Here is a 57,671-nt window from a genome sequence, read left to right as displayed (position 1 = left end):
ACCGACCGGCTTGGCCTGCCACTCCTCGTAGAACCAGTCGATGGCGTTCTTCAACGGGGCCGGGAAGCTGTGGTTGTACTCCGGGGTGACCAGCACGAATGCGTCCGCCCCGGCCAGCCACGGGGACAGTTCCGCGACCGGGCCGGGTTGCTCGGTGGCGTCGTCGCCGGGCAGCACGTCGGGCAGCCAGGTCTGTGCCAGGTCGATCACGTCGACGCTGACCTCGGTCCTCGACCTGGCCTGCGCGCCGAACCACTCGGCGGCGGTGGGGCCGAACCGGCCGGATCGGGTGCTGCCGATGATCACGGCGAGTTTGAGGGGTTGCTCGGACATCGAAACCTCCTTGATGGGTCTGCTCGATCGCCACTGGCGTCATCGTCGGTCTCGGCGCTTCGGGTTCGCTTCCGGTGCGCTTCGGGCCACGCCCGAAATGGGCGTTCGCCCAGCGGAACGGATCGAGCGTTCGGTACCGTCGGGCCGTGCAGTTCGGCGTGCTCGGCCCGGTCGAGGTGATCACCGACCGCGGCGTGCGCGTCCGGGTGCCGGAGCTGAAGGTGCGGCTGCTGCTGGCGCATCTGCTGCTGCACGCGGGCCACGCCGTCACGGTGGACGCACTGGTGGATCGGCTCTGGGGCGAGCGGACCCCGGTGGACCCGAAGGCATCACTGCAGGCCAAGGTCTCCCAGTTGCGCCGGGTGCTCGCCGACGCGGAGTCCGGTGGCCGGGAGCTGGTCGTCTCGGAACCCGGCGGCTACCGGATCGGGGTCACCGAGCAGGCGCTGGACTCCGGGCGGTTCGCCGAGCTGCTGGAACGCGTCCGCTCCGAGCCGGACGCGCACGAGCGGGCGGCACTGCTCGACGACGCGATGGCGCTGTGGCGTGGCCCGGCGTTCGTCGAGGTCGCCGACGAGCTCACCGCACAGCCGGTGCTCGCCAGGTTGAACGAACTCTGGCTCAGCGCGGCCGAGTCACGCGCCGAGGCGCTGCTCGACCTCGGCGAGCATCTGCTGCTGACAGGTGAGCTGGACGAGCTCGCCGAACGTCACCCGCTGCGGGAGCGGTTGCGGGCGGCCCAGATGCGCGCGCTCTACCTGGCCGGACGCCCGAACGAGGCGCTGGCCGCCTTCGAGGACCTGCGCACGCGGCTGCGCGACGAACTGGGCGCCGACCCCGCCCCGGAACTCGTAGAACTGCACCAGGCAGTGCTGCGGCACGGTCCCGAACTGCGGACGAGGCCCCGGGAGCCGGCGGTCCGCAGCCCGCTGCCGACCCCGGCGACGGAGCTGATCGGCCGAGAGGCGGACCTCGAACGGGTGCGCGCCCTGCTCGACGAGGACCGGTTGGTCAGCCTGGTCGGCATCGGCGGGGTGGGCAAGACCCGGCTGGCGCTGGCCGTCGCACACGAGTACGACCGGCGGCACGAGGCCGGGGTGCGGCTGGTCGAACTGGACGCGCTGCCTGCCGGGACGGCCGCGGAATCGGTCGCCGACCTGGTCTGCCGGGCGTTCGGCCGGCAGGCGGGAGCCAGCGCGGGCCAGGCGGCCGACACCGCGTCCGACGCGAAGAGCAGGCTGCTGGCCACCGTGCGCGGCTTCACCGGACTGCTGGTCCTGGACAACTGCGAGCACCTGCTCGAAGCGGTCGCCGAGCTGGTACTGGCGACGCTGGCCGCGGCACCGGAACTGACGGTGCTGGCCACCAGCCGTGAACCGCTGGAGCTGTCCGGCGAGGTGCTGCACCCGGTGGAGCCACTGCCGACCACCGGCACCGCGAGCGCAGTACGCCTGTTCACCGCGCGGGCGTCCGCGGTGGATCCGGCGTTCGTGCTGGACGAGCGGACCGAGCCGCTGGTGCGCACGATCTGCGCGCGGCTGGACGGCATCCCGCTGGCGCTGGAGCTGGCCGCGGCCAGGGTGCGCACGCTCGGCGTGGCGGGAGTGGCCGAACGGCTCGACGACCGGCTCGCCCTCCTCTCCGGCAGGCGCCGGGACGCACCCGTCCGGCAACGCACCCTGCGGGCCACCATCGACTGGAGCTGGGAGCTGCTCACCGCAACCGAGCAGACGGTGCTGCGCAGGCTCTCGGTGTTTTCCGGCGGGTGCGGGCTCGCCGCGGCCGAAGAGGTCTGCGGCGGGAGCCCTGCGACGGACGTGCTGGACACGGTGACCCGCCTGGTGGACCGCTCGCTGCTGGTGCGCAACGCCGATGGGCGTTACCGGTTGCTGGAAGCGGTCGCCGAGTACGCCGCCGAGCGGCTGGCCGAGTCCGGGGAGGCAGGCGAACTGCACCGGCGGTTCGTCGCCCACTGCCTCGCGCTGGCCGAACGTGCGGCGCCCCGGCTGCGGGGCCGTGAACAGCGGACCTGGCTGACCCGGCTTGACGAGGAGTCGGCGAACCTGGGCGCCGCGCTGTGCCGGATGGACGACGCCGACGAGGGCCTGCGGCTGGTGGACGCGCTGGCCTGGTACTGGTTCCTGCGGGGCAGGCCGGGACAGATGAGCGACGCCGCCGAGCTGGTGCTCGCCCTGCCCGGTGGCGATCCGCGGCTGCGGGCGAGCGTGCGGGTGTGGCGGGCCGGTATGACGGCGTGGGCGGACCGGAACTCGGAACTCGCCCCGGACGGGGTCGCCGCGCTCGCCGAACTGGGCGAGGGAACCACCTCGCAGGCACGGGCGCGCTGGTTCCTGGCCTTCGCCTGCTGGGGATTCGGGGACATGCGCGTCGTCACCGATTGGGCCGGTACGGCGCTGCGTACCTGCCGCCAGAACGGGGATCAGTGGGGATGCGCAGCGGCACTGGCGACCGGTGCGACGTACGCGGCGCTGCGGGACGAACTGCCGGCCGCGCGACGAGACGCGGGGGAAGCCGAACGGTTGTTCACCGCACTCGGCGACCGGTGGGGACGCCTGCAGGCACTGGACACCCTTGCCCTGGTCGCCGAGGTGACCGGCGACTACCCCGAGGCAGCGCGCTTGCAGGCGAACGGCCTGCGGATCGCGGAGGACCTGCGGCTGGGCCCGGAGGTGGCGGGCCGGTTGTCCGGCCTCGGGCGGGTGACGATGCTGACCGGCGACCTGGGGACCGCACGTGCCCAGCACGAACGGGCCAGGAAGCTGGCCGCGGACCAGGGCAACGCGGCACTGGTCGGCTACGCGGAGTTCGGGCTCGCGCTGACCGCGAGAAGAACGGGGGACCTCGCCACGGCGGAGCGACTGCTGTTGCCGTGGACGGCCGAGGAGGTGGCCAGTTTCGCCACGCTGACCCCGTTCGCGGAGCTCGGTTTCATCGCCGAGTTGCGCGGCGACGGGCGCCGGGCGCTGGAACTGCACGAGGCCGGCTACCACCGGGCACGCGCGGCCGGTGGCGGCAGGCGCACGATCGCATTGGCGCTGGAGGGTCTCGCCGGTGCGTGGTCCCTGCTCGGCGAGCCGGAACGTGCCGCGGGGCTGCTCGGAGCGGCGGACGCCGCGCGCCAGGCGGTCGGCGCCCCACTGCCGGCCGCGGAACGACTGGACGTGGACCGGATCAGTGAGCGGCTGCGTACCGCGCTGGGCGAGCGGGCGTTCGAGGAGTCGTTCGCCGCCGGCGCGGATCGCCTGCCCGCCGAACTCGTGGGCACGGGCTGAACCACTGGCATGGGACGCCGGGCACGGCGGCCTCGCTTCGAATTTTCGCGTGCTCGCGAAAATTCGAAGAAAATGTGGCGGAGGAATGTCGAGAGCGGTCCGGCGGCTCCGTCCCAGGGGCAGACGCGGCCACCGGGGCCGCAGCACACCAAGGAGACCAGCATGGCGAAGTACCTGCTTCTCAAGCACTACCGCGGCGCCCCCAAGGCCGTCAACGACGTGCCGATGGACCAGTGGGCCCCGGAGGAGGTCGAGGACCACCTGCGGTACATGTCCGATTTCGCCACCCGGCTCGAAGGCACCGGCGAGTTCGTCGACAGCCAGGCGCTCTCCGCCGAGGGAACGTTCGTCCGCTACGACGGGGAGGGCAGGCCCCCGGTGACCGACGGGCCGTTCGCCGAGACCAAGGACCTGATCGCCGGCTGGATGATCATCGACGTCGACAGCTACGAGCGTGCGCTCGCCCTCGCGGGCGAGCTGTCGGCGGCGCCCGGGGCCGGTGGCAAGCCGATCCACGAGTGGCTGGAACTGCGCCCGCTGATGGGCGAGCCGCCGACCGTCGACGAGTGAGCGGACGTACCGGGTGATGGACGAACCGTTGCTGCGGGAGCTGACTCCCGCGGTGATCGGCGTCCTCGTCCGCCGCGGAGCCGACTTCGCGACGGCCGAGGACGCCGTACAGGAAGCACTCCTCCAGGCCACGCTGCTCTGGCCGGATCGGCGGCCCGCCGATCCGAAGGGCTGGCTGGTGACGGTGGCGTGGCGCAAGTTCCTCGACATCCGCCGATCCGAGGCCTCGCGCCGGGACCGGGAACTGCGGGTCGAGGCCGAGCCGCGGCCCGGTCCGGCCGGGGCAGCGGACGACACCCTGCGGCTGTTCTTCCTGTGCGCCCATCCGTCGCTGACCCCGGCGTCGGCGGTGGCGCTCACGCTGCGTGCCGTCGGCGGCCTGACCACCCGGCAGATCGCCCAGGCCTACCTGGTGCCGGAGGCGACGATGGCGCAGCGCATCAGCCGAGCCAAGCGCACGGTCGGTGCCGTGCGGTTCTCCCGGCCCGGCGACCTGGCGACCGTGCGGCGGGTGCTCTACCTGGTCTTCAACGAGGGCTACACCGGCGACGTCGACCTCGCGGCCGAGGCCGTCCGGCTCGCCAGGCAACTGGCGTCGACGACCGGGGACGAGGAGACGGCGGGACTGCTGGCGTTGATGCTGCTGCACCACGCCCGGCGGCCGGCGCGGACCCGCGAGGACGGCAGCCTGGTGCCGCTGGCCGAGCAGGACCGTTCCCGCTGGGACAGCGCGCTCATCGCCGAGGGCGTCAGGGTCCTGCAGGCGGCGCTGAGCCGCGACCGGCTCGGCGAGTTCCAGGCGCAGGCCGCCGTGGCCGCCCTGCACGCCGACGCGCCCCGGGCCGAGGAGACGGACTGGCCCCAGATCGTCGGCTGGTACGACGAACTGCTCCGGCTGACCGGGAGTCCGGTGGTGCGGCTGAACCGGGCCGTCGCGGTCGGCGAGGCCGACGGGCCGGTGGCCGGACTCGCGGCCCTGGCCGGGGTGGACCCCGGTCTGCCACGGCACACCGCCGCCTCGGCGTACCTGCACGAGAAGGCCGGCGATCTGCCCGCCGCGGCGCGGCTGTACGCCGACGCCGCCCGCGTCGCCCCCAACCTCGCCGAACGACATCACCTCACCCGGCAGGCGGCCAGGATCGGGCAGGAACTGCGAGCGTGAGGCCCTGACATGGCACGGGGCCACCGGTCCCGCCGCGGGTAGCGGCCGCGTATCGGTGATTTTCCCACCGGGGCGGTACCCCTAGGATCATCGCCCGTGACCACCGTACTGCGTGAGGCGCCCTCGGGGTTCCTCACGCCGGGGGCCGGGCGAGCAGGCGACCGCGCTGCCGCGCTGACCGGCAGGCCGATGCCGCTGGACCGGGCGCGGTCGTGGTGGATCACCGCGGCGCTCACCCTGGTCGCGGCGGTGGTACGGCTGCAGGACCTCGGTTCGCCCACCGACAAGGGCGCCCCCACCTTCGACGAGAAGTACTACGCGGTGCAGGCGTGGCAGATGCTGCGCAACGGCGGTTACGAGGACAACTACGGCTACGAGGTCATCGTGCACCCGCCGCTGGCCAAGCAGCTCATCGCGCTGGGCGAGTGGGCACTGGGTTACAACGGGTGGGGCTGGCGGATCGGTTCGGCCGTCGCCGGAGTGCTGATCGTGCTGCTCGTGGTGCGCATCGCCCGCAGGCTCACCCGATCCACCCTGCTCGGCGCGGTGGCAGGCATTCTCGCCATCTGCGACGGCATGCTGCACCTGCAGTCGAGGGTGGCGCTGCTGGACATCTTCCTGGTGCTGTTCGTCCTCGCCGCCTTCGGCTGCCTGCTGGTCGACCGGGACCAGGTGCGGCAGCGACTTGCCCAGGCGGTCCATGAGGGCTGGATCGACGCCGCCGACCCGTACGGTCCGCGTCTGGGCTTCCGGTGGTGGCGCTTCGGTGCCGGCCTGATGCTCGGGCTGGCGTTCGGGGTGAAGTGGTCCGGGCTCTACTACATGGCGTGCTTCGGGTTGCTGTGCGTCGGCTTCGACGTGGCCGCGCGCCGTGCCGCCGGGGTGCTCCGGCCGTGGCTCGGCACGCTGCGCCGTGATGTGGCACCGGCGTTGTGGGCGCTGCTCGCGATTCCCGCGCTGGTCTACCTGTCCACCTGGTGGGCCTGGTTCGCCAGCGAGACGGCCACCGACCGGAACTACACGGAGATCAACCGTCTCGACGGCGGACCGTTCTCCTTCGTTCCCACAGCTCTGCGTTCGCTGGTCTCCTACTCGGCGAACGTGCTGGATTTCCACGGGAGCCTGGCCACGCCCCAGGACGATCCGCATCCGTGGGAGTCGAAGCCGTGGACCTGGCCGATGGGCCTGCGGCCGATTCTCTACTCCTACGAGGAGAGCGGGCTCGCGGACGGTTGCGGCGCGAGCACCTGTGTGCGGGCCACCCTGCTCGTCGGGACCCCGGCGTTGTGGTGGCTGTCGCTGCCGATGCTCGCCTGGGGTCTGTGGCGCTGGATCTTCTCGTTCGACTGGCGCTACGCCGCGGTCGTCGTCGGCTACCTCGCGGGCCTGGTGTTCTGGTTCACCAACCTCGACCGGCAGATGTACTTCTTCTACGCCGCTCCGCTGGCGCCGTTCCTGGTGCTCGGGCTGACCCTGGTCTGCGGCCAGGTGCTGGGCGATGCCCGCCGTGGATTCGAGCGGCGCGGCACCGGTCTGCTGGTCGTGTCTCTCTACATAGGACTCGTGGTGGCGAACTTCGCTTGGCTGTGGCCGATTCTCAACGGCGACGCCATCAGCGACGAGCGCTGGCAGGCCGAACTCTGGCTGCCCTCGTGGCGCTGAACCCGGAGGAACCGCCGGGCCACGGATGGCCGGGCGGTGAGCGCGGCGCGAGCGACGACGGCGGGCCACCGCGCCGGTTATCCTTCGCTGGGCCCGGCAGTTCGCGGCGAGTGCAGGAGAGGAAGGTCGTCCGGTGGGGTGGAGTACACGTCAACTGGCCGATATCGCCGGTACGACCCTGAAAACCGTCCGGTACTACCACACGGTGGGCCTGCTGGACGAACCGGAAAGGGCGGCGAACGGGTACAAGCAGTACCAGCTCCGGCACCTGGTCCGGCTGCTGCGGATCCGCAGGCTGGTCGACCTCGGTGTGCCGTTGTCCTCCATCGCCGCGATGGAGGAGTCGGACGAGAACGCGGAGCAGGCACTGCGCACCCTCGACTCCGAACTGGCCGCGAGTATCGAACGCCAGCAGCGCATACGTGACGAACTGGCCGAGATCTTCCAGCATCGGAGCCTGATCGATCTCCCGCCGGGTTTCGCCGGTGCCCCAGCGGGCCTCTCGGACGCCGACCGGTCCCTCGTGATGATCTATTCCCGGGTGTACGAGTCCTCGATGGCGACGGCCCTAACCGAGGACCGGCCGGATTCCCCCTCGCTGACGAAGCTGGGTGAGGAGTTCCAGTCCCTGCCCGAGGACGCGAGTGAGGAGACCCGCCAGCGGCTGGCGCGGGACTTCGCCCCCGAGATGCGCAGACGGCACCAGGAACACCCATCGCTCAAGGAGCCGAAAGCGCGAGGAGCCCGGGGGCAGGCGTTCGCCACGTCGGTCATGGTCGAGGCCCTGACCTCGCTCTACAACATGGCCCAGCTCGACGTGCTGAGACGTGCCAACGAAATCGTCATCGAGGACGAGCTCCCGGCCGCGGAACCGGGGGATCCGGAGTAGGACGCGGCCGGTGCTCGTGAGCGGACCACTCCCCCGCGGACGGGTGGCCGCGGCTTCCCGCTCAACTGGCGTGGAACCCGCCCGGTGACACCAGATCGCCCAGCGCGATCAGGTTGTAGTAGGCGCAGACGCCGAGGAACGCGGCCGCGCACAGGGTCATCGTCAGGTACCCGATTCCGCCCCATCGCCGCCACCACCCCCTGCGTCCGCCGACGATGGCGAACACGACCATGCATCCGGCCGTCACGAGCATCGCGGCGGGGAGATAGGGCAGGACGGTCAGCAGCGGGGATCCGGTCAGGATGGTCTCGTTCATCGCGTTGCCATCCGATACGACGGCCAGGAACCCGGCGAGGAACGTCGTCCCCAGCGCCCCGGTGAGCCAGGCGACGGCGTGCGCGGCGCGCACCGGCCCGGGCACCCGATCGGCGCGGCCGCGGCGGACCAGCGCAAGAACGGGAAACCAGCACAGGCCGGCCAGCAGGGCGAGCACACCGGCGCCCAGCAGCACGAGGTGCAGTGTGGGGCTCTGGTACCAGGCGATCGGCAGGTAAACGACACCTTCCTGGTCGGAGCCGCCGGAAAGGGTGCCGTCGTGGCCGAACACGATTCGGCCGGTCCCGCCCGCCTCGGCGAACTCGCCCGCTCCCAGGTGCACCCACTCCTGCTCGTAGCGGGCGGGGTCCGCACTGATCCCGGTGCTGTGCAGCCGGCCGTCGCCGGCGACCTCGACCGTGACCGGCGTGGTCAGTGCGGTCACTTTTGCCAGCGAGTACTCACTGGTCACCGAGGCCCGGTAACCGCCGGCGTACGCGCTGACGTCCCCCGGCACCGGAACCGGGTCGGCCGGGGGCCGCTCGGGCAGGAAGTGGTCGAGCACCGCGTTCCGGACGATCTTGGCGTCCTGGTAGGCGGCGTTGGCGTCCCCGTCGCCGTTGTAGGCGATGTGCACGCCGACGCCGTGCTCGGGCAGCAGGGCGGTCTCGTGGTGGAAGCCGGGCAGGTCCCCGTCCTTGCTCAGGACCCGTGCGTCGCCGTGCCTGCTCTCCGTCAGCAGGTACCCGATGCCCGGCACCCTCGGATCCTGGGTGAAGTGCCGCCGCGTGACCAGTTCCGCCACCCCCTCGCCGAGCCGCGGGTCCGCACTGAGCAGTGCCAGCATGAGCTTGCCGATGTCGGCGCTGGTCGTGATGGTGCCCGCACCGGTCGGCGTCCACGGCCCGTATCGGCCTCCTGCAACGGTGTAGCCCTCCCCGTCCGGCCGGTATCCGGTGGCCAGGCGCGCGTCGATCGACGGGGGTGCGGGCTGGCTGAACGTGGTGCCGTCCATGCCGAGCGGGCCGAGGATGCGTTCGGCGACGTAACGGTCGAACGGCATGCCCGACACCACCTCGACCAGGTGGCCCGCCAGCGCGACACCATAGTTGTCGTAGGACATCGCCTCCCCCGGCGGCCGCACCCGGATCGGCTGCTTCTCGGCGAGACTCCGGCCGAGCGGCTCGATTCCCACCGGGCCGGAACCGTTCAGGCCGATGTAGTCGGCGTCGAAGCCCGCGGTGTGGGTGAGCAGGTGGTTCATCGTCACCGGCCGGCCGGGATAGGTGTCGTCGATCCGGAAGCCGGGCAGGTACCGGTTGACGTCGGCGGCCGGATCTATGCGCCCCTCGGAGATCAACTGGGCTGCGGCGATCGCGGTCATGATCTTCGCCTCGGACGCGGCGGACAGCGTGGTCCACTCGGGATCCATCGGCGTTCCCGCTGCCAGGTCCGCGAGCCCGTATCCCTTCGACAACACCGTTTCGCCGCCGGCGACGACGGTGATCACCGCACCGGGGATGTGATCGGTCTCCAGGTGCCCGTTGATCAGCTCGTCGAGTCGGTCCACGAGTCCGGGAGGCGGCACCGCCTGCCGACCCGGCTGCTGCGCGATGGCGGCCGTCGCGGTGAGCAGCATGAGGGCGAGCACGAGCGCGGCGATTTTCCGGAACATACGGCGATGTTGTCGTTCCGGCGGAGTGCGTCACCAGTGCACGGCACCCCGGCTCCTCGTGCGGAACACACGAACCGGACAGCCAACTATGCTCGCTGCCCATGCTGATCATCCTCGTGCTGGTCGCGTTCGCGGCCGGTCCGGGGCTGGAGCTACCGGGCTGGGCGACGGCGCTGACCTTCGCCCTGCAGGTGGTCCACTGCCTGCCGCGGGCCAGGCGACTGCGCGGCTGGTGGACGCTGGCCGCGCAGGCCGTCCTGTTCCCCTGTGCCGCGCTGCCCGGGTTCCTGTCCGGCTCGGTTCTGCTGATCGTGCCCGGACGGGTCCGCTGGGCGCTGTTCGCCACGGTCTTCCTCGCCGCCGGGCTGATCAGCACCGGCGATGTGTACGAGCACGCGAACGCCGTCGGCAACACCATCTCCCAGGGACTGGTGATCTTCGCGCTGACCCGGCTGGACGAGGTGCGGGCGGAGCTGCACGCGACCAGGGGCGAGCTGGCGGCGCTGTCGGTGGCCACCGAGCGCGCCCGGCTGTCCCGGGAACTGGAGACGACGGTGGGCAGCGCGCTGGCGGAGATCGTCCGCCGTGCCGGTCTGCGGGATCCGGACGGGATCGTCGCGCTGGCCAGGGAAACCGCGGGGCAGGTACGCCGGGACGGGCCGGAGCGGCCGACGCCGTCGGCGGCCACCGGTCTGACCCCGCGGATGATGCTGCCGATCATGCTGGTGGTGCACCTGGTCTATCTGGTGGTGGCCGCCCTGTTCGTCCTGCGGGCGGCGCCACCGGCACCGCTGCTGGCCGGGTACCTGATCCTGCTGGTGCTGGTCGTCGGCCTGCAGTGTCACCACTCGCTGCCGCGTCCGCCGGGGTCACGCCCGCGTCTGCTGGTGCTGACTCTGCCCGCGCAGGTGGTACTCGCCTGCCTGCCGATGTTCGTGCCGGGGCCGCCGTATCCGCAGCTCGTCGGTCTCGCCGCGGGGGCGCTGCTGGTGTGCCTGCCGGGTCGGGTGGCCTGGCCGCTGGCCACCGTGCTGCTGGCGGCGGTACCGGTCACCCTGGCGGCACGCGGTACCGGGCCGCACGAGGTACTGGCCTCGACCGTCGACACGGCGGTGCTCGCGGTGATCTTCTACGGAATCGCGGTCACCGTCGGGCTCGTGCACCAGGTGCGGGAGGTGCGCGGGCAACTGGCGGCGATCGCCGTGGCACGGGAGCGGACTCGGATCGCGAGGGACATCCACGACCTGCTCGGCTACGGGATCTCGGCGATCGCGCTCAAGGCGGAGCTGGCGAGAACGACCCCGTCCCCTGGGCGGTCGCTGGACGAGATCGCCGGCATCGCCCGCCGCTCCCTGGCCGATCTGCGGGCGATTCCCGGCGACAGCACCGTGATCTCCTTGGACGAGGAGCTGCGCTCGGCGCGCGAGGTGCTGCTGGACGCGGGCATGACGCCGTGTTTGGACGTCCGGCACGGTGCGGTGCCGCCGCGGGTGGACGAGCTGCTGGCGACCGTGCTGCGCGAGGCGGTGACCAACGTGCTGCGGCACGGCCGGGCCGGTGTCTGCGTGATCGAGAGCGACCGGCAGGGCGACACGGTGCGACTGCGGGTGGCCAACAACGTCGGCACACCGCCGCCGGAGCGGCGCGGTGCCGGCAGCGGCATCGGCAATCTGGCCGCGCGGATGTCGGCTGAGGGCGGCGAGCTCACCGTCGACACGGACGGGGATCGCTTCGAGCTCACCGTGTACCAGCCGCTCGACGCTCCCTAGCGCTACAGCCAGTCCTGCTCGGCGGCGATACGCACGGCGTCCAGCCGGTTCCTGGCGTCGAGCTTGGTGACGATCATGCCGAGGTAATTACGCACGGTGCCCTTGCTCAGGTACAGCCGCGCGGCGATCTCGTCGATCTCGGCGCCGTCCGCGGCCTGCCGCAGCACCTCGATCTCCCGTTCGCTGAGCGGGTTGTCGCGCAACCGGAGCGCGGCCGCCGCCAGCGCTGGGTCGAGCACCCGCCTCCCGTTCGCCACGGCCCGGATCGCGTCGGCCAGTTCTGCGGGCGGGGCGTCCTTGACCAGGAATCCGTCGACGCCGGCCGCCATCGCTTTCCGCAGCACCGTGGGCCTGCCCAACGCGGTCAGCATCAGTACCCGGCAGCCCGGTATCCCGGCACGCAGTTCGGCGGCCGCGGCGATTCCGTCCAGGGCGGGCAGATCCACGTCGAGCACGGCCACGTCCGGCCGGCAGGCAAGCGCCGCGGGAAGTACCGCGTCGCCGGCGGAAACCTCGGCCACCACGGTGATGTCGGGTTCGCGGGCGAGCAGCGCGACCACCGCCCCGCGTACCAGGTGCATGTCCTCGGCGAGCAGCACGGTGATCATCCCGGTCACGAGACCACCGTCCACACAACGCCCTGTGCCTGCCACACGATGCCTGCCCGCTCCCCGCTGATCGCGTCCCGCTCCGCCGAATCCCGTGTGGATGGTCGCACATCCGCAGACCGCCAACCCGGAGGCGAGCGTGCTGCCGTCCGCCTCGTCCACGGATGGGCGGCTGCTGCTCCGGCCGTTCGCGCACCGGCCGACGGTCGTCACCGGCCGGCGTCGCGTTCCGGCTCGTCGCGTTCCGGCTCGTCGCGGTCGAAACGATCCGGCGAATCATCGCGAGTTCGACCCACCTCGCTCGTCGGGCACCGGTGCGCGATCATGCCGGTATGGCGCATACATCCGACGACCGGCGCGATCCGTCGGCCGGGCAGCACGAATCCGGCATGCTCGAGGTCGGCGACGGCCATTCGCTGTACTGGGAGGTGTCGGGCAACCCCGGTGGCAAACCGGCCGTCGCGCTGCACGGCGGTCCCGGGTCGGGGAGCTCGCCGAAAACGCGGAAGCTGTTCGACCCGGACCGCTACCGGCTGGTCCTGTTCGACCAGCGCAATTCCGGGCGCAGCACCCCTTCGGCGACCGACCCGGTCGTCGACCTGTCGGCGAACACCACCCAGCATCTCGTCGCCGACATCGAGGCGCTGCGGGTCCACCTGGGCATCGAGCGCTGGCTGGTGTGGGGCGGTTCGTGGGGCGTCACGCTCGCTCTCGCCTACGCGCAGGCATATCCGGAACGGGTGAGCGAACTGGTGCTCGCGGCCGTGACCAACGGCGACCGGCGCGACACCGACTGGATCACTCGCGACATGGGCCGTGTCTTCCCGCGCGAGTGGGAACGGTTCCGCGAGGGCGTGCCCGCCGCCGAACGCGACGGCGACCTGTCCGCCGCCTACAGCCGGTTGCTCCACGACCCCGATCCCGAGGTCCGGGCCCAAGCCGCACACGGTTGGTGTGAATGGGAGGACACGCACATGTCGCTGGCCCCCGACGCCGCACCGTCCCTGTCGGTCGCCGATCCGGCATTTCAGCTCGCCTTCGCCCGCATCGTCACCCACTACTGGTCCCACGGCTGCTTTCTGGACGAGGGGCATCTACTGCGCAACATCGAGCGGCTGCACGGGATCCCTGCCGTGCTGATCCACGGACGCTATGACGTCAGCGGTCCACTCGGCACAGCCTGGGCGCTGCACCGAGCCTGGCCAGGGAGCGAGCTCGTCGTTCTCGACGACACCGGTCACCGTGGCGGCGGCATGCCCGCGGCGATCACGGCCGCCACCGATCGCTTCGCCCAGGAACAGGGTGAGTGATCGCGGGAAGACGGCGGCAACCCAAGAACCAGTCCTTTGTGGACAGGCCTGTGGGCCTCGGCCGCTACCCGAGCTGGTCGCGACGGCGCGTCAGGTAGGCGATCTCGGCGGTGTTGCCCGCCAGCTCGATGGCCTTGTCGTAGGCCACTCGCGACTCCTGCGCGAGCCCCAGCCTGCGCAGCAGATCGGCGCGGGTCGCGTGGTAGGCGTGGTAGTCGGCCAGGCCGTCCCGTAGACCGTCGACGACTTCCAGTGCCGGCTCGGGACCGTGGAGTTCGCCGAGCGCGATCGCCCGGTTCAGGGCGACGATCGGTGAGCGGTCGAGGCGGACGAGCTGGTCGTAGAGGGCGAGGATCTGCGACCAGTCGGTCTCGCGGATGTCGCGGGCCGAGGTGTGCACGGCGTTGATCGCGGCGAGAATCTGGTAGCGCCCCGGGGCCAGCCCCGAATCCAGCCGCTCGCGTACCAGCCGATGGCCCTCGGCTGTCAGCGCCGCGTCCCAGGAAGCCCGGTCCTGCTCGGCGAGCGCGACCAGTTCACCGCTCGCCGACACCCGGGCGGTGCGGCGGGCCTCGGTCAGCAACATCAGTGCCAGCAAGCCCGCCACCTCACCGTCCTCGGGCATCAGGGCGCGGATCAACCGGGTGAGCCGGATCGCCTCGGCGGTCAGGCCCGGACGTACGGGATCGGTGCCCGGGCCGGTCGCCAGGTAACCCTCGTTGAAGATGAGGAAGAGGACGGCGAGCACACCGGACACGCGCGCCGGGAGTTCGTCCGCACGCGGCACCCGGTAGGGGATGCGAGCCGCCTTGATCTTCGCTTTCGCACGGGTGATCCGCTGGCCGGTGGCGGCTTCGCGCACCAGGAGAGCACGGGAGATCTCGGGCACGGTCAGACCACCGACCATGCGCAGCGTCAGTGCCACGCGGGTCTGCGTCGCGAGCGCCGGGTGCGCGCAGGTGAAGATCAACCGGAGCCGTTCGTCGCCGATGGCGTCGGGTTCGGGCGGATCGTCGTCGTAGACCACCCCGGCCTCCTGCTGCTTGTCGTCGCGCCTGTTCTCCCGCCGGATCCGGTCGATGGCCTTGCGGGTGGCGGTGGTGGTCAGCCAGGCGCCGGGGTTGGCGGGCACACCGTCGGCGGGCCACCGCTCGACGGCGGTCGCGAACGCCTCGGCCGTCGCCTCCTCGGCGGTGTCGAGGTCACCGAAACGTCTGGTCAGCGCCGCGACGATCCGTGCCCACTCCGCGCGGTGTGCCCGGCCGGCCGCCTCCCGGGCGTCGAGCACGCTCACCCGACCAGGAACGGCCGTACCTCGACCCTGCGGTTGCAGTGTTTCGACCCCTCGGCGGCCAGTCTGATAGCCACGTCGAGGTCGGGGGCCTCGATTATCCAGAAGCCGGCGAGGAACTCCTTCGACTCCAGGAAGGGCCCGTCAGTGAGGATCGGCTCCCCGTCGCGGCCGTCGACGACCGTGGCCGTGCTGGGAGCCGCGAGACCGCCGGCGAACACCCAGTGGCCCTCGGCCCGGATCCGGTCGTTGAAGGCGTTGATGGCAGCCATTTCCGCCGGGGTGGCGGAGCCGGTCAGCTCGTCGATCACGGAAACCAGGTACTGCATCTCGGATCATCTCCCGTGTTTCTCGGCGCCGCATGTGGACGGTCGCGACAGTATCCCGCTCGACGGTTCACGGTCCGGCGTTCCGGACGTGGCGGCTCTCGATGTGCGATCGGGGCTCGTCGGCGGCGGATCGGTGGCTCTACGGAGTGGCAGCGCCCGCGTACCTCGGACGCCCGCCGGGCCGGTACACCTGGATGGTCACGCCGCCCGAGCCCGCTCGCGAGTCGAGCAGTTCCAGTGCCGTGTCCGGGCCGGTGGAAGGGAACAGCCGCGTGCCATGACCGACGACCACGGGGTACACGAGCAGGGTGAACTCGTCGACGAGCTGGTTGTCGAACAGCCAGCGGACCAGCCTGCCGCTGCCGTGCACCTGCAACTCACCTCCCGGCCGGGCCTTCAGCTCACGGATGGCGGCCGCGAGGTCACCGGAGAGGACGGCCGTGCCCGCCCAGCGCGGATCGGTGAGCGTGGTCGAGGCCACGTACTTGGGTCGCGCGTTCAACGCGGCCCCGATGGGGCTGCTGCTCGGATCCTCCGTCACGCCCCAGGAGCCGGCGAAGATCTCGTAGGTCCGTCGTCCGAAGAGAAACGCGTCGGCGCGCTGGTAAACCTGGCCGAGGTAGGTCTCGGTCTCGCCGCCGAACAGCGGCAGCGCCCACCCGCCACGTTCGAACCCGCCTCGTCGATCTTCGTCCGTTCCGCCGAGTCCTTGCATCACTCCGTCTGCGGAGACGTTGGTGGTGGTCGTCAGTTTCATGATCGGGTGCCCTTCTCGCCGGGTATGTCGCCGTTCCGTGACGAGCGGGCCGCGGCGCGGAACTCATCGGTCACCACCGGCCCGTTCACCTATGCCACGAACGGCTCGGCCCCGATCCGACATCCCGTCCGGAGTTTTTTTCCACCGGTTCGATCGCGCCCGGCCACGAAGGGGTCCACCGGATCGCCGAGGATCCGGCCACCCGTCCGCGGCCTACCTTGACGAGCCACCGGTCGCGGGCGTGGCGCCCTCGTCGCGTCCGGGGCGCGCCGGTCAGCCGGTTACAGCCGCCACCGGTGAACGCCGTCCGGGCGGTCCAGCCACACCCACTGATCCTCGCGAGTCACGGTCAGCCCGAAGCGATCCCAGTCGGGCCGACCCTCCGTCGCCCACAGCTCGCGTGCCGCCACGATGTCCGCCCAGAGGTCGCGCGGGCCGCCTGACCTGACGGCCCGCGAGGAACCGGGCTCACCGGGTTCAACCTCACACCACGACCCGTCGGCCGTCACGTACAGCGCGGCGCCCGGCTTCCCGGTTTCCTCGTCGGTCACGCTCCCGAACGTGACCCGCTGGGCCCCTGGCGCAAGATGCAGCAGGAACCACGTCACATAGCTGCCCCACACCTGGTGCGGGACGTCGGCTTCGGTTGTGGTGTGCCGTGCCTCGCCGGCGTCCCGGTCCATCGACGGCGCCACGATCGGCGCCGCCTCCGCGTTCCGCATGTGCATGAACGTGGCGTATCCACCAAGATCGAAACGACCCTCCAAGCGATCCTGAAACCGTTCCAGGCGCACCAGGTTTCCCGCCCCGATCCCTGCCAGCACTTTCAGATCGACCAGCACCAACCCGCCCGGCACCGTCTGTTCCACCCAAGCCCACGGCACCCGATCTACAGCGCACGTGCCGATGATCCTGTCGAACGGTGCGTGTCCGGGCAATCCGCGGGCGCCGTCCGTGACGCGCAGTGTCGGCGTAAACCCAAGCTCCGCCAAGTGATCGCGTGCCGCCTCGACCAACGTCGGGTCGACATCCACGGAGTACACGTGCTCCGCGCCGAGCCGATGCGACAGCAGCGCCGCGTTGTATCCGGTGCCCGTGCCGATTTCCAGCACCCGGTGGCCACCGTCCAGCCGCAGTGCTTCCAGCATCCGCACCATCACGCTCGGCGCCGACGACGAGGTGGGCAACAGGTTGTTGTCGTCCGGGTCGAGCTGCCCCACCTGGGTGGTCAGCGGCCGGTTGGCGTAGACAGCGCTCCACCACTCCTCGGGCGTGTCTTCCCGTGAACGGCGTTCCCATTGCGGGGAACCGTTCTGTTCGTAGAACGACGGGACGAACACGTGGCGCGGGACGGCAAGCACTGCCGCCTGCAACCGGTCGTCGGTGAGTTTGCCTGCTTCGACCAGCTCAACGCGGAGCCGGTCAGCGCGGGCGGGCCAGGTCTCGGGGTCGATCACAGTGCGCCTTTCCCCTGATCTTCAAGCCAGCCGTACTGGCCTCCTGCGTTGACTTCCAAGAAGGTCCACGATCCGTCAGGGCCGACCACAAAGCCCAGAGCCCCGTACGCAAGGTCGAGTTCGCGCATGAGAGCCATGATTCGCATGTGGATGTCCTGCGGCAGTTCGATCAGCTCGTAGCGATGTTTCTGGTAGTCGCGCCGGAAGTCCACGTACGCCTCGGCACTGGTTGCCTCGATCGCCATGGTGGTGACATTGCCGCCGACCACGATCACACGGGCGTCGAACTGCTTCGGTGCCCATCGCTGGAACTGGTGGTCGTCAGGTCCACATTGGACAGATTCATGAGGTCCGCCTCATCGAATATCCGGGTGTAGCCGACCTTCCGGCCACCGGCCTCCACGATGGAGTTGGAAATGAGGGGCTCCGAGCACGGTCACTGCGCCGACGACCGCTGGCGTGGCGACGCAACTGGTGTCGGGCATCGACTTGGGCCGGGTGACAGCAATCGGGGCCATCTCCGCTCGCGCGGGGAGCACCGTCACGCAGGGAGAGCGTTTCAACAGGTCGATTCGAGCGCGCATCACCCATTCGTAGCTACGGGCGGAAGCTGCGAAGCCGATTCACGCTGTCGGTCAGCTGCTCGTACGCCGATTGGTACTCGATCATTGCGGCGATACCGATGATCACGACTCCGATCGCGATCAGGAGACAGAGCACGCCACACACGGTCGCCCACGGCACTGATCGGCGGACACCAACCGCGATGGCGGCAACAGACGCCCCGGCGGCAAGCACTCCGACCACGATCACCGCCTGGTAGTCCAGCACGCGGGCCGTCAGCGCGACGATGGTGGCCACGACAACGAGCGCGACCGTGGGCCACAGCACGTAGTGGTGGATCGGTGCGGGGCGGGGAACAGGGGGCCGCCAGTACACGGGCTGCACCGGGTACGGGTTCCGGTGCGGGTGTTGCCACCCGGGGTGTGGTGCGTTCATGGTGGCGGCTCCGTGAGGTTGCGGTGGTGGTGTAATCGCGGCAAGCCAGTGCTCGTTACGGCGAGGTAGGTAACGAACAGAATCGGTGGCGCTACGCGGCCAGCGTGAGCACTGGCCCAGCGGAGAAGTTGCCCGGGGGCACTGTCTCCGGCGCATGTAGGTGACGAGGCCGGCGACGGTGAGAGGCGACAGCCAGATATCGCGGGACCATCCGTCTCGCGCGGCCCTGCCGAAGGGGACCACCCCCGCTCGCGCGGGGAGCACTCAGTGTCGGATCTGTGCGAAGAGTTGGCCCGGGGACCATCCCCGCGCAGGGAGCACCAACGGAATGGGCGGCGGTGACGTCGAGACCCGGGGACCATCCCCGCTCGCGCGGGGAGCACGCCGAAACCACGCTTGCGTCCGCGCTCGCCCTGGGACCATCCCCGCTCGCGCGGGGAGCACGACTCCGGCGGCTGGGCCGACAGCCTGACGACGGGACCATCCCCGCTTGCGCGGGGAGCACCGTGCTCGCCGCAGGCGGCGGCCGGGTCCAGGCTGGGACCATCCCCGCTCGCGCGGGGAGCACATGGCGTAGTCGGCGGTGGCGTTCCCCGCCCAGGGACCATCCCCGCTCGCGCGGGGAGCACCGCATCGGCGGGAACGGTGGTTCCTCGCTGCTGGGACCATCCCCGCTCGCGCGGGGAGCACGCCGCGGCCGGGAACCCACTGGTCCAGGCCCAGGGACCATCCCCGCTCGCGCGGGGAGCACGTCCGGCTGGCCCCGGGCGAGTGGGCTGTCATGGGACCATCCCCGCTCGCGCGGGGAGCACCTCCCGGCCCAGCGGATACCACTCAGGGTGTCGGGACCATCCCCGCTCGCGCGGGGAGTACTGGCTGTCCGCGCCGCTGAGGCCATCGCCGTGAGGACCATCCCCGCTCGCGCGGGGAGCACGCCCCCACCAGCCTGGCAACCGCTGATCGCAGAGGGACCATCCCCGCTCGCGCGGGGAGCACGGCCAGCAGCCATCGTTCCACCTCGTCGGTGAGGGACCATCCCCGCTCGCGCGGGGAGCACTCGAGGATGCGGAGCGCTCGCGCGACCAGGCGGGGACCATCCCCGCTCGCGCGGGGAGCACTCCAACTCGACCTTCACCGTCGCCGCAGAATCAGGACCATCCCCGCTCGCGCGGGGAGCACTGCCGCATACACGCCTTCGGACTGGTTGGCGCGGGACCATCCCCGCTCGCGCGGGGAGCACGCGCATGTTCTTGGGGGATTGCGACACTGTCGGGGACCATCCCCGCTCGCGCGGGGAGCACGTCCGCTGCCCGCCCGGCACACGGGTAGTGCGAGGACCATCCCCGCTCGCGCGGGGAGCACCCCTGCTTGCCGTCCTTGTTCAGGTCCGGGGTGGGACCATCCCCGCTCGCGCGGGGAGCACGCGCTGGGGGCCGAGCCTTTCCGGCCGGGCGGGACAGTGCTCCCCGCTCGCGCGGGGAGCACGTGTTCGGGCGCCCGGATGACACGCCGTACCAGGGACCATCCCCGCTCGCGCGGGGAGCACACATCGCTCAGGGTTGGTTCCCGCTCGCGGCCGGGACCATCCCCGCTCGCGCGGGGAGCACGCACGGCGGTGCACGCCTGGCTGGCCGACGCGGGACCATCCCCGCTCGCGCGGGGAGCACATTGCATCCAACATGCCCGCACGCAACTGCCCGGGACCATCCCCGCTCGCGCGGGGAGCACGGGCAGCATCTCGACAGGCAACCCCCACGCGGGGGGACCATCCCCGCTCGCGCGGGGAGCACATCCACATGGCAACGCCGGTAGCGGGTACGGGGGGACCATCCCCGCTCGCGCGGGGAGCACCCGTGGATCCCGGACGGTCTTCATCGGCGTCGTGGGACCATCCCCGCTCGCGCGGGGAGCACCGAACGCCGTCATCCGTCTTCCCCTGAGAGGAGGGACCATCCCCGCTCGCGCGGGGAGCACGTGCAGACGACGGTCTCTTGCACGGTCTTCCCGGGACCATCCCCGCTCGCGCGGGGAGCACTACTCGTGGATCGTGTCGTACCGGGGCCACCCGGGACCATCCCCGCTCGCGCGGGGAGCACGTGGATCACGCGACAGCTCCCGTCCGCACCGGGGGACCATCCCCGCTCGCGCGGGGAGCACGTCGAACTCGGCGGCGACGTCGATGCGGCGCAGGGACCATCCCCGCTCGCGCGGGGAGCACGTACCGCGCGCGCAGCATGTCGAGCATGTCCCGGGACCATCCCCGCTCGCGCGGGGAGCACCCGCCTGGTGGTCCGCTCGCAGACTTTCTGCTGGGACCATCCCCGCTCGCGCGGGGAGCACGATTAGGGTTAGACAGAACGCACAGGTTGGGGGGGGACCATCCCCGCTCGCGCGGGGAGCACTCGGCGGCGAGTGCGGCTTCGCGCATGGAGTAGGGACCATCCCCGCTCGCGCGGGGAGCACGCCCGCACCAGCACGGTGCGGGCCCTGCTCGCGGGACCATCCCCGCTCGCGCGGGGAGCACCGCTGGCGCCGCTGATTGGCGAGATCGCGATCAGGACCATCCCCGCTCGCGCGGGGAGCACCTTCTTGGCGGCACGGCGTCGAGGTCGCATTTGGGACCATCCCCGCTCGCGCGGGGAGCACGGCAGTCGCCAGCGAGCTGCGCCATGCGCCGCGGGACCATCCCCGCTCGCGCGGGGAGCACCGGCGGCGCGGACCCCGGGCGCTCACTGCGAGCGGACCATCCCCGCTCGCGCGGGGAGCACGTGGAGCTGGTCACCCGCAGTGCGACCGTCCCGGGACCATCCCCGCTCGCGCGGGGAGCACGCCAGCTCGTGGCGGGCAGCGGTGTCGTGCGCCGGACCATCCCCGCTCGCGCGGGGAGCACGCGCGCAGGTCTTGCGGGCTCAGGTGAGGGCTGGGACCATCCCCGCTCGCGCGGGGAGCACTGGCGGATGGTCAGCGTGCGGTTCAGGATGCTGGGACCATCCCCGCTCGCGCGGGGAGCACCGAGCCCGGAGCGCAATCTTCCCAGCGAAACCGGGACCATCCCCGCTCGCGCGGGGAGCACCTCGGCGATCTCGGCGATCGCCTGGTCGACCCGGGACCATCCCCGCTCGCGCGGGGAGCACGAGCGCCCCACCCTTCCCGTCGCACGCCAACTGGGACCATCCCCGCTCGCGCGGGGAGCACATTCCCGCCGCATCTGCTGCCGGGCCGGGGATGGGACCATCCCCGCTCGCGCGGGGAGCACTCTTGTTGACCTGGCACTTTACCGGGCCTGGATCGATAAACTGTGGCAACCGGTCAGGGCTGTCGCTTGCCGAACTTGCGGCGCCTTGCCGCGGTGCTCCAACCGGCGGTGCGCTGCGCCGGGTGGTCGCCGGTGTCCGCGCGGCTGTGGGGCCGGAGCATGAGCTGTACGCCCTCGATGTCGACGGGCTCCCAGTTGTGCTGGTGGACGGTGAAGGTGAGCCCCTGTTCGTTGTCCGCCTTGCAGACCATGATCGCCCGTCCGGTCTTCACCATGTCGACGACGCGGATCCAGACCAGTTCCCGCACGCGCGCACTGATCGTGCCCACGAAGACGCCGGGCGATATCTCCAGCAGCCAGCGGGTGAGATGCCCGCGCAGACCGACCGGACAGGCCGCTACGACGATGACGGTCACAGTTCGTGTTCCTCCTGATAGGACACACCGCTGCTGACGTCGTTGCCGTCGTAGTCCCAGAGCATCACCACGTCGGGATCGTCGAAGGCTTCCGGCCCGTATTCGATTGTGCCGTCGTCCTCACGAAGCAGCGACGAGATGTCGTCCACGCACTGCTCGAGGAATCGGTGCCGCCGCAGGTAGTCGCGAACGGCGCGGCGCGTTTCCGCGCCGACGTCCATCGGTTCGGCGGCCGCGATGTCGAACGCGATGGGGATCGCGATCTCGGCCTTGTAGAGGTCGGCGATGTCGAAGACGAAGGAGCGAATGTGTCCTGTGTGGACGAAGCCGAGTCCTGGCGTGCACCCCAGCGCCACGACGACGGCGTGGACGACCCCGTAGAGGCTGGTGTTCGCGGCGGACAGTGCCTGGTTGACCAGGGTTCCGGCGCTGAAGTCGGCGCTGTCGTACTCGCGGCGGGTCCAGGTGATTCCGGTGCGGTCGGCGTGCTCACGGTAGAGACGGCGTACTCGGGCGCCTTCCTTTCCGCGCAACTGGTGCATGCTCAGACCGGAGGTCGACTCACCGGGAAACCTCATCGCGTACATCTGCCGGGCGACCCGCAGCCGGGACGGTTCGTGCGAAACGAGTGCCGCTTGTGCCTGGAGCAGACGGGATGAGCGGGCCAGAGACCTGCCGTGGGCGTAGTAGCGCACGCCGTGTTCGCCCACCCAGACCGCGGTGGACCCGCTTTCGGCGAGCAACACCATCGCCTGCTGGCTGACCGTGGTGCCCGGGCCGAGCAGCAGTGCGCCGAGGGTGGCCGCGGGGATGTGGACGACACCGCGGGTGTCGCGGGCGGTGATGGCGTTCGCCTCACGATGTATCACGCTGTGTTCGAGATACACGAAGGTGAGACGGTCCTGGGCCCGAGTGAGCTGGGACAGCGGTACGGGTTTGGCTCCCGGGATGTCGGGCATCGGCTCACCCGGCGGCGGCGAGAGTGAGCAGGCCGCAGCCGTATCCCTTGGCGGGTCCGATTCCGTGCACCAGCGCGTGGCGCAGCGCGTCGGGATCGACGACTTCCAGTGTGCCCTCGAAGGTGGCCGTGGCGATGGTGACCGTGCGGCCCTGTCTGGCGAACTTCGACATCCCGCGTGCGTGTACCGCGACGTCGGGTTCCTTGCTGTCCCCTTCGAACACGGTGAAGCCGTGCTTGTCGGTCCTGCTCAGCAGCCACTGTGTCTGCTGGGCGACGGTGACGTGCCCGAATCGCTGAGAACGGGACGCGTTCTCGTCTTTGCGCGTGGACCGTACGGGGTTCGCGGTCAGCCGGAACGCCCATCGGCCGCCGACGGTGAGTCGCGCCAGCAGTGGTGCGTACTCGCGTGTCTGCCAGGTCTGAGTGCTCGGTCGTCCGCAGTCCTCGACGAGGTGGGTCAGGTCGGGGCGGTGCGGGCTGACGAGGTAGAGCAGGGTTTGGTTCTGCTTATTGTCCAGTCGCCACAACACCCGCCCCTGCTCCCCCGGGACGGCCTGCCCGGCCGGGAAAGCGGCGAGCACGGCGGCGTGCAGACGTTGCGGTGAGGCCAGCAGGGTGCGACTGCCGCGGCGGGCGGTGTTGAACTCGAATCGGGTCAGGTAGGTCATGGCGCACCTTCGGTGAGCAGAGCCATCGGATCGTGCGGGTCGGGGACTGCCCGAACAGGGGCGGTGGCCGGCCGGTAGCGCGGGTTGGGCACGTTCGGCGCGTGGCCGCGCAGAATCGAGCGCCAGCCGTGCTGCCGGTGCCGCGGGTCAAAACTGACCGGTTCGTCGTGGACCAGTTCGCTGTTGGTCGCGCCGGGCTCGCAGTCGATCACGGTCTCCAGCGAGACGGTTGGCTTCGGGTGCCGTGCCTGAACGCCCGGGGATGCCTGCCAGGGTTCGTTGCCGAGTACCTCTTCGGTCGTTCCCTCGCGAATGCCCACGATCAGTTTTCCCGCGGGCGGGCAGGAACGACGTCCCAGATAGAGCGGGAACACCGGAGCGCGCAGCATGTCGCGGAGTCCGCCCACCATCGCCGGATCCCCCTCGACGGCCGCGAGGAACACCGCGTCGGAAAGGTAGAACCGGTACGACAACGGCAACGGAGCCGAACCGTCGACGGGGCGGGCGGTCTGGAAGTCACGTTCCAGTTGACCGGGTTGTTCCACCCGGACGCCGAAACGCAGACCGCACAGGTCCTCGACGGAGTCGGTTCGGCGACGTCCGGCCGCGGCGGCGAGCATGCCGACGATCCCGCTCTTGCTCGGTGTCCGGTCGGTGTTGCGGCGGGCGAATCGGCTGCTGGTCCCCCAGGACTGCATCGGCGCGGCCAGCCGCAACAGCAGCACGCTCACCGCTGTTCCAGGCGCTGCGCGACGAGTTCGCCGAGCGCGGACGCCAGTGTGTCGAAGGAGGTGCGCTGCCCGATTCCGGAGAGGACGTCGGTCCGATCGCCGATTCCGACGCTCCAGGCGGCGACCGGTGTCTCGTCGTAGGCCTGGTGCAACTCGTGCGCGTAGTCGGCGATCCGGGTCATCGTCGCGCCGATCCGGCCGCCCTTGTCGTCGGGTCCGACGGCTTCCTCGAACGCGCCGACCAGATTCATCGACTGGGATTCGCGCACGATCACCAGAACCGCGTCAGGCAGGGTGCGGTTGGCGAAGGTGTTCTGCTTCCCGGTGGGCATGCTGGTGACGAACGATCGGGTGAAGGCTTCCACCGCGCGGCGGGTGGCTTCGGCGTCGCCGAGGTTGTCGTTTAGCCGATTCACGTCGACGGTGGCGTAGCGGTAGAGCGTGGAGGAGTTGAACTCGACCGTGCCGATCATTCCGGCCCCGGAGTCTTCCTCGCTGTCGGCCTTCTTGTGGTCGTCGACGGCGGTGTAGTAGTCGTACTCGTTGCTGACCTCGTGCACACTCAACGCGTGCGCGACTTGTGCGGCGGCGTCGACGTTGAGGTCGGTGTCATCGGCGACCATGCGGCCGAAGAGAGCCACGTCGACCGAGTGCGCCTGGTTGGCCCGGGCTTTGGCCGTTTTCTTGTCCACAACGGGTTTCCCGTCGCCTGCCTCACGGGCCGCGGCGACGGCGAGTTCGGCCAGCCCTATGATCTGGCTCCTGCTCAGGAAAAGCAAATAACCCGATTCGGCCGGAGCCTCTTTCTTGCGTGCGTCCTTGAGCTTGATGCCCGCCTGGGTGAGCACCTCGGTCGCCAGCGCACCCGCTGTGTCCTCGAGGCTGGGATCCTGCTTCACGATCTGCTCGGTCAGCAGCTCCACAACGCGCTTCGTACGGACTCCGAGTTCGCCGGCGTCGAGGTGGTCGTCGAAAGCGTCCCGGGTGGCGCGTTTCCATGCCTGGCTGGAAACACGGGATCGACGGCTGCCACCGTAGACGGCGGTCTTCGGGCTTCCGGTGTCGTCGCGGTTGATGTTGCTCGGCGGGACGGTCTGCACGACATGGACGTCGACGATGGTGCGGCTCATGGCTACCTCAGTTCTGTTCGGGCTTGGCAGGTGCGGCGGGAGCGTTCGGTTCGGCGAAAGGCGTGTTTTCTGCGCGGGGCAACACGTAGAAGTCGCGGCCCCAGGCCATGCGCACCCGATCCGGGCCGCCCGGCATCTGCCAGCGCACGAGCTGGGTGGCGAGCTGCTGGTAGTCCTGCGGGATCCCCTTGACCCGCAACAGTTGCACCAACCCGCGAAGGTGATGCACCAGTTCGTCCAGACTCGCGGAGGTCCCGAAGGCCTGGAATCTTCTGGTGATCGGACTGTCCCCGATATCGCCTGGACTGTCGACAAGTCTGCGTAATGCTCGGCCGAGGCTGTGCTCGCGGCCGGCCCGATGCATACCTTTCGACTGCGCCTGCTGGTGCATCGCGTAGAAAGTAAGACTGATGTGGGCGGCACGTTCCCCGGTGGTCACCGCGTCGGTGGCGTAGCGATCGACGAGTTCCTCGCCGAGAGTGTAGGAAAAGATCTCCGGGATACTGCCCGGTTCCTTGCCTGCCGCGCGGCGAAGCCTCGCCAGGGCGGCGACCGCGTCGGCGCGGTTGTGCAGCGCTCCGTGCTGCAGGAATCGGATCTTGGTGCCGACGAAGTCGGCCGTCCGGTCACCGACCCACGGACGAACGGGATCGACATGCGTCATGCCTGACTCCTCGCGGGTTCTGCTGTGTCGGTACTGGATTCGAAGGCGAGCGGCACCGCGACACGGAGGTTGCGAGCGAACCATGCCGAGGCGTGCGCCGCGGTGAGCAGCCGGCCACGCACCGGCCTGCCGGTGAAGGCGACGGCCGGCACGGCCCGCAGCAACTCCTCGCCGAGCCGCCGCGTCTCCCGGTGGGCGATCCGATGCCAGCGGATCTTCGCGTCGGTCGGGTCGTCGGTGGGGCCGAGTTCGCGCAGCCATACCCGGAACGCCACGTCGAGCTGGGCGTACGCGCGTTCGATCGCACGGTCCCGGTCGGAATAGTCGGCCGGATCGGGAAGCCCCGAGGGCGATGGCGGCGCTTTCCCGCTCGCCTGCGCGAGATTGAGCGCGAGCCCACCCAGCGCGAGGGCGCATCCGTCGGCCGCGCCGACCGCGTCCAGGGCCGCGCCCACCAGGTCGACGGCATCGTGGCGCAGCAACACCGCGCGCATGGACAGCGCATCGTCCACCACGTCTTCGGTGACCGAACTCTGCGCACCGTAAGCCATGCCGACGGTGCGCAGGCGCAAGGGGAAGTCGTCGTCGAGCACGTCTTCCTCCGTGAGATGGGCGAACCATTCGAGCACCGCGGCCGATAGACCCGCGGACGCGTCGGCGCCCTGGGTGGAATGTGCCTGCGCGGCGGGCAGCAGCGATGGCAGGCCACGCCAGACGGTCCGCTTCGGATCGTGCTCCCTTGGCATGTACACGGTCGGCAACCCCAGCTTCTTCTGCTGCGCCTGGCTGCGGCGCCAGGAGGTCAGCGGCTCGGTCTGGTGCATGTTCTGCGGCGCGATGGCCTCGCCGTTGCAGATCAGCACTTCGGTCACTCGACTGCCTTGGGCGAACAACCGGATTCGCCGTGCCTGCCAGGTGTAGAGGTCGAGCGGACCGGTAGCCGTCCGCTCCTGCCCCACCGGCCCCGGTTCCCTTTCCCATGACGGCAGGTCCGTGCCCGGCGCCCGGCCTGTCTCGTCGAAATCCGCCGGGAGCAGGTTCAGCAGCAGCGTCTCCCGCACCGTCGCACCCTCGACCAGCACGGTGCCGATCCGCCCGCACCAGCCGGTGCCGATCGGATAGCCCTTGCCACCTTTCGTGCGTGGATCATCCTGCGCGCCGGATTTGATCCCGGAGGGATCGAATGCCTGGCAGTGCACCAACCAGCGGGCAGCTTCGGCAAAGGAAAGCGACATCTCACCACCGAGTCGGTTGGTGAAGAACGGGCGGCCGTTCGGTACGTCGGCGACCAGCTTGTTCAGCTCGGAGGTCTCCCCCCTCGCCGTGCGCAGGTCCGGAACCTGGAAGAACGGGGTGCGCGGGTGGAACAGGTCGAACCGGTCGCGGTGCGTGCTCAGGTAGTCGCTGATCTGTTCGCCGGGAAGACGTTCGGCGTTCCAGAGCTCCCGCCAGTGTTGGAAATCGCGCGGCCCGCCGACCGCTCGGTGCAGAACAGCCAGTAGCAGCCGGGTCAGCGCAGCGTCCTGCGTCGCCAGGTCGCCGGAGAGCGCCACCAGTTCGTGGGCACGGTCGAACAGGTCCATAAGAGACAGTTCGACGGCTTCCCCGGTGAGCGTCCTGGCCGGAATCCACGGTTCGCCGCACAGGTCGAAGGTGCGGATGTCAGATTCGTTCATGGACGAGTCCTCTTCGCGGGTCGTACGTGAGTGCGAATGTCGCGTCACCGGCGAGAATCTCGGCACGCCGGTCCTGGTCGAGTACCAGCACGAGTTGCCCGGCCAACAGGCGGGTGACGGCGAAGCTGGTCGGTTTCGTGTTCTCCAGCGAGGCGATCACCTTGTCGATGACACCACCGTGGGACAACGCAAGGGGCAGCCGTAGCGCGCACGCCGCGACGATTCGCGCCAGGTCGTGCGGCAGCGGCTCGTCCAGGGGCAACTGTTGTCCGCCACCGCGTTCGATCCACTCGGGAGTCAGCAAACCGCCGTCTGAGTCTCCCTGCACGACCAGGACTTCCAGGGATTCCTCGCCATCCCTGACCTGCGCCATGCCGTCCGGGCCTTCCGCGTCCCCCACACCCGCGCGTAACCAGCCGACCAGGCTCGGTTCCACGCTGTGGGGGTCGCCGAGGATGAAGGTGTGTGCCTTGGACGTGCGTTCGGCGGCGCGGAGCCGTGCGGCGTTCGCGGCGGTGACCATCGCCTCCTGCCAACTTGCCGGGCCGAGGGGCACGTCTTCGTAGGCGTCACGCACGATCTCGGGAATGTCGGCGGGCAACGCGACCGTGTCACGTTCGGCGAACAGTGCCGCTGAGCGGAGCAAGGTGTGCTCGCCGTAGATGCGACGGACGTCGGACACGGCGCGCACCGGGGCCGCCGCCCAATCCTCGACGCCGGTGATCGCACAGTGCGGCTCGCTCACTCCGGCCGGGCGTGTGCGTTCGTGCCGGTGCAGCCTGCCGATCCGTTGCAACAGCAGGTCGGCTGGGGCCAGGTCGGTGACCAGTACGTCGAAGTCGACGTCCAGTGACTGCTCCAGCACTTGCGAGGCGACCACGATGTGCGGGCCACGCCGGTCGTTGCCTTCCCCCGGTGGGCCGAAGCGCCGCACCAGTCCCCGGTCGATTCGGGCTCGATCGCAGGCGAGGAAACGGGAATGGTTCACCGTGACCGCGTTCTCGCCGAATTCCGCGATCAACCGGTCGGCGGTTTCCTGCACCCGGGTTACGGTGTTGCGCACCACGGCGGCGCATCCCCCATCGGCCAGCTTGGTCCGCAGGTACCGCACCAGTGTGTCCGGATCGTCCGGGAGCCGGTCGAGACGCACGGTTGCGCCTGCCGGTGCCGGTACGGTGCGCACCGTGCCCGTCGAGCTGATAACCGCCGGATAGCCCACCGTTTCCACTGCCGGAATAACTGGTTCGCGGCCCCTGCCTTCCGCATAGGCGCTCAGCAGTTCCGCCCGTCTGACCGGCGGCAGTGTCGCTGACAGCAGCACCACGGGAACGTGATAGGCACCGAGCCAACGCAGAATGCGGTGCAGGTACTGCGACATGTACACGTCATAGGCGTGCACTTCGTCGATAATGACGACTTTGCCTGCCAGCGCGAGGTGCCGCAGCATCACGTGCCGGCTTTTCAATGCACCGACCAAAATCTGATCGATCGTGCACACCAGGAACGAGGCCAGTGGCCCCTTTTTCCGGCCGCTCAGCCACTGGTGCGCGATCAGCGTCTCGCTGCTATCCCGCTCGCGGTTCTCGCCGATGTCGGCGAATCGTCCTGCCCGTACCAATCCTGCGTACTCGTCGTTCAGCATCGCTTTGCCATGCGCGAGTGCCACCGTCAGTGCGATGTCGGATTCGTTGCGCGGCAACGCGGTCAGCCACTGATGTATCCGGCCGAACATGGCGTCGGTGGTGGCCTGGGTGGGCAGGGCGACGACACAACCACCGGCCCCGGACTTGCGAGCCTGCTCCTCCGCGACCACCAGCGAGACTTCGGTCTTCCCGACGCCCATCGGCGCCTCGATGATGAGCATCCCCGGTTCCGGCTCGGCGCGGACCAACTCGACAGCGGCGACCTGTACCGGTCGCGGAACGTCGATCGCCGGAAACCTGCGACGGAAGGTGCCGGTCAGATCGGTATCCGCCGGCGCCGGTACCCACCGAGGCGGCAGCGCGAGCCGTGACCAGCCATAGGCGGCGCGCTCCGCGGTGCGGTCCTCGTCGGGTTCGGCGGGAACGTCTTCCATGGTCGCCAGTTCCTGCATGGGAAACAGGTCGTCGTTCGAGGCGATCCAGTCGGCCATGATGACCAGGCCGGACAGCAGCACCATCGTCGGCCTGTCCAGTCGATGTCCAGCCAATGGAGCAAGCAGTTCAGGGGCGGCGCGCCGGGTGGCCCGCCGCAGGATCTCCGTCCTGGCGGACTGCCATACGGCACCTCCGCTCAGTTCCGGATGCTGCCGGACCAAGGCGAGCTGGGTCCGTTCCGGGGCGACACCGTGATGGCTGCCCACAATCGAGGCGAGCTGCACCGCGATATCGCCCGATACGACGAACAATTCTTTCGTCAACCACGACCGGACAGCGGAATGACCGACAAGCTGATGCGATACGGCCGCACGATTCGGGTCCTGCGCCAACGCCGGATTCACCGGCAGCCCGAATCGGCTCATTCGATCCGCGAGCCGACGATCCTGTACAGCGAACGCAGGGCTCGCCTTTCCCACGTCGTGCACGCTCGCCAACCAGAAAATCAGCGTACGGAAAGTACCCTCTCCGCCCGGCATGGAATCACAAACGCGGGAAACCACTTGCCGTGGTAGCCACTCGTCCACGATTCGCCTGGCCACCGCCGCGGTATCGTCGAGGTGTTGCAGCAAGGGCAACCATCCGGTCACCGACCCCTGGTCGTCACGGCTCGTTTTTCCCCATGGCGACAACCAATATCGCTCGTCCATCACCTCGCCCCCTCCTGGTCCGATCCCTCGGGCGTCGTCCGCTGACATGACATTCGGTGGAGCGCTGGAACCGTTACTCCCTGCCGACGGCGATCACCCAAATGGCCCTGCCGGACACATCGCACCGACATTCCCCGCAATCGCGTAAACAACAAACCATTCGAAGAAAGTCAGTGGACGACTCGATGAAGTCCGAACGCGGAGATCGCAGCGACCGAGATGAACGCCATTAATCCTTGCTGCATAGCAGCCTGCACAACCTGCGAGTCGACAACCTGCGACGCGTCCAGCACCCTCGCCACAGCGACATTAAAAGCCAGATATCCGACAACAATTGACGCGATACCGATGGCCAGCGATCGAGGGAAGATCGGACGTTTACGCTCGGAACCCACCGTTCTCCCCACCTTTCGGACCTTGCTGCGCCGGAGCATGTCGCACTCCGGCGCAGCAACCACCGTCCCCGCTTGCGCGGGGATCACCTGGACGTGCCCCCGAAAGGAAACGTTCAACTTGGACCAACCCGGCCTGCAATGCCGGGAGGAGCTTGCGGTCCTCGACTCTCACCTTCACGGAAGCACCTTAAGCACAGTGGTGTATTTTCCAATAGGGAACGTACAACTGTTCACTAGTGTGGGTGCTCGTGACGAGCAGCGGAGCCCTAACGGACGCGGCGTCCCGCCACCCCGTGATCGGCAGGTGATGACCTGCACTTCAGCGGTAGCGTCGCGCATCGAGACGACCGCCATACTGAGGCAACGCCAACGGTTCACGCTGACGACGTCGACACAATCGCACCGATCGGAAGTCTCTGCGGAGAGCTTCCCGGTACTCGCCAAACATTAACGATTCAGCCCTGATATCGTCGCAGGTCAGCAAGGGGTTCTCCCCGCGCCAGCGGGGATGGTCCCCGGGGTCCATTCCCCCCGCGATTTCCAGCGCCGTTCTCCCCGCGCCAGCGGGGATGGTCCCAACCACCTGCCCCGTTGGAGTGGCACCCCTGGGTTCTCCCCGCGCCAGCGGGGATGGTCCCAGGGTGAGGCAGCCGGGAAGGTGCATGTGGTGGTTCTCCCCGCGCCAGCGGGGATGGTCCTGGGTTGTCCGGAACCGTCCGAGGGCTGCCACGGTTCTCCCCGCGCCAGCGGGGATGGTCCCGGGCAGACATCCGCCTATGAGGGGGTGGTGTGGTTCTCCCCGCGCCAGCGGGGATGGTCCCATCGGGGTCGTCGCACACGACCGCCCCAACTCGTTCTCCCCGCGCCAGCGGGGATGGTCCCTCGTCAGGTCGTTTGTTGCCTTGGCATCGGGTGTTCTCCCCGCGCCAGCGGGGATGGTCCCCTCAAAAATCCGGCGCACACTGTCCTTCGCTAGTTCTCCCCGCGCCAGCGGGGATGGTCCCTCCCCCGACTGCGCGCCCCCGCCACCACGGTCGTTCTCCCCGCGCCAGCGGGGATGGTCCACGCTGCTGACCATGTTGAGCAAGTCGGCCTGCTGTTCTCCCCGCGCCAGCGGGGATGGTCCAGTCTCGCGGTCAGTGAAATTTCGTGGCGGGGTGTTCTCCCCGCGCCAGCGGGGATGGTCCCAGGTGATCGTTTTCCCTGCGCCAGGTGATCTGGTTCTCCCCGCGCCAGCGGGGATGGTCCCTGGAAGCGGCGACCCGATCGATCAACGGCGGGGTTCTCCCCGCGCCAGCGGGGATGGTCCCAGGTGATCGTTTTCCCTGCGCCAGGTGATCTGGTTCTCCCCGCGCCAGCGGGGATGGTCCCTGGAAGCGGCGACCCGATCGATCAACGGCGGGGTTCTCCCCGCGCCAGCGGGGATGGTCCCAGGTGATCGTTTTCCCTGCGCCAGGTGATCTGGTTCTCCCCGCGCCAGCGGGGATGGTCCCTGGAAGCGGCGACCCGATCGATCAACGGCGGGGTTCTCCCCGCGCCAGCGGGGATGGTCCCCACAGGGCTGCGGCGTACGCGGCAAATCCGGTGTTCTCCCCGCGCCAGCGGGGATGGTCCCGCCGAGGTGCAGGCCCGACCGGTCACGGTGCTGTTCTCCCCGCGCCAGCGGGGATGGTCCCCGGGCCAGCACAGGGTGCTGGTGACGCAGCTCGTTCTCCCCGCGCCAGCGGGGATGGTCCCGCGGCGACGGGACCGGGTCGACAGGGCAGGGCGTTCTCCCCGCGCCAGCGGGGATGGTCCCGTGTGGTGTTCTTCCGAGGCAAAAGCGGCATCGTTCTCCCCGCGCCAGCGGGGATGGTCCCTTCTCCGTGATCTCCCCCGCCGGCGTGCCCGCGTTCTCCCCGCGCCAGCGGGGATGGTCCTAGGCGGACGTCGGCGTACGCCTCGGAACCGGTGACGAGTTCTCCCCGCGCCAGCAGGGATGGTCCCGCACCCGGTGGCTCTCTGAGATGGGCGAGTTCGTTCTCCTCGCGCCAGCGGGGATGGTCCCAGGTCCGGCATCCGCCAGCGATCCTGGCCGTGGTTCTCCCCGCGCCAGCAGGGATGGTCCCGCACCCGGTGGCTCTCTGAGATGGGCGAGTTCGTTCTCCTCGCGCCAGCGGGGATGGTCCCAGGTCCGGCATCCGCCAGCGATCCTGGCCGTGGTTCTCCCCGCGCCAGCAGGGATGGTCCCGCACCCGGTGGCTCTCTGAGATGGGCGAGTTCGTTCTCCTCGCGCCAGCGGGGATGGTCCCAGGTCCGGCATCCGCCAGCGATCCTGGCCGTGGTTCTCCCCGCGCCAGCGGGGATGGTCCCACCTGGCGCTCGATCGCCGAACTCGCCCTGTGGTTTTCCCCGCGCCAGCGGGGATGGTCCCGCGTCCTGGATCCACCGTTGACAGCGGACCAGGTTCCCCTTGCAAGCGGGGGTGCCCCCCCCCCGACTGGTTGCGGACTTGTCGCGGGCAGCGTGCTCCCTGCGCAAGCGTGGGTGTCCCGACCGCGGTTCCCGTGGCGGCATCGCTCTACCGCGATCGCCAGATGCCACGTCTTCCCAGATGTGCCGGACTTTCCACCATGCGCCAACAAATCGTTCCCGTGCCACGTCGCCGACGTTCTGCCGTAGACTGACAACATGACCGCGTCGGAACCGCACACGACACAAGTCCGCCTGACCGCCGGACCGGGCGGCCGGGTCACCATTCCTGCACCGCTGCGCCGGGCCGCCGGCATCGAGCCGGGCGAGCAGCTCGTCGCCTCGGTGGAGGACGGCCGGGTCGTCCTCGAACCGTGGGAGCACTTGCTTGCCCGCGTCCAGGCCCGGGTGGCCGCCGCTACCGGCCACCACACCGGCCTCGCCTCCGCCGAACTCATCGCCGACCGCCGTGCCGAAGCCGCCCGCGAGGACGCCGGCGCCAACGCCACGATCGACGGTGAGGCGTGACCGTCGTCCTCGATGCCAGCGCCGTTCTTGCCCTACTGCGCGGCGAACCCGGCGCCGAGATCGTCGGCGACCACCTGCGTTCCGACGAGCCGACGCTGATCTCGGCGGTCAACTACTCCGAGGCTGTGCAGAAGCTTGCCCAGCTCGGTAGCACCACCGCCGCTGAGGACGTCGGCGCACTCATCTCCCTGGGGCTCACCGTCGCCGCGTTCGACGCCGAGCTGGCCGTGGCCACCGCGGCACTGTGGCCGGCCACCCGCGGCGCGGGACTGTCCCTCGGCGACCGGGCCTGCCTCGCCCTGGCCGCCGCCGTGCCCGGCGCCCGCGCACTCACCTCCGATCAGCCCTGGTCCCGCGTGGACGTCGGCGTGCCCATCGACCTCATCCGCTGACCTCCATCCGCTGCCGACGCCGCGGCCGCTGTCAGTCGAGTGGGTGCAGCCGGGTCCTGATCTCGGGCTTGAGCACCTTGCCGATCTTCGAGCGCGGAAGGTCGGGCCAGACTTCGAGCTGTTTCGGTGCTTTGACGCCACCGAGCCGCTGCTTGACGAAGGCGATGAGGTCCGCCGATTCCGCGTGCCGGTCCGGGCGGAGTTGCACCACCGCGGTCACCCGCTCCCCCCACTTGTCGTCGGGCAGCCCGAGCACGGCGCAGTCCTGCACGGCGGGATGCGCTCGCAGCGCCTGCTCGACCTCGGCCGAGTAGACGTTGAATCCACCGGTGATGATCATGTCCTTGGCACGGTCGACGATGTAGAGAAAGTTCTCCTCATCCAGATAGCCGATGTCGCCGGTGTGGTGCCAGCCATGCGTGCTCGCCGCCGCGGTGGCCTCCGGATTCTCGTGGTAGCCGGACATGACCAGTGGGCCGCGGACGACGATCTCGCCGCGTTCGTCCCGCGGCAGCAGGATTCCCTTCGTGTCCATGACGGCGACCTGGGTCAGCGGACTCGGCCTGCCCGCGGAGGAGAGCCGCTCGACGGCGACGGAACCGTCCGCGCGGAAGTGGTCCGCCGGAGCGAGGGTCGCGATCATGTTCGGCGCCTCGGTCTGGCCGAACAACTGCCCGAGTACCGGCCCGATCCGGGTCAGCGCTTCTTCCAGACGGGTCGGTGACATCGGCGCCGCCCCGTACCACAGGCAACGCAGCGAGCCGAGCTCCGTCGAGTCCAGGGCCGGGTGGTCGAGCAGCCCGTAGATCACCGTGGGCGGCAGGAAAGCGTGCGTGACGCGGTGGTGTTCGACCAGTCGCAGGAACTCTCCCAGGTCCGGGTCCGGCATGATCACGATCTCGCCGCCGAGCGTGAGAACCGGGAAGGTGAGCACACCCGCGGAATGCGTCAGTGGCGCGAGTGCGAGATAACGGGGACGGTCACCGAACGGATAACTCATCAGCGTCAACGCGGTCGCGGTCGCCATGGTGTTCGCGCTCAGCCGGACGCCCTTGGGTTTCCCCGTGGTGCCACCGGTTCCGGCGAGCATGCACGGCTCCTCGGCGGCGGCCGGGGCCTCGTCCGGCTCGACACCCCCACTGATCCAGTCGGGAAAGGCCAGTGCGCCCTCGACCTCACCGTCCAGGCAGACCAGCATCTCCAGCTCCGGCAGCCGGTCACGGATCCGGGCCACCAGCGGCGCGAACTTCTTCTGGAAGAGCAGGAACCGGCAGCCGAACAGATCGAGGAGCTGCCGGTTCTCCTCGGCTTCGTTGCGCGGGTTGACCGGGCACCACACCGCACCGGCGCGGGACAGGCCGAAGACGCAGGTGAGGGCGAGCGGGTCGTTGCCGGACAGCACCGCGACCCGGTCGCCCCGGCGGAGTCCGGACGCCTGCAGCGCCCCGGCGACCTGCCGGGACTGCCGCACCACCTCGGCGTAGGTGAGCGTTTCCTCGTTCATGGTCAGACAGGGGGCGTCGCCGCCGAGCGAGGCGCCCTTGTCCAGATAGTCGGCCAGCCGCACTGCTTCGACCTCACTGTGGGAGTGGGAGAGGTGTGCCGGCCGCCGGAATGGCGGCCGGCACGGGAATCTCAGTGGTGGACTTCCAGGATGGGGTCGAGCACGAGCCCGAACGCGCGCAGCGTGCCGAGCAGCTCGCGGTGCCCGAACGCCTGGCAACTGGAGGCGAACCCGGTGCGTCGCGGCTGTTCCTGCAGCAGGTGCGCGGCGGCGTGCGCGTTCAGCAGCGCGGTCTGCTTGTAGTTGCAGTTGCCGTGGATGACGCAGTGCGCGCGGCCCAGCGGACCGGAGGCGTGCACCGAGTCGAGCGAGGTGTTGATCCGCGGGTTCTCCCGTGGCGGCATCTCACTGCGCACGAGCGCCGACTGCTCGTCGATGATGCGGTACTTCTCCTCGACCGACTTGCCTTCCATCATCGCCAGCGCCCCCGCCACGATCTGCGGAACCCCCTGCATCAGCGGCCGGTTGAACACCCCGCCCAGTGCGCGCACGCTCGACACGCGCGGGTCCTTCTTGAACCACAGCGGGTGCGAGGTCCCGCCCCAGGGCAGCGCGAGACCGAGTTCGTGCTGTCCTGGCACGACGACGTCGTAGAGCCCGGCATCGGGCGGCCATTCCACGTACTCGTTCTGTTCCAGGTAGTACGCCTTGGCGAGGGCCGCGTTGGTCAGGATCGTGTTCGTCGAGGCGACCGTCGGGTGCCCCTTCCAGAACACCTGGATGTCCAGGGTGTCCAGGCCCGGTGTTTCCAGGCAGAGGTTCGCCGCGATCTCGCCGATGGTGTACATCTGCGCCAGACCGGGCGTGAGCACCAGGCTCTGGGCTGCGAAATCGGAGCCGTAGCGTTCGTCGGCGTCGATCATCCAGTTCTGTTCGCCGTTGGTGTCGGTGTAGTGCGCGCCGATCTCCAGGCAGGCCTGCGCGACCTCGTGGCCCCAGCGGGCGAACGGGCCGACGGTGTTGAGCACCACCGAGGCGCCGCGGAAGGCGTCGGCGAGCGCGGAGGCGCTGTGCTCGACCTCGATCACCTCATGGTCGACGGTGTCGATTCCGGGCACGGCGGCGACGGCTTCCTGCACGCGCTTGAGGTCGCGGCCTGCCGCGAGGAAGGGGATCTGGTACTCGCGCAGGTACTCACAGATGAGCCGTCCGGTGTAGCCGGAGGCTCCGTACACGACGACGGGCTTGTCGGTAGTCACGAACTGTTTCCTTTCGTTCCGGGAAAGTCGGTCACATGCCCATGCCGCCGTCGACCGGGAGTCCTGCCCCGGTGACGAACTTGGCGGCATCGGAGGCGAGGAACACGACCGCGTCGGCCATGTCGTCGATCTGGCCCAGGCGCCCGGACGGGGTCTGCGCCACGACGGCCTGCACGGCTTCCTCCGGCGAGGGGAACAAGCCGATCTCCGCGCAGTCCACAGCCAGCTTGTTGCCCATCGCGGTGGGCGTGAGTCCGGGATAGACGCAGTTGACCCGGACGCCGTAGTCGAGCCTGCCCGATTCGGCCGCCGCGACCCGGGTGAGCCTGTCGATGGCGGACTTGCTCGCCGAGTACCCCGCGATACCGGGAAAGGCGATCGTCGCGGCCACCGAGGAAATGTTGATCACCGTGCCGCCGTTGCCCGCAACGCCGCCGGGACGCATCGCGCGGAAGGCGTGCTTGATGCCGAGCGCGGTGCCGACCACGTTGACGTCGAGCATCCGGCGCAGGCCCTCGGGGTCGAGATCGGCGAGGAGGTTGGTGACCTCGATCCCCGCGTTGTTCACCACGATGTCCAGGCCGCCGAGTGCGTCGACCACCGCCGGAACGGCCTGCTCCCAGCTCGAGTCCGCCGAGACGTCCAGCGGGACGAACTCCGCGGTGGCGCCGGCGTCGCGCAGCGACTGCGCGGTCTCCTTGCCGGCGTCCTCCAGTACGTCGGCGATCGCGACGGCCGCTCCAGCCTTGGCCAGTGCTTCGGCCATTCCGGCACCCAGCCCCCGCGCACCGCCCGTGACCAGGGCTTTCCGAGCGGACAAGTCGATACTGGTCATCTGAGAATCTCCTCCTTGAGATCACTTCGCTGCCGCGCCCGAACTCCCGCGGTGTGGCGGGCCTCACCGTAAGCAGGCTCTTATGCACTCGTCAAGATTTCTTTGGTCAAGCGTCAAGTTTTCTTGTGACGCTCATCAAGGGCCTGGGTCGGGTCGCGGCCGGGGCGTTACGCTGTCGGGCACATGCCGCAGCGGCAGGCCGTACGTGGACGGGACGCGCAGTGACCGAGGTAGCCGAGACGAAGCGGGACAGAATCGCCCGCCGCCAGGTCGACAAGTTCGACGCCCGGCGAACGGAACTCGCCGTGGCCGCCCTGCACACGCTTGCCGAACTCGGCTATGCGCGGACAAGCCTGCGAGAGATCGCGCAGAACTCGGAGTTCTCCCACGGCGTCCTGCACTACTACTTCGCGGACAAGCGCGACCTGGTGACCGAAGCGGTGCGCCAGTACGAGGCCGTGTGCGTGACGCGCTACGACGACGTGGTGGCACGCGCGACGACGGCCGGGCAGCTACGCGACGAGTTCACCGAGATGTTCTTCACGACGCTGCGCGAGGACGCGCAACTCCACCGGCTCTGGTACGACCTGCGCAACCAGAGCCTGTTCGACGAATCGTTCCGCAAGGATGTTCTGGAGATCGAAGAACGCCGCGAGATGATGATCTGGCGGGTGATCAGCCGGTACGCGGAACTGTGCGGCGGCAAGCTGACGGCCTCGCGCGCGACGGCCTACGCCGCGCTCGACGGGATCTTCCAGCGCGCCCTGCTCGCTCATCTGTCCACAGTGGATGATTCAGTGCGCGCCCTGCGCGAGGAGCTTCCCCAGGTGCTCGACCTGCTGGTCGCCCAGCGGTAGAAACCGGTCGACCAGCCCGGATCGGCACGGTAGCGAACCGGAAGACCATCCTACCGGCGGATTGCAGCGTTCCGCTGCGCACGGAAACCTCCGCACGGCCACCGCAGCCGTCTTCGACGAATTCACGATACCAGCGATCTGCGGCCGGATCGAACCAAGAATCAGCTTTCGAATCCGAGAAGGCGGTTTCGCGCGCTAAACCCGTGAACGCCGCCGAGCTGACCGAATCACGGCCGCAAATTCCGGGTCATGAGCGACAGGACTGTTGCCTACCCGCCGGAAGCGCGCCGCGCAAGAACGAACCGCGTTCCGTAGACGAACCGGCAGACATGCCGCTACCGATGGGCAATAACCGCCCGCGGAGAATTCTCCGGAACCGTGTTGATCAGGTCACACTGCACTCGGTGACGTTCCGGCCGCTTCACCGAGAATCCGTCACCCGAATTGCCCAGCACGAGAGCCTTATCGACTCGATTCACTGGCTTTGATGCCAGGAATCGACTGTTTCTACACGTGGCTGATTCGGTCATCTCACTCGCCTGCCGCGTCCTGACGCAAAGATGAAATCTTCTTTATCAACATTTTACTTGTACTTTACGTTCACGTGGTGAATATCTTTCCCAGGCGACAAGCGCGATTCCGTTCTGAGTTCGAACAGTCGCCTTTCCCGCTATTTCACGCATGCCGCCATCGCACGCCGAGGGCACCGTCGACCCCCCGGAGACGCCGACACATGAGCGACACAGGCCAGGACCTTCCGATCACCGAGGCGCAACGGAGCATCTGGCTGGCCGAGAACGCCGGCTTCACCACAAGGTCCACCTACCTGTGGGGCGAGTACACCGACATCTCCGGCGCACTCGATGTCGAGCGGCTGCTCACCGCGCTACGCCAGGCCTGCCGCGAATGCGAGGCGATCAACGTCATCTTCACCGCGGAGGACGGGCCCCGGCAACGAGTGTCGCCCCGCGCGGACTGGTCGTTCCCGGTGCGGGACCTCGGCGAGGAGGCCGACCCCGAGCGGACGGCACTGCACTCGATGCGCGAAGCCCTCGACCGGCCGCTCGATCTGAGCACCGGTCCGCTGCTCGGAGGCACGATCTTCCGCCTCGGCGCCGATCGACATCTGTTGTTCCTGTGGGCGCACCACATCGCGCTCGACGGCGCCGGGATGACCCTGCTCTCGCAGCGGGTGGCCGGGATCTACACCGCCGTCGAAGCGGGTGAACCCGTACCCGCTCACGGCTGGGGCAGCCTTCGCCTGCTGGCGGAGGAGGAGAACGCCTACCAGGACTCCGGCGAGTTCGCCGCCGACGCCGCGGACTGGCAGGCGATGATGGCCGACCGGCCGGATTTCCTGAGCCTGGGCAGCCACCCGGCGGCCGTGTCATCCTCCTCGCTGCGGCTGACCAGCACGCTCGACAGCGCCGCCTTCGCCCGGTTGCGCACCGCCGCCGACGAGGCGGGGCAACGATGGACGCGACTGGTGGTGGCGGCCGCCGCGATGTTCCTGCACACGATGACCGGCAGCCGGGACATCGTGCTGAGCCTGCCGGTGACCGGCCGGCGCAGCGAGCTGAGCCGGACGGTGCCGTCGATGTCGGCCAACGTGGTGCCGCTGCGGATCCGGATCCCATCCTCGGCGACCGTGGCCGAACTCGTCGGGCGGGTGGACGCGGAAATCCGAAAGGTGCAGCGGCTGCAGCGGTATCGCGGGGAACGGCTCCGGCGCGATCTCGGCTACCCGGAGGACGGCCGGAAGTTCTTCGGGCCGGTGGTCAACGTGCAGCGGTTCGCCTACGGGCTGAGCCTGGGCTCCTGCACGGCGACCGTGCACAACGTGGCGGCACCACCCTCGGAGGACCTGTCCATCGTCGCCTACGACCGCGGCGACGGTGAGCTCCGTTTCGACTTCGACGCCAACCCGGCAGGCCACGACGAGGACCTGCTCGCCGTGGTCCGCGACCGGTTCCTGCACACCGTGCGCCTGCTCGCCGACAGCCCGCCCGGCACCGAACTCTCCCGGCTCGACCCGGCCACCGCCGAGGAGCGGGCGCGGGTACTGGCCGCGGGGACCGGGACCGCGGACACCCGCCCGCCGGGCACCGCGCCGGCGCTGTTCGCCGAGCGGGTGCGCGAGTCGCCCGAGGCCTTCGCCGTGCGCTCGGCCGCGACCGGCGAACGGCTGACCTACCGGGAACTCGACCGCCGGGCCGACGCCATGGCCGGGCGGCTCGCCTGCATGGGAGCCGGGCCCGGGACGACGGTCGGGTTGCTGCTCGAACGCTCGGTGGACCTGGTGGTGGCCGTGCTGGCCACGGCCAGGTCCGGCGCCGCCTATGTGCCGCTGCACCGGGACGACGCCACCGGGCGGCTGGCCGGAGCCCTCGCCGACGCCGAGGTCGGCCTGCTGGTCACCGACGCGGTCACCGACGCCGACGAACTGCCCGGCAGGTTCCGCGAGGACGGCGGGCCAGTGTTGTGCCTGGACCGCCCCGGCACCACCGTGCGGATGCGGCCGGTCGCGGTGTTCCCCGAACAGCCCGCCTGCGTGATGTTCACCTCCGGCTCCACCGGCAGGCCAAAGGGAACCGTGATCACGCATGCCAACCTGGCCAGCCTGGCGGGCGAGCGCTGGTGGGCCGAGGGTGGTGCCGAGCGGGTGCTGCTGCATTCACCGCACGCCTTCGACGTGCTGGCACTGGAGCTGTGGATGCCACTGCTGACCGGGGGCGAGATCGTCGTCGCCGCCCCCGGGAGGCTGGAACCCGCCGTGCTGGAGAAGGCCATCGCGGACTGCGGGGTGACGGGGCTGTGGCTCACCGCGGGCCTGTTCACCGCGCTCGTCGAGGAGGACCCCGGCTGCCTGACCGGGCTGGTACAGGTGTGGACCGGTGGGGACGTGGTCCCGCCCGCGGCGGTGCGGCGGCTGGCGGCGGTGCCCGGCGCGCCGACCGTGATCAACGGCTACGGACCCACCGAAACCACCGTGTTCGCCACCCGGCACCCGGTCACCGGACTGGCCCCGGACGCCGCGGTGGTGCCGATCGGCGTCCCGCTGGACGATCGCCGGATCCTGCTGCTCGACGAACTGCTGCGACCGGTCCCGCCGGGAGTGGCGGGCGAGGTGTACGTCGCCGGTGGCGGGGTCGCGAACGGGTACGCGGGCAGACCGGGGCTGACCGCGCAGCGGTTCCTCGCCGACCCCTTCGGCGGCCCGGGCTCACGGATGTACCGCACCGGCGATCGTGCGCACTGGAATCCCGAGGGCACGCTGTCCTTCGCCGGGCGGGCCGACTCACAGGTCAAGCTCCGCGGATTCCGGGTCGAACCCGGCGAGATCGACGCGGTGCTGACCGGGCAGCCGGGTGTCCGCCAGGCCGTCACCGTGCTCCGCGAGGACCGGCCCGGCCTGCGCAGGCTGGTCGCCTACGCGGTCACCGACCAGGACCCCGAAGCGCTGCGCCACCGTCTCGCCGAGCACCTGCCGCCGTTCATGGTGCCCGCGGTGGTGGTCCGACTCGACGCGTTTCCCTTGACCCGTAACGGAAAGCTGGACCGGGCCGCGCTTCCCGCACCGGACGGGGAGCATCGGGCACCCGCGGCGCCGGGCACCGCCGCCGAAGAACAGGTGGCGGCGTTGTTCCGCGAGGTGCTCGGCCTCGACGAGGTACCGTTCGACCGGAGCTTCTTCCAGCTCGGCGGGGACAGCATCAAGGCCATCCAGCTGGCGGGCCGCGCCCGCCGGGCCGGACTGGGCCTGAGCACGCCCCACGTCTTCCGGTACCCGACGGTCACCGAACTCGCCGGGACACTGGCGGCCATCGCCGAGGCGCCGGCCGCGCCGGCCGCGCCGGAGACGAGACCAGACGATCCCGCGGTCGGCCTGACGCCCGTCATGCACTGGCTGCGCGAACTGGGCGGCGAGCTGGCCGGATTCTCCCAGTCGGTGCGGGTGCGTACCCCCGCAGGGCTCACCGAGCGGCAACTGCGCGACGTCCTGACGGCCGTGCTGAACCACCACGCCATGCTGCGGCTGTCGGTGTCCACCGAGAACGGGTTGTGGTCGGCCGAAGTGCGGCCGGACGCCGCGCTCGAACTGACCCGGATCGAGGGTGCTCGGCCGTCGGAGCGCGAGATCGAGGACCACGGCGAACGGGCAAGGGCCGGGCTCGATCCGTCGGCCGGGCGGGTCGTGCACGCCGTCTGGTTCGACGGCGGAGGCGCACTGCCCGGCGTGCTCCTGCTCGCGGTACACCACCTCGTCGTCGACGGGGTTTCCTGGCGCATCCTGCTCGACGATCTGCGGGACGCGGGACGGGCGGTGCTCGGCGACCGGCCGATCGAACTGCAACCGGTGGGGACCTCGTTCACTCGCTGGTCGCGCAGGCTCACCGAGCACGCGCAGCACCGCACCGTCACCGCCGAGTACCCGCACTGGGCGGGCACCGGCGCGGCCGTCCGGCACGATCCCCCTTCGCCCGGTATCGACACCGAGTCCACCCGCCGCGGCACGGTGCTGACCCTGCCCGCGGAACGCACCGCCCGCCTGGTCGAGGAGGCCACCGCCGCCTTCGACTGCTCGGTCAACGATCTGCTGCTCACCGCGTTCACCCTGGCCATCGCGGCCCCGGACGACACGGCCGTGCTGCTCGACCTCGAAGGCCACGGCCGGGAGGAATTCGCCGGGGACCTCGACCTGACGCGGACCGTCGGCTGGTTCACCACGCTCTACCCCGCCCGCCTGGACAGCGGGGTGTCCTGGGAGCAGGCGCGGGCCGACCGCACCCGGCTCGACGAGGCCGTCCGCCGGGTGCGCGCCGGGCTGGACGCCCTGCCCGGCGACGGCCTCGGCTACGGGCTGCTCCGTTACCTCAACCCGCAGACCGGTGCCGCGCTGGCGGCGGGCGAGCGGCCGAGGGTGGCGTTCAACTACCTGGGCCGCTTCGACGTCGGTGCCGCCGAGGACTGGGCCCCCGAACCCGGCGGCTCGGTGCTCGGCTCGTCGATGCCCGGCGGCCTCTCGCTGGCCCACTCGCTGGAGCTGAACACGGTGCTGGCCGACCGGCCGGAGGGCCCGGAGCTGATCGCGAACTGGTCGTGGGCGGAGCGGCTGCTCGACGCCGAGTACGTGGAACGCCTGGGGCGGCGGTGGTTCGAGGTGCTCGGCGCGCTGGTGGACCGGGCGCGCGAACTCGGGGTGCCCGGCGGCCAGGTGCTGCCGCTGCCGCCGCTGGCGCAGGGCCTGCTGTTCCACTCCCTCTACGACCACGACGGCAGCGATCCGTATCTCGTGCAGTTCGTGTTCACCCTCGACGGCGAGGTGGACGCCCCGGCGCTGCGCGAAGCGGTGCACGCGTTGCTGCGCCGCCATCCCCAGCTCTCGGCGGGCATCGAGCACAGCGCCTCGGGGCGGCCGGTCCAGGTGGTTCCCGCCGAGTTCGGTGTGCCGTGGGCCGAGCAGCACGCGGGCACGGACCAGGACCTGCGGCGGTTCCTCGACGCCGACCGACGGGAACGCTTCGACCTCGGCGCTCCCCCGTTGCTGCGGGCGGCGCTGCTGCGCCGGGGCGGCGAGCGTCAGGTACTCGTGCTCACCACCCACCACCTGCTGCTCGACGGCTGGTCCATGCCGATCCTGGTCCGGGAACTGTTCGCCCTGTACGCCGGCGAGCAACTGCCACCGGCCACGCCCTACCGCGACTTCCTGGACTGGCTGTCCACACGGGACACCGAGGCCGACCTGCTGGCGTGGCGCTCACTTCTGTCCGATGTGGACGAACCCACACTGGTGGCCGGTCGTGGCGGGCCCGGTTCCGGTGCGGTGCGCGGCCGGGCGTTCCTCGATCTCGACGAGGCGGTGACCGCACGGGTGCAGCGCACCGCGAGCGAGCACGGGCTGACCGTCAACCTACTGGTCCAGCTCGCGTGGGCGAACGTGCTCGGCGCGCTCACCGGCCGCGAGGACGTGGTCTTCGGCGCCACCGTCTCCGGTCGCCCCGCCGAACTTCCCGGTGCCGAGCGGATCGTCGGCCTGCTGATCAACACGATCCCGGTGCGGGTCCGCCTCGATCCGCGGCGGACGATCAGCCAGACCCTGCGGGCACTGCGCGAGCAGCAACTGTCCATGTTGGAGCATCAGCACGCGGACCTCACCCGGCTGCAGGGCATCGCAGGGCATGGCGAACTGTTCGACACCATCGTCGTGTTCGAGAACTACCCGCTCGATCCCGGCGCGCTGAGCAGCGGCGTGCCGGGGCTGCGAATCACCGGCGTCGACGGTCTCGACGGCAGCCACTACCCGCTCGCGCTGGTCGTGCTGCCGGGTGCGCGGATGCGGTTCCGCCTCGACCACGACGAAGATCTCGTCGACGAGGACGCGGCCCGGCGGCTGCTGCGGCGGCTGGCCGCCGTACTGGACCGGATCGCCTCGGCACCGGAGACCGGGCTCGGCGGACTGGACCTGCTGCTGGACGGCGAACGCCAGGACGAGAACGACGGCCCCGGACACGGAGCCGCGGACGGGACAGCGGACGCGTCCGCGACGCTGCCCGGCCTGTTCGCCGCGCAGGTCCGCGCCCGGCCGGAGGCGATCGCGCTGTGCGAGGGCGAACTACGGCTGACGTACCGGGAACTCGACGAGCACGCCGAGCGGCTGGCCGCGCTGCTGCGATCCGGGGGCGCCGGACCGGAGCGGCTGGTGGCGCTGGCGCTGCCCCGCTCGGCGGACCAGGTGATCGCGATGCTGGCCGTGCTCAAGTCGGGTGCCGGTTACGTACCGCTCGACCCCGCCTACCCCACCGGACGGCTGCGGCAGGTGATCGAGGACGCGCGGCCCTCGCTGCTGGTGACCACCCGGTCCGTGAGCGCGGAACTGCCCGCCGGGCCGGAACAGGTCCTGCTCGACGATCCGCTCGTCCGGGCGCACCGGCCCGATTCCGCCCCGGGTCCGGAACCACACCCGGACAGCACCGCCTACGTCATCCACACCTCGGGCTCGACCGGGATCCCGAAGGGGGTGGTGGTGTCCCACCGCAACGTCGTGCGGCTGCTCTCGGCCACCGACGAGTTGATCGCTGCGGGCCCCGGCGATGTGCACACCCTGTTCCACTCCATGTCCTTCGACTTCTCGGTGTGGGAGATATGGGCCGCGCTCGGCCGCGGCGGCAGGCTGGTCGTGGTGGAGCACGCGGTCAGCCGTTCCCCGCGCGGCCTGCTGGACCTGCTCGCCCGCGAACAGGTCACCATGCTCAGCCAGACCCCGTCCGCCTTCTACCAGCTCCTGGCCGCCGAGACCGAGCACCCGGTGCCCCTTTCCCTGCGGATGGTGGTGTTCGGAGGCGAGGCACTGGACCCGGCCCGGCTGCGCGCCTGGCACGGCGAAGGCCGGCCCCGGCTGGTGAACATGTACGGCATCACCGAAACCACGGTGCACTCGACGTTCCAGGAGATCGACGACCCGGAGGAGACGCGCAGCGTGGTCGGGCACCCGCTGCCCGACCTGCGCGTCCACCTGCTCGACCACGCGCTGCGCCCGGTGCCACCGGGCAGTCCCGGCGAGCTGTACGTCGCCGGGCCGGGCGTGACCCTCGGCTACCACGGCAGCCCCGGGCTGACCGCCTCCCGATTCGTGGCCGATCCGTTCGGCGGGCCGGGCACCCGTCTGTACCGCTCGGGCGATCTGGGCAGGCGGCTGCCCGACGGCACCATCGAGTACCTGGGCCGCACCGATCAGCAGGTCAAGATCCGGGGTTTCCGGATCGAACCGGGCGAGGTCGAGCACGCGCTGGAAATCCATCCGGCGGTCGGCCGCGCGGTGGTACTCGCCCAGCCGGGGGCGCACCGCCTGGTGGCCTATGTGGTGACCACCGGGCCGGTGGACCCACAGGCATTACGCGAGCACGTGGCATCCCTGATGCCCGAGCACATGGTCCCGGCGTTCGTGGTGGCGATACCGGAGATTCCGCTGACTCCGAACGGCAAGCTCGACCGGCGGGCGCTGCCCGCGCCGGAAGCGACCGCGCCGTCCGGACGTCCGCCGTCCACCGAGGCCGAACGGCTGCTGTGCAGGCTGTTCGCGGAAACGCTGGGCGTGGCCGAGGTCGGTGCCGACGCCGGCTTCTTCGACCTCGGCGGACATTCACTGCTGGCCACCCGGCTGATCAACCGGATCCGCGCCACCACCGGGGCGGAGCTGGACATCCGCAGTCTGTTCGACGCGCCGACCCCCGCCGGGCTGGCCCACCGGATCGGCACCCCGGACACACCGGCACGCCCACCGCTACGGGCCGGCGACCGTCCGCGCCGGGTTCCGCTGTCGGCGGCCCAGCGGCGATTGTGGTTCTTCACCCAGTTCACCGGCCCGAACCCGATCTACAACATGCCCTTCACCGTGCGGCTGACCGGGCCGCTGTCGGTGCCCGCGCTGCGCGAGTCGGTGCGCGACGTGCTCGACCGGCACGAGAGCCTGCGCACCCGGGTGGCCGAGGTCGACGGCGAGCCGTTCCAGGAGGTGGCCCCCGCGGTGGACGTCAGCTTCGAGGTCGTCCCGGCCACCGAGGCCACGCTGCCCGAGTTGCTGGCCGAGGCCGGTGGGCACCACTTCGATCTCGGTGACGAGCTTCCCGTCCGCGTGCGCCTGTTCGCACTGGGCACCGGCACGCATGTGCTGCAACTGCTGGTGCACCACATCGCCGCCGACGGCTGGTCGTTCGCTCCGCTGGCTCGGGACCTGTCCACCGCGTACCGGGCGCGCGTCGACGGTGACACTCCACAGTGGACACACTCGCCGGTGCAGTATCCCGATTTCACGTTGTGGCAGAACGAACTCGACCTGGACGGCGAGGCAGCGCACTGGCTGGAAACCCTGCGCGGCCTGCCCGACAGCCTGTCCCTGCCCACCGACCGGCCACGGCCGGGCACGATCGGCAACCGGGGCGAGACCATCGAGGTGGACCTGCCCGCCGACCTGCACGCCGAACTGGTGGCGCTGGCCAGAGCCCACGACGTCAGCCTGTTCATGCTGCTGCACGCCGCCTTGGCCACGCTGCTGTTCCGCCTCGGCGGAGGTGAGGACATCCCGATCGGCACCCCGGTCGCCGGACGGCACGACGACGCGCTGCACGACGCGATCGGCTGCTTCGTCAACACCGTGGTGCTGCGTACCCGGCCGCACGGATCGGCCACCTTCACCGGGTTCCTGCGCGCGGTGCGCGACACCGACCTGGCCGCGTTCGCCCATCAGGACCTGCCGTTCGACCGGCTGGTGGAACTGGTCAGACCGGCTCGCTCACTGGCGCACCACCCGCTGTTCCAGGTGATGCTGGTCTTTCAGGACACCCCCGCCATCCGGCTCGACCTGCCGGGTGTCGGCACCGAGCACGTACCGGTGCACGGCCGTTCGTCCCGGATGGACCTGTTGTGGAGTCTGTGGCAGCGCGACGCTCCACAGGGCGTGCACGCAGGCATCACCGGGGTGCTCGAGTACGACAGCGACCTGTTCGGCCCGGCGTCGGCGCGATTGCTGATCAGCCGCTTCGAACGCCTACTGCGCTCCATCACGGCCACGCCGGAAAGCCCGCTGGCCGAGCTGGACGTCCTGCTCGACGGTGAACGGAAACGGCTGCTCACCACCTGGAACGACACGGCGGCCGAACTGCCGGACACGACGGTGGGCGCGCTGATCGCCGAGCAGGCGGCGCGGACCCCGGACGCGACGGCGCTGCTGTCCGGCGAGGTCGTGCTGAGCTACCGCGAGCTGCTGGCACGCGCGGACACCCTCGCCACGCGACTGCGTGCCGAAGGCGTGGCCCCCGGCACGCTCGTGGCGTTGCGACTGCGACGCGGCCCCGACCTGCTCCTCGCCATGCTGGCCGTGTTCTCGCTCGGTGCGGCCTATCTGCCCTGCGAACCGGACCTGCCGGACCGGCGGTTCGCCGCCATCCTGGACGGCGCGCGGCCGGTACTGCTGTTGCGCCACGACGATTCCGGCGCGCTGACCGTCTCCCGGCCCGAAGCTCCGCCCGCGGTGCTGCCCACCGGCACCGCGTACACGATCTACACCTCCGGCTCGACCGGCGTGCCCAAGGGCGTGATGGTTCCGCACCGGGCGCTGGTGAACCTGCTGCTCGCGCTGCGCGACCGGTTACGGGTGGACGAGCGGGACCGGGTGCTGGCCGCCGCACCCGCCGGGTTCGACATGTCCGTGCCCGAGTTCTACCTGCCACTGATCACCGGGGCCGCCGTGGTGCTGCTCGAACCGGAGGAGCAGCGGGACCCGGGGCTGCTGCTCGACCGAGTGCGACGGCACGGGGTGACGGTGTTGCAGGCGACCCCTTCCCAGTGGCAGGTGCTGGCCGAACGCGGTCCCGAGCGGTTGCGCGGCACACGCGCCATGATCGGCGGCGAACTCGTGCCCGGCCCGCTGGCGGCGAAGGTCCGCGCGCTCGGCTGCTCGCTGCTCGCCTGCTACGGGCCGACCGAGACCACCGTCTGGTCGGCGGCCCACGAGGTCAGCGGCACGGGCACCGAGGCGGCGGTCCCGCTCGGACGGCCACTGCCCAACACCCGCTGCTACGTGCTCGACGACCGGCTGCATCCGGTACCACCGGGCGTCACCGGGCATCTCTACCTGGCGGGCGCCGGGGTCGCCACCGGCTACCTGAGGCAACCGGCGACCACGGCGCAGCGCTTCACCGCCGATCCGTTCGGGCCGCCGGGCACCCGCATGTACCACACCGGCGACCTCGCTTCCTGGACCGCGCATGGGATTCTGCGTTTCCACGGGCGCACCGACGAGCAGGTGAAACTGCGCGGGCACCGGATCGAACTCGGCGAGGTCGAGGCCGCGCTGACCGGGCATCCGCTGGTCGGCGCCGCCGCGGTCGCCGTGCGCGAGCACACGGCGGGCGACCGGCGGCTGGTCGGCTACGTCACCGGCGGGGTGAGCGTCGAGATCACCGACGCCGATCTCGACGGTATCCGGGAGTACGCGGCGGGCACGCTGCCCGCCTACATGGTTCCGGCGAGGGTGCAGACGGTCGACGTGCTTCCGTTGAGCCGCAACGGAAAACTGCTCAGGGACCGGCTGCCCGAACCGAACTGGGAGACCGATTCCGGTGGCGCCGCACCGCTGACCGGACGGGAACAAGTGCTGTGCACGCTGTTCGCCGAGGTCCTCGGCATCCCCCGGGTCGGCGGGACCGACAACTTCTTCGAACTGGGCGGGCATTCGCTGCTGGCCGCGCGCCTGGCCGACCGGATCGGCGCGGTGCTCGGTGTGGAACCGGCGATCCGCGAGGTGTTCGCGGCGGGCACGCCGTCCGGACTCGACCGGCTGCTCGGCGGGCACGGCCCCGCTCCGGCCGAGCACCTGCTGCCGTTCCGCGCCACCGGCGAAGCAGAACCGGTGTTCTGTGTGCACCCGCTCAGCGGCATCAGCTGGCTCTACGCCGGACTGCTCGGGCACATCGACCGCGCGCACCCGGTGTACGGCATCGAGCCGCTCGGCCCCGGCGGGGTGGACGAACTGCCGCGCAGCCTCGACGAGATGGTCGAGCGTTACGTCGCGCAGATGCGGGCCGCCGCACCGGAAGGCCCCTACCACCTGCTGGGGTGGTCGTTCGGTGGCATCGTGGCACACGAGATCGCGGCCCGGTTGCACGAACAGGGCGCCACGACCGGGCTGGTGCTGCTGATCGACCCTCAGTTGGGCCCGGACCCGGACGCCGTGCCGGTCGTCGACGACGACCGGATACACCGGGTACTGCTCACCGCGGTGGGCCGTGACGACGACGAGCTCACCGCCGAGGAACTCGGCTTTCCCGCCGTGTCCGCCTCGCTGCGGCAGGAGGGCAGCGTGTTCGCCCGGTACTCCGAAGCAGACATCCGTGAGCTGGCGACCGTCGCCCGGAACAACGCCGGGCTGCTGCGCGGATACCGGCCCGCCCACTCCCCCGGAGATGCCGTGTTCATCGGCACGCCCGGGGAAGTACCCGCCTGGCAGCCGTGGCGGGGACACATCGGCGGCGAACTCACCACCTACGAACTGGACCTGGTCCACCACCGCCTGCTGCAGCCGCACAACATCGGCCTGGTCGGCGAGATCCTCGGCCGCCACCTCCGATCCGCCGGAAGAAAAGGGAGAAACCCATGAGCACCAACCCGTTCGACGACGAGGAAGGCACGTTCCTGGTGCTGTGCAACGACGAGGAGCAACATTCCCTGTGGCCGTCGTTCGCCTCGGTGCCCGCCGGGTGGCAGGTGGTCTCCGGCCCGTCAAGCCGGGACGAGGCGCTCGGCTTCGTCGAGCGGAACTGGACCGATCTCCGCCCGGCCGGGCTGCGGGCCGCGCAGTCCGGGGCACCGCGATGACCACGCTCGGCACGTCCGGCCACCACGACACCTCGCCCTCGTCCCCGGTGCCTGAACGGAGGTTGCCACCGATGCCCGTTCCCGCCCCGCTCGTCGACCTCGCGCCCGGTGCCCGTGTGGTGATCCGGATGCCAGGCGGCGAGGGCCTGGCCGCCGTGCTGCGCCACTGCTTCGACCGGGAACTGGTCGCGGTCCCGCTCGGCCCGCGCACCGCCGACGCCGAACTGGCCGCACTCGTCCGCAGCGTCCGCGCTTCGGCCATTGTGGACGGTCCGGGGGCGGAGTTCCGCGGCACCGGTCACCTGCCCGCCGAGGATGACCCCACCGGGCTGGCGTTCATCATGTTCACCTCGGGCTCCACCGGCCCGCAGAAGGGAGTGATGCTCAGCCGGGCCGCAGTGCTCGGCAACGCCACGAAAACCGCCCGGCTGCACGGAATCGGCCCGGATCGGCCACACGGCACCTGCCTGCCACTGCACCACTGCAACGCGCTGGTGATGTCCCTGCTGGGCACCCACCGCACCGGCGCGCCACTGGTGCTGCGGGAACGGTTCGACCCGGCGGGCTACTTCGCCGCCCTGCGCACCGCCGGAGCCCGGACGGCGTCGATCGTGCCCGCGTTGCTGCCCGAACTCCTCGACGCCGCACCGGAATGGCCGGAGGGGCTCGACTACCTGATCACCGCGGCGGCACCGCTGACCAGTGAGCTGGCGTCCCGTTTCCACCGCGCGTACGGGCCGCGGCTGCGCCAGGGCTACGGCCTGACCGAGGCGGTCAACTTCAGCTTCACCATGCCGGCGCTGGACGGGAGGGACTACGCCGAGCAGTACCTGGACCGCTTCCCGCCGGTGGGACTGCCCCTGGACGGCACCGAGTTCCGGCTCGACTCCGGCGAAGTACAGATCCGCACCGCCGACCTGATGGACGGCTACTGGGAGGACCCGGGCACCACCGCGGCCGCGATGACCCCGGACGGCTGGCTGCGCACCGGCGATCTGGGCGAACTGCGCGACGGTCTGCTGATGCTGAAAGGCCGGACCAGGGAACGGATCGACCGCGGAGGCGAGAAGTACTACCCGCTCGACCTGGAACGCCGGTGGCGAGCGGCGGGACTCTCCGGCCGGTTCGCGGCCGTGGGCGTCACCGAACCGGACCTGGGCCAGGAGATCGCGCTGATCGTCACCGACCAGCCGGTGGACCGGGTCCGTACCGTCTGCGAGCACGGCGAGCCGCGGCCCGCGGTGGTGCAGTTCGGCGGGCTGCTCGCCACCGCCACCGGCAAGCCGCAGCGCACAGCCATGGGCAGGCGGCTGGCGTCCCGGCGGCAGTCCGCGACCCGGTACGAGAACCTGCTCCGCTACGCGGCCAGGACCGCGCGATCGGTGCTGCGAGAGACACACCAGCCGCCGGGGAACGCTGTCGAACTGGCACGGGCGCTGGCCGCCTGCCCGCAGGGGCACGCAGACAGCGGGGAACCGGTGTTCGCGGCGTTCGACTTCCTCCGGGCACATTGGACCGAACGGGACGACAGCGGGGAACTGACCGGACTCAAGGCGCGATGGCTGGACCGTGTCCGCGAGTGCTGGCCGCTGACCGACCACACCACGCTCGCCGCGGAACTCGCGGACAGCGCGACGGAGATCCCGTTCGGCCACCGCACCGTACTCGACAACGGACGCCTGACCGTCTTCCCGCACGGCACCGCCCGCACCACCGGCGAGGGCACCCCGTGGGCCCTCGATCTGCTGTGGACCTTCCTCGGTGGCGCGGCGCACGGCGGCCACCCGGACCGGTGGACCGAACTCCGGGACGCACGGGCGGCCGGAAGGGCCGCGGGGTTCGCCCTGCTCCGCGCCGGGCGGCACGACCTCGGCGGTGTCCTCTGGGCACGCGCCGAACAACCATGACCACGACGACACCGGGAGCGAGCGCATGACCGACCGGATGAAACACGTACCCGACCACGAGAACGAGCACTTCGACGTCCGGGCACACCACGATTCCGGCCAGAACCGGATCACCCCGCTGCTGCGTTTCCCGGACGAGGTCGCGCTGCACATCGTCGAGGGCCTGACCGGCCTCGTGCGGCACGCCCACCGAGCGGAGGAGGCACGGCCGACGCCGCCGGGACAGTTGAAGCGGGCGCAGGTGTTCGAGGAGGGCGACGTCTACATGGTCGAGCCACCGTTCCCCGGTTACTTCGCCGACCGGTACCTGATGGACTTCTACGACGTGCGGGAACGCGACATCTGCTCCCGGATGCACCTGCACACCGGGCTCCGGTTCGTGCGGATGATGACCGGGCCGGGCACCACGATCCGGGTGTCCAGCCTGTCCCCGCTGATCGTGCGGCCGAGCCCGGGCTGGACCGCGGACCCGCTGGCCGAGTTCACCGACGAACTGCCGGACATGCCGCCCGAGGACGCCCGCGAGCGGTACAACGCCGTGGTGCCACCGAATTCCTGGGTCGACATGCAGATCCCCCGCGGCGTGTCACACCAGTTCAACGCCGTGGGCCCGAACGCCGTGATCGACTCGGTGCACCCGGAGGAGTCGATCGAAACCCTGCGCGAGGGCATGGCCGGCTACAAGATGATGGCGCAGACCATCTTCCTGGCCGAGGAGAGGAGCGCGGCCGAGACCTGTCTCGGCACGAAACCCTGACCCGGCAAGGATTCGGCGCGGAACCGGATCCTGCCCGGCCGGTCGCCGACCGGCCGGGCAGGGTACGTGGGAGAACGAGATCGGCCCGTCGGGCCGCCGAGACGGTGACCGGGTCACCCGATGCGTCACGTGGACGGCGAGGGCCTCTGGCGACCTTCACCGACAGCGCCGCTACTCGACCGGTTCCGCCGCGCAGGCGAGGTCCTGAGCCGGGCGCTGCCCGGTCAGCAGGAACTCCGTCGCCGCATCCTTCGCGCAGGTGTTGTGGCCGAAGGGATAAACGCCGTGGCCACCCTGGTCGGCCGTCACCATCGTGGCCCGCTTCCCGAAGGCCTGCCGCAGGTTCCGGGCACCGGCGAGCGGTGTTCCCGGGTCACGCTCGTTCTGCACCATGAGCACGTTCGACGGCCCCCGGTCACCGATCCGCACCGGCGGTTCGACCCGCTCCTCCGGCCAGAACGCACACGGCCCGATGCTGGCCGTGGAACCGCCCAGCATCGGGTGTTCCGCCCGGTCGACCGCGACATTGTGCTGGTACTCCCGAACCGTTCCCGGCCAGCGAGTATCACCGCAGACCACCGCGAAACGCGAGGCCATCAGGTTTTCGACGCCCTCCACCGGCGGCACGGGCGGCAGCGGCTGGTCCGTCTCCAGCGCCCGCCACGTCTCGGCAAGCGAGGACATATCCGCGTCGCTGTAAAGAAGCTCGAAGGTCAGCCCGCGAAACGCCGTCCCGTTGACACCCTGAACCGGTGCGGCGTCCAGCTTGTCCGCCAGTTCGAAGAACTTCGCGGTCACCTGCTCCGGTGTGCTCCCCAGTCCGTACTCGGGGTGTGCGACCGCGAACGCGGCGAAGTCCGGGAACCTGTCCTCCAGGCCACGCGCGAACATCCGCATGGCTGTGACGTCGTAACCATCGGGGCCCAGGTTGCTGTCGAGCACGATCCGGTCACTTCGCTCCGGGAACATCGTCGTGTAGACCGAACCGAGATAGCTGCCATAGGACGCGCCGAGGTACGAGGTCTTCGGCTCACCCAGCGCCGTCCGGATCCGGTCCATGTCGCGCGCGGTGTTCGCAGTGGTGGTGTGCGGCAGCATCCGCGCGGTCGGCGAGCCGGCGCACTGCTCGGCGATGGTCCGCGCGTTGCCCGCCTCTCGGGTGACATCGTCGGCGGTGTGCGCGTACGGCGGGAAGTTGCCGCGTGCCTGCTGCTCCTCCGTCAGTTCGCAGGTCACCGGCGCACTGTGGCCGACACCGCGCGGGTCGAAGCCGATCAGGTCATAGGAGTCGCTCACCTCCTGCGGCAGCCCCGCCCCGGCGAGCACGGCCGGATAGGTGAGCCCCGCGCCACCGGGGCCGCCCGGATTGGTCAGCAGCACGCCGCGCCGCCGCTCCGGCTTCTCGCTCGCCAGCCGCGAGATCGCGATGTCGATCTGCTCGCCAGCCGGATTCCGATAGTCCAACGGGACTTGCAGCGTCGAGCACTCCAGCCGCGGCGCGGCGGCCCCCTCCGGGCACGGACCCCATTGCACGGTGTCCGGCGTCGCCGCCACCGACACCCCCGGAATCGCGGCGACCGCGGCGACCGCTGTGCCCGCCAAAACCAGGGACAGATTTCTGCGCATCCGATTTCCTCCTGTTCGAGGCGCACAGGGCGCCGCAACCGGCTGTCCGGCGAGGTCCGCCACCAGCCGTACTCGTGGAACGGCACGTCGATCACCCGGGCCACCGCGTGGTTCTGAGGCCGGCCTCATGTCGAGACAGCCTGATTGCCGTCGCGGGAGGACCGCCGGCCACCGAAACCCGCCACGACGGCGATCAGCAGGCCCCCGAGGGCGATCGCGCCGATCACCGCGAGCCGGCCCTCCCGGCCACCCGGCGCCCAGTCGAAGGCGCCCCACAGCAACTGTGCGTCCCGATCGAAAAAGCCACGAAAGATCGCCTGACCGCACCCCGCCATGACGACCAGCCCGAGGCCTCGCAGAAAAGCCCATCCACCCTTGCCCATGACCGTCCTCCGATTCGTTCGCTGTCTCCGCTGGAAAGAACCCCTCAGCCCGTTCGCCGGCCGTGGTTCTGCCCGGAACCACCGGTGCGCTCGGTGGCCGGCTCCGGGCGGGTGTGCGCCCAGCCACCGGCCAGCATCGCGACGATCGCGATGACTCCGAGGAGAACGAGCTGACCGGTGACGCCGCCGGCGACCCAGTTGACGACGCCCCACAGCGGCTCGGAGTCCCGGTTGAAGAACCCACGGATCACCGCCTGGGCGGACAGCGCTGTGACCACCATCCCGGCCGCTTCGATGGCCTGGTAGCCGCCCTTGCGCATCGCGTCGCTCCGTCCGTGCCCGATCGTTCCGGTACCCGGACCAGGGTGTCCGCCCGGCACTACCGGCACATCGGCCCGAGGGCTCGGATCGACTCGACCAAAGTCGAGCCGGTGATTCGACTCCGGTCGGGGGCACGACGGTCCCCGGGGCCAGTGCGCCCACCCCCCCGCTTCCGCGACAATGACCCGGTGAACACGGATGTCGCGCCACGGCTCGGGGCATGGCAACAGGTATGGCGACTCGCGGCGGCCGTGGCCGTGGGCGTACCCGCCTGGCTCTACATCGGCGTGCTGCTGCCACCGGGATACGCCACCGGGACGTTGTCCTGGTTCATCAGCGGAGATCCGCTGGTGGCTCTCGGTTGCCTGGTGGCGCTGCTGTGGCGACGGCGGTTCCCGCTCGCCGTGGCCATGACGGTCGTGATCGTCTCGACCGCGTCTGCGCTCGCGACCGGCGCCGCGCTGCTCGCCCTGTGTTCGATCTCGACTCGCCGTCGTCCGGTGGAGATCGGGATCGTCGTGCTCGCCTACGTCACCGCGTCTCAGTTCACCTTCGGTTTCTACCCGATCCAGAGCCCGTCCGGCCCGATCTGGCTCCAACTCACGATTCCCGCACTGAGTGGGGGGATCGCGGTGGCTGCCGGCATGGCCGTGGGTGCGCGGCGGGTCGAGGTGCTGTCCCTGCGGGAACGGGCGGAGAGCGCGGAGCGCGAACAGGCGGCGCGAGCGGCGCAGGCACGGACGCTGGAACGGAACCGGATCGCGCGCGAGATGCACGACGTTCTCGCACACCGAATCTCTCTGGTCGCCATGCAGGCCGGAGTGCTGGACCACCGCGGCGATCTGGCGGCCGAGGAGACACGCGTGCTGATCCGCGGTATCGCCGAGGGATCCCACCAGGCGCTGGAAGAACTCCGTGACGTCCTCGGTGTGCTCAGGGCCGACCCGGAGCGCCCGGAGCCGCCACAACCCTCCCTCAACCGCATCCCCGAACTGGTAGCCGACGCACGCACGTCCGGACTGAACGCCACGCTCACCACCACCGTGACGGAGGAACCTTCCGAGGTCCTCGGGCGAACCTGCTACCGGATCGTCCAGGAGGGGCTGACCAACGCCGCCAAGCACGCCCCGGGCGCCCAGGTGCACGTCGTCCTCGATGGAACGGCGGGCGAGGAGATCCACGTCGGCGTCCGCAGTTCCCCGCCCACCATCAGAACCACTCCGGCACCGGCATCGGGATTCGGGCTACTCGGCCTCGGCGAACGGGTTTCCCTTGCGGGCGGCGAACTCGAGCACCACCCGACAGCCGACAACGGATACCTTCTGTCCGCGCGACTACCCTGGCCGGGCCACGACCACAAGAGGAGAACCTGAGT

At 70.2% G+C, this 57,671-nt stretch carries 40 protein-coding genes and 3 CRISPR repeat arrays (2 of these 43 cut by a window edge); of the genes, 16 read left to right on the top strand and 24 right to left on the bottom strand.

Annotated elements, in window-relative coordinates; translation table 11 throughout:
- A protein-coding gene (locus CFN78_RS21030) for an NADPH-dependent FMN reductase (RefSeq protein ID WP_094864581.1) crosses the window boundary here: on the bottom strand, positions 1 to 333 show its 5' portion. The gene continues 264 nt to the left of window position 1, outside the view; 333 of the gene's 597 nt are visible here — the first part of the coding sequence; the start codon lies at positions 331 to 333; the stop codon falls past the left edge of the window.
- A gap of 146 nt (positions 334 to 479) precedes the next feature.
- Here CFN78_RS21030 and CFN78_RS21025 point away from each other — a divergent pair, with 146 nt between their 5' ends.
- The 5 genes from CFN78_RS21025 to CFN78_RS21005 all read left to right on the top strand — a co-directional run bounded on the left by CFN78_RS21025 (position 480) and on the right by CFN78_RS21005 (position 7,909).
- Positions 480 to 3,626 carry an ATP-binding protein gene (locus CFN78_RS21025; RefSeq protein ID WP_094864580.1) on the top strand — a complete coding sequence of 1,049 codons (3,147 nt, stop codon included), beginning with the start codon at positions 480 to 482 and terminating at the stop codon, positions 3,624 to 3,626.
- 162 nt (positions 3,627 to 3,788) lie between these two features.
- Positions 3,789 to 4,196 (top strand): YciI family protein, encoded by a 408-nt coding sequence (locus tag CFN78_RS21020; RefSeq protein ID WP_094864579.1) that lies wholly within the window; start codon positions 3,789 to 3,791, stop codon positions 4,194 to 4,196.
- A gap of 16 nt (positions 4,197 to 4,212) precedes the next feature.
- The gene (locus CFN78_RS21015; RefSeq protein ID WP_094864578.1) at positions 4,213 to 5,358 is read left to right on the top strand and encodes an RNA polymerase sigma factor; all 1,146 of its coding nucleotides are present in this window, start codon (positions 4,213 to 4,215) and stop codon (positions 5,356 to 5,358) included.
- A gap of 108 nt (positions 5,359 to 5,466) precedes the next feature.
- Positions 5,467 to 7,020: a dolichyl-phosphate-mannose--protein mannosyltransferase gene (locus tag CFN78_RS21010; RefSeq protein ID WP_420807913.1), complete on the top strand. Its 1,554-nt coding sequence runs from the start codon at positions 5,467 to 5,469 to the stop codon at positions 7,018 to 7,020.
- Between the two features lie 133 nt (positions 7,021 to 7,153).
- Positions 7,154 to 7,909 (top strand): MerR family transcriptional regulator, encoded by a 756-nt coding sequence (locus CFN78_RS21005; protein ID WP_094864577.1) that lies wholly within the window; start codon positions 7,154 to 7,156, stop codon positions 7,907 to 7,909.
- 61 nt (positions 7,910 to 7,970) lie between these two features.
- On the opposite strand, the gene CFN78_RS21000 is transcribed toward CFN78_RS21005, so the two are convergent.
- Positions 7,971 to 9,899 carry a serine hydrolase domain-containing protein gene (locus CFN78_RS21000; RefSeq protein ID WP_094864576.1) on the bottom strand — a complete coding sequence of 643 codons (1,929 nt, stop codon included), beginning with the start codon at positions 9,897 to 9,899 and terminating at the stop codon, positions 7,971 to 7,973.
- Positions 9,900 to 10,000: 101 nt separating this feature from the next.
- On the opposite strand from CFN78_RS21000, the gene CFN78_RS20995 reads away from it, so the two are divergent.
- Positions 10,001 to 11,668, top strand: a complete 1,668-nt coding sequence (locus tag CFN78_RS20995; protein ID WP_094864575.1) for a sensor histidine kinase — start codon at positions 10,001 to 10,003, stop codon at positions 11,666 to 11,668.
- A gap of 2 nt (positions 11,669 to 11,670) precedes the next feature.
- On the opposite strand, the gene CFN78_RS20990 is transcribed toward CFN78_RS20995, so the two are convergent.
- Positions 11,671 to 12,276 (bottom strand): response regulator transcription factor, encoded by a 606-nt coding sequence (locus tag CFN78_RS20990; RefSeq protein ID WP_094864650.1) that lies wholly within the window; start codon positions 12,274 to 12,276, stop codon positions 11,671 to 11,673.
- A 332-nt stretch (positions 12,277 to 12,608) separates the two neighbouring features.
- Between CFN78_RS20990 and pip the strand changes: the two genes are divergently transcribed.
- Positions 12,609 to 13,586 carry a prolyl aminopeptidase gene (gene pip / locus CFN78_RS20985; protein WP_165777643.1) on the top strand — a complete coding sequence of 326 codons (978 nt, stop codon included), beginning with the start codon at positions 12,609 to 12,611 and terminating at the stop codon, positions 13,584 to 13,586.
- Positions 13,587 to 13,650: 64 nt separating this feature from the next.
- Here pip and CFN78_RS20980 read toward each other — a convergent pair whose 3' ends face one another.
- The 15 genes from CFN78_RS20980 to CFN78_RS28795 form a co-directional block, all read right to left on the bottom strand.
- Positions 13,651 to 14,874: an RNA polymerase sigma factor gene (locus tag CFN78_RS20980; protein WP_094864648.1), complete on the bottom strand. Its 1,224-nt coding sequence runs from the start codon at positions 14,872 to 14,874 to the stop codon at positions 13,651 to 13,653.
- Between the two features lie 2 nt (positions 14,875 to 14,876).
- Complete coding sequence (locus tag CFN78_RS20975) at positions 14,877 to 15,206, bottom strand: YciI family protein (protein WP_094864574.1); 330 nt, start codon at positions 15,204 to 15,206, stop codon at positions 14,877 to 14,879.
- Positions 15,207 to 15,345: 139 nt separating this feature from the next.
- On the bottom strand, positions 15,346 to 15,963 hold the full coding sequence (locus tag CFN78_RS20970) for a dihydrofolate reductase family protein (protein ID WP_094864573.1): 618 nt from the start codon (positions 15,961 to 15,963) through the stop codon (positions 15,346 to 15,348).
- 281 nt (positions 15,964 to 16,244) lie between these two features.
- A complete protein-coding gene (locus CFN78_RS20965; protein ID WP_094864572.1) occupies positions 16,245 to 17,420 on the bottom strand; it encodes a methyltransferase domain-containing protein in 1,176 nt (391 codons plus the stop codon).
- Positions 17,417 to 17,695, bottom strand: coding sequence for an MvdC/MvdD family ATP grasp protein (locus CFN78_RS20960; RefSeq protein ID WP_094864571.1), 279 nt, complete (start codon positions 17,693 to 17,695; stop codon positions 17,417 to 17,419). Before CFN78_RS20960 ends, CFN78_RS20965 begins: the two co-directional genes overlap by 4 nt.
- A gap of 322 nt (positions 17,696 to 18,017) precedes the next feature.
- Positions 18,018 to 18,281 carry a hypothetical protein gene (locus CFN78_RS20955; RefSeq protein WP_133116405.1) on the bottom strand — a complete coding sequence of 88 codons (264 nt, stop codon included), beginning with the start codon at positions 18,279 to 18,281 and terminating at the stop codon, positions 18,018 to 18,020.
- Positions 18,282 to 18,773: 492 nt separating this feature from the next.
- Positions 18,774 to 19,842: a CRISPR direct-repeat array (repeat unit 29 nt; unit sequence GGGACCATCCCCGCTCGCGCGGGGAGCAC).
- Positions 19,843 to 19,935: 93 nt separating this feature from the next.
- A CRISPR array of direct repeats spans positions 19,936 to 21,675; the repeat unit is 29 nt; unit sequence GGGACCATCCCCGCTCGCGCGGGGAGCAC.
- 53 nt (positions 21,676 to 21,728) lie between these two features.
- A complete protein-coding gene (cas2e, locus tag CFN78_RS20950) occupies positions 21,729 to 22,091 on the bottom strand; it encodes a type I-E CRISPR-associated endoribonuclease Cas2e (RefSeq protein WP_094864569.1) in 363 nt (120 codons plus the stop codon).
- Complete coding sequence (cas1e, locus tag CFN78_RS20945; RefSeq protein ID WP_094864568.1) at positions 22,088 to 23,050, bottom strand: type I-E CRISPR-associated endonuclease Cas1e; 963 nt, start codon at positions 23,048 to 23,050, stop codon at positions 22,088 to 22,090. The genes cas2e and cas1e overlap by 4 nt, the downstream gene beginning before the upstream one ends.
- A gap of 4 nt (positions 23,051 to 23,054) precedes the next feature.
- Positions 23,055 to 23,720 carry a type I-E CRISPR-associated protein Cas6/Cse3/CasE gene (gene cas6e / locus CFN78_RS20940; protein ID WP_094864567.1) on the bottom strand — a complete coding sequence of 222 codons (666 nt, stop codon included), beginning with the start codon at positions 23,718 to 23,720 and terminating at the stop codon, positions 23,055 to 23,057.
- Positions 23,717 to 24,451 carry a type I-E CRISPR-associated protein Cas5/CasD gene (cas5e, locus tag CFN78_RS20935; protein ID WP_094864566.1) on the bottom strand — a complete coding sequence of 245 codons (735 nt, stop codon included), beginning with the start codon at positions 24,449 to 24,451 and terminating at the stop codon, positions 23,717 to 23,719. Before cas5e ends, cas6e begins: the two co-directional genes overlap by 4 nt.
- Positions 24,448 to 25,581: a type I-E CRISPR-associated protein Cas7/Cse4/CasC gene (gene cas7e, locus CFN78_RS20930; protein WP_094864565.1), complete on the bottom strand. Its 1,134-nt coding sequence runs from the start codon at positions 25,579 to 25,581 to the stop codon at positions 24,448 to 24,450. Before cas7e ends, cas5e begins: the two co-directional genes overlap by 4 nt.
- Before the next feature lie 7 nt (positions 25,582 to 25,588).
- Positions 25,589 to 26,245 (bottom strand): type I-E CRISPR-associated protein Cse2/CasB, encoded by a 657-nt coding sequence (casB, locus tag CFN78_RS20925; protein WP_094864564.1) that lies wholly within the window; start codon positions 26,243 to 26,245, stop codon positions 25,589 to 25,591.
- Entirely contained in the window at positions 26,242 to 27,921 is a 1,680-nt protein-coding gene (casA, locus tag CFN78_RS20920) for a type I-E CRISPR-associated protein Cse1/CasA (protein WP_094864563.1), read from the bottom strand. Before casA ends, casB begins: the two co-directional genes overlap by 4 nt.
- Complete coding sequence (locus CFN78_RS20915; RefSeq protein WP_094864562.1) at positions 27,908 to 30,709, bottom strand: CRISPR-associated helicase/endonuclease Cas3; 2,802 nt, start codon at positions 30,707 to 30,709, stop codon at positions 27,908 to 27,910. Before CFN78_RS20915 ends, casA begins: the two co-directional genes overlap by 14 nt.
- A gap of 170 nt (positions 30,710 to 30,879) precedes the next feature.
- Entirely contained in the window at positions 30,880 to 31,104 is a 225-nt protein-coding gene (locus CFN78_RS28795) for a hypothetical protein (RefSeq protein ID WP_133116404.1), read from the bottom strand.
- 487 nt (positions 31,105 to 31,591) lie between these two features.
- Positions 31,592 to 33,517: a CRISPR direct-repeat array (repeat unit 29 nt; unit sequence GTTCTCCCCGCGCCAGCGGGGATGGTCCC).
- Positions 33,518 to 33,774: 257 nt separating this feature from the next.
- On the opposite strand from CFN78_RS28795, the gene CFN78_RS20910 reads away from it, so the two are divergent.
- Together CFN78_RS20910 and CFN78_RS20905 are read left to right on the top strand one after the other, a co-directional pair.
- Positions 33,775 to 34,083: an AbrB/MazE/SpoVT family DNA-binding domain-containing protein gene (locus tag CFN78_RS20910; protein ID WP_094864561.1), complete on the top strand. Its 309-nt coding sequence runs from the start codon at positions 33,775 to 33,777 to the stop codon at positions 34,081 to 34,083.
- The gene (locus CFN78_RS20905; RefSeq protein WP_094864560.1) at positions 34,080 to 34,475 is read left to right on the top strand and encodes a type II toxin-antitoxin system VapC family toxin; all 396 of its coding nucleotides are present in this window, start codon (positions 34,080 to 34,082) and stop codon (positions 34,473 to 34,475) included. Before CFN78_RS20910 ends, CFN78_RS20905 begins: the two co-directional genes overlap by 4 nt.
- A gap of 31 nt (positions 34,476 to 34,506) precedes the next feature.
- On the opposite strand, the gene CFN78_RS20900 is transcribed toward CFN78_RS20905, so the two are convergent.
- The 3 genes from CFN78_RS20900 to CFN78_RS20890 form a co-directional block, all read right to left on the bottom strand.
- Entirely contained in the window at positions 34,507 to 36,042 is a 1,536-nt protein-coding gene (locus CFN78_RS20900; RefSeq protein ID WP_094864559.1) for an AMP-binding protein, read from the bottom strand.
- A 68-nt stretch (positions 36,043 to 36,110) separates the two neighbouring features.
- A complete protein-coding gene (locus CFN78_RS20895; RefSeq protein ID WP_094864558.1) occupies positions 36,111 to 37,238 on the bottom strand; it encodes a DUF5938 domain-containing protein in 1,128 nt (375 codons plus the stop codon).
- A 31-nt stretch (positions 37,239 to 37,269) separates the two neighbouring features.
- Positions 37,270 to 38,073, bottom strand: a complete 804-nt coding sequence (locus CFN78_RS20890; RefSeq protein WP_094864557.1) for an SDR family NAD(P)-dependent oxidoreductase — start codon at positions 38,071 to 38,073, stop codon at positions 37,270 to 37,272.
- Between the two features lie 221 nt (positions 38,074 to 38,294).
- Here CFN78_RS20890 and CFN78_RS20885 point away from each other — a divergent pair, with 221 nt between their 5' ends.
- From CFN78_RS20885 to CFN78_RS20865, 5 genes are all read left to right on the top strand, one after another.
- Positions 38,295 to 38,930, top strand: coding sequence for a TetR/AcrR family transcriptional regulator (locus CFN78_RS20885; RefSeq protein WP_094864556.1), 636 nt, complete (start codon positions 38,295 to 38,297; stop codon positions 38,928 to 38,930).
- A 733-nt stretch (positions 38,931 to 39,663) separates the two neighbouring features.
- Entirely contained in the window at positions 39,664 to 51,084 is an 11,421-nt protein-coding gene (locus CFN78_RS20880) for an amino acid adenylation domain-containing protein (RefSeq protein WP_094864555.1), read from the top strand.
- Entirely contained in the window at positions 51,081 to 51,302 is a 222-nt protein-coding gene (locus CFN78_RS20875) for an MbtH family protein (protein ID WP_094864554.1), read from the top strand. Before CFN78_RS20880 ends, CFN78_RS20875 begins: the two co-directional genes overlap by 4 nt.
- A gap of 71 nt (positions 51,303 to 51,373) precedes the next feature.
- Positions 51,374 to 53,209 carry a class I adenylate-forming enzyme family protein gene (locus tag CFN78_RS20870; RefSeq protein WP_094864553.1) on the top strand — a complete coding sequence of 612 codons (1,836 nt, stop codon included), beginning with the start codon at positions 51,374 to 51,376 and terminating at the stop codon, positions 53,207 to 53,209.
- A 25-nt stretch (positions 53,210 to 53,234) separates the two neighbouring features.
- Positions 53,235 to 53,966, top strand: a complete 732-nt coding sequence (locus CFN78_RS20865; protein WP_205660599.1) for a hypothetical protein — start codon at positions 53,235 to 53,237, stop codon at positions 53,964 to 53,966.
- Positions 53,967 to 54,137: 171 nt separating this feature from the next.
- Here the strand turns inward: CFN78_RS20865 and CFN78_RS20860 are convergent, their stop codons facing one another.
- From CFN78_RS20860 to CFN78_RS20850, 3 genes are all read right to left on the bottom strand, one after another.
- Positions 54,138 to 55,592: an alpha/beta hydrolase gene (locus tag CFN78_RS20860; RefSeq protein WP_094864552.1), complete on the bottom strand. Its 1,455-nt coding sequence runs from the start codon at positions 55,590 to 55,592 to the stop codon at positions 54,138 to 54,140.
- A 125-nt stretch (positions 55,593 to 55,717) separates the two neighbouring features.
- On the bottom strand, positions 55,718 to 55,975 hold the full coding sequence (locus CFN78_RS20855) for a hypothetical protein (RefSeq protein WP_094864551.1): 258 nt from the start codon (positions 55,973 to 55,975) through the stop codon (positions 55,718 to 55,720).
- 44 nt (positions 55,976 to 56,019) lie between these two features.
- Positions 56,020 to 56,295, bottom strand: a complete 276-nt coding sequence (locus CFN78_RS20850) for a hypothetical protein (RefSeq protein WP_205660598.1) — start codon at positions 56,293 to 56,295, stop codon at positions 56,020 to 56,022.
- Positions 56,296 to 56,484: 189 nt separating this feature from the next.
- On the opposite strand from CFN78_RS20850, the gene CFN78_RS20845 reads away from it, so the two are divergent.
- Both CFN78_RS20845 and CFN78_RS20840 read left to right on the top strand, forming a co-directional pair.
- Entirely contained in the window at positions 56,485 to 57,669 is a 1,185-nt protein-coding gene (locus CFN78_RS20845) for a sensor histidine kinase (RefSeq protein ID WP_094864550.1), read from the top strand.
- On the top strand, positions 57,670 to 57,671 hold a 2-nt sliver of the coding sequence (locus CFN78_RS20840; protein ID WP_094864549.1) for a response regulator transcription factor. 676 nt of this gene lie beyond the right edge of the window; a 2-nt sliver of its 678-nt coding sequence is all that appears in the window; the start codon is cut by the window's right edge — 2 of its three bases fall inside, at positions 57,670 to 57,671; the stop codon falls past the right edge of the window.

The sequence above is a fragment of the Amycolatopsis antarctica genome (assembly GCF_002262875.1).
In the GTDB taxonomy this organism is placed as follows: domain Bacteria; phylum Actinomycetota; class Actinomycetes; order Mycobacteriales; family Pseudonocardiaceae; genus Amycolatopsis; species Amycolatopsis antarctica.
The sequence above is the reverse complement of the archived record's forward strand: the minus strand, read 5'-3'. Positions and strand labels throughout refer to the sequence as shown.

Bases quoted from the DNA above. Each gene is read 5' to 3' on its own strand.
- CFN78_RS20860 (WP_094864552.1), bottom strand. From the start codon at position 55,592: ATGCGCAGAAATCTGTCCCTGGTTTTGGCGGGCACAGCGGTCGCCGCG.
- CFN78_RS20990 (WP_094864650.1), bottom strand. From the start codon at position 12,276: ATGATCACCGTGCTGCTCGCCGAGGACATGCACCTGGTACGCGGGGCG.
- CFN78_RS21020 (WP_094864579.1), top strand. From the start codon at position 3,789: ATGGCGAAGTACCTGCTTCTCAAGCACTACCGCGGCGCCCCCAAGGCC.
- CFN78_RS20850 (WP_205660598.1), bottom strand. From the start codon at position 56,295: ATGCGCAAGGGCGGCTACCAGGCCATCGAAGCGGCCGGGATGGTGGTC.
- cas7e (WP_094864565.1), bottom strand. From the start codon at position 25,581: ATGAGCCGCACCATCGTCGACGTCCATGTCGTGCAGACCGTCCCGCCG.
- CFN78_RS20890 (WP_094864557.1), bottom strand. From the start codon at position 38,073: ATGACCAGTATCGACTTGTCCGCTCGGAAAGCCCTGGTCACGGGCGGT.
- CFN78_RS20880 (WP_094864555.1), top strand. From the start codon at position 39,664: ATGAGCGACACAGGCCAGGACCTTCCGATCACCGAGGCGCAACGGAGC.
- CFN78_RS20870 (WP_094864553.1), top strand. From the start codon at position 51,374: ATGCCCGTTCCCGCCCCGCTCGTCGACCTCGCGCCCGGTGCCCGTGTG.
- CFN78_RS21000 (WP_094864576.1), bottom strand. From the start codon at position 9,899: ATGTTCCGGAAAATCGCCGCGCTCGTGCTCGCCCTCATGCTGCTCACC.
- CFN78_RS20855 (WP_094864551.1), bottom strand. From the start codon at position 55,975: ATGGGCAAGGGTGGATGGGCTTTTCTGCGAGGCCTCGGGCTGGTCGTC.
- pip (WP_165777643.1), top strand. From the start codon at position 12,609: ATGGCGCATACATCCGACGACCGGCGCGATCCGTCGGCCGGGCAGCAC.
- CFN78_RS20915 (WP_094864562.1), bottom strand. From the start codon at position 30,709: ATGGACGAGCGATATTGGTTGTCGCCATGGGGAAAAACGAGCCGTGAC.
- CFN78_RS20875 (WP_094864554.1), top strand. From the start codon at position 51,081: ATGAGCACCAACCCGTTCGACGACGAGGAAGGCACGTTCCTGGTGCTG.
- CFN78_RS21015 (WP_094864578.1), top strand. From the start codon at position 4,213: ATGGACGAACCGTTGCTGCGGGAGCTGACTCCCGCGGTGATCGGCGTC.
- casB (WP_094864564.1), bottom strand. From the start codon at position 26,245: ATGACGCATGTCGATCCCGTTCGTCCGTGGGTCGGTGACCGGACGGCC.
- CFN78_RS20865 (WP_205660599.1), top strand. From the start codon at position 53,235: ATGACCGACCGGATGAAACACGTACCCGACCACGAGAACGAGCACTTC.
- CFN78_RS20910 (WP_094864561.1), top strand. From the start codon at position 33,775: ATGACCGCGTCGGAACCGCACACGACACAAGTCCGCCTGACCGCCGGA.
- cas6e (WP_094864567.1), bottom strand. From the start codon at position 23,720: ATGACCTACCTGACCCGATTCGAGTTCAACACCGCCCGCCGCGGCAGT.
- CFN78_RS20975 (WP_094864574.1), bottom strand. From the start codon at position 15,206: ATGCAGTACCTGGTTTCCGTGATCGACGAGCTGACCGGCTCCGCCACC.
- CFN78_RS20995 (WP_094864575.1), top strand. From the start codon at position 10,001: ATGCTGATCATCCTCGTGCTGGTCGCGTTCGCGGCCGGTCCGGGGCTG.
- cas1e (WP_094864568.1), bottom strand. From the start codon at position 23,050: ATGCCCGACATCCCGGGAGCCAAACCCGTACCGCTGTCCCAGCTCACT.
- casA (WP_094864563.1), bottom strand. From the start codon at position 27,921: ATGAACGAATCTGACATCCGCACCTTCGACCTGTGCGGCGAACCGTGG.
- CFN78_RS20970 (WP_094864573.1), bottom strand. From the start codon at position 15,963: ATGAAACTGACGACCACCACCAACGTCTCCGCAGACGGAGTGATGCAA.